The 53369-nt window shown below is 63.2% G+C and carries 48 protein-coding genes and 1 pseudogene (1 of these 49 cut by a window edge); 20 read left to right on the top strand and 29 right to left on the bottom strand.

Annotated features, from left to right (window positions below):
• From SE92_RS32365 to SE92_RS32345, 5 genes are all read left to right on the top strand, one after another.
• A partial coding sequence (locus tag SE92_RS32365) for a VWA domain-containing protein (RefSeq protein ID WP_157095994.1) occupies nt 1-615 on the top strand: 615 nt, incomplete at its 5' end.
• Nucleotides 612-1496: an amidohydrolase family protein gene (locus tag SE92_RS32360; RefSeq protein WP_063202607.1), complete on the top strand. Its 885-nt coding sequence runs from the start codon at nt 612-614 to the stop codon at nt 1494-1496. The genes SE92_RS32365 and SE92_RS32360, both read left to right, overlap by 4 nt.
• A 31-nt stretch (nt 1497-1527) precedes the next feature.
• Complete coding sequence (locus tag SE92_RS32355) at nt 1528-2376, top strand: N-acyl homoserine lactonase family protein (protein WP_018318076.1); 849 nt, start codon at nt 1528-1530, stop codon at nt 2374-2376.
• A gap of 20 nt (nt 2377-2396) precedes the next feature.
• The gene (locus tag SE92_RS32350) at nt 2397-3971 is read left to right on the top strand and encodes an isochorismatase family protein (protein ID WP_063202605.1); all 1575 of its coding nucleotides are present in this window, start codon (nt 2397-2399) and stop codon (nt 3969-3971) included.
• 3 nt (nt 3972-3974) lie between these two features.
• A complete protein-coding gene (locus SE92_RS32345) occupies nt 3975-4601 on the top strand; it encodes an FMN-dependent NADH-azoreductase (protein ID WP_063202603.1) in 627 nt (208 codons plus the stop codon).
• A gap of 23 nt (nt 4602-4624) precedes the next feature.
• Here the strand turns inward: SE92_RS32345 and ubiV are convergent, their stop codons facing one another.
• From ubiV to ubiT, 3 genes are read right to left on the bottom strand one after another with little or no spacing between them, the layout of a single operon-like run.
• A complete protein-coding gene (gene ubiV / locus SE92_RS32340; protein ID WP_063202601.1) occupies nt 4625-5545 on the bottom strand; it encodes a ubiquinone anaerobic biosynthesis protein UbiV in 921 nt (306 codons plus the stop codon).
• Between the two features lie 27 nt (nt 5546-5572).
• On the bottom strand, nt 5573-6550 hold the full coding sequence (ubiU, locus tag SE92_RS32335; RefSeq protein ID WP_063202599.1) for a ubiquinone anaerobic biosynthesis protein UbiU: 978 nt from the start codon (nt 6548-6550) through the stop codon (nt 5573-5575).
• The gene (ubiT, locus tag SE92_RS32330) at nt 6550-7095 is read right to left on the bottom strand and encodes a ubiquinone anaerobic biosynthesis accessory factor UbiT (protein ID WP_063202598.1); all 546 of its coding nucleotides are present in this window, start codon (nt 7093-7095) and stop codon (nt 6550-6552) included. Before ubiT ends, ubiU begins: the two co-directional genes overlap by 1 nt.
• A gap of 100 nt (nt 7096-7195) precedes the next feature.
• Here ubiT and SE92_RS32325 point away from each other — a divergent pair, with 100 nt between their 5' ends.
• A complete protein-coding gene (locus SE92_RS32325) occupies nt 7196-8719 on the top strand; it encodes a UbiD family decarboxylase (RefSeq protein ID WP_063202596.1) in 1524 nt (507 codons plus the stop codon).
• Between the two features lies 1 nt (nt 8720).
• Nucleotides 8721-9317, top strand: a complete 597-nt coding sequence (locus SE92_RS32320; protein ID WP_063202594.1) for a UbiX family flavin prenyltransferase — start codon at nt 8721-8723, stop codon at nt 9315-9317.
• A gap of 19 nt (nt 9318-9336) precedes the next feature.
• Here SE92_RS32320 and SE92_RS32315 read toward each other — a convergent pair whose 3' ends face one another.
• The 3 genes from SE92_RS32315 to SE92_RS32305 are packed head-to-tail and all read right to left on the bottom strand — an operon-like array spanning nt 9337 to nt 11525.
• Nucleotides 9337-9660 (bottom strand): metal-sulfur cluster assembly factor, encoded by a 324-nt coding sequence (locus SE92_RS32315; protein ID WP_063202592.1) that lies wholly within the window; start codon nt 9658-9660, stop codon nt 9337-9339.
• Entirely contained in the window at nt 9657-10166 is a 510-nt protein-coding gene (locus SE92_RS32310) for a DUF2249 domain-containing protein (protein ID WP_063202590.1), read from the bottom strand. Before SE92_RS32310 ends, SE92_RS32315 begins: the two co-directional genes overlap by 4 nt.
• A gap of 12 nt (nt 10167-10178) precedes the next feature.
• Nucleotides 10179-11525 carry a hypothetical protein gene (locus tag SE92_RS32305; RefSeq protein ID WP_063202589.1) on the bottom strand — a complete coding sequence of 449 codons (1347 nt, stop codon included), beginning with the start codon at nt 11523-11525 and terminating at the stop codon, nt 10179-10181.
• 212 nt (nt 11526-11737) lie between these two features.
• Here SE92_RS32305 and SE92_RS32300 point away from each other — a divergent pair, with 212 nt between their 5' ends.
• Together SE92_RS32300 and mgtA are read left to right on the top strand one after the other, a co-directional pair.
• A complete protein-coding gene (locus SE92_RS32300; protein WP_063202587.1) occupies nt 11738-12223 on the top strand; it encodes a hypothetical protein in 486 nt (161 codons plus the stop codon).
• A 144-nt stretch (nt 12224-12367) separates the two neighbouring features.
• The gene (mgtA, locus tag SE92_RS32295; protein ID WP_084251928.1) at nt 12368-14908 is read left to right on the top strand and encodes a magnesium-translocating P-type ATPase; all 2541 of its coding nucleotides are present in this window, start codon (nt 12368-12370) and stop codon (nt 14906-14908) included.
• 111 nt (nt 14909-15019) lie between these two features.
• On the opposite strand, the gene SE92_RS32290 is transcribed toward mgtA, so the two are convergent.
• From SE92_RS32290 to SE92_RS32275, 4 genes are all read right to left on the bottom strand, one after another.
• Nucleotides 15020-15238: a DUF6894 family protein gene (locus SE92_RS32290; RefSeq protein ID WP_063202585.1), complete on the bottom strand. Its 219-nt coding sequence runs from the start codon at nt 15236-15238 to the stop codon at nt 15020-15022.
• Nucleotides 15239-15456: 218 nt separating this feature from the next.
• Entirely contained in the window at nt 15457-16569 is a 1113-nt protein-coding gene (locus SE92_RS32285) for an OpgC domain-containing protein (protein ID WP_063202583.1), read from the bottom strand.
• Between the two features lie 167 nt (nt 16570-16736).
• On the bottom strand, nt 16737-19847 hold the full coding sequence (locus tag SE92_RS32280) for an efflux RND transporter permease subunit (RefSeq protein WP_063202581.1): 3111 nt from the start codon (nt 19845-19847) through the stop codon (nt 16737-16739).
• Complete coding sequence (locus tag SE92_RS32275) at nt 19847-20950, bottom strand: efflux RND transporter periplasmic adaptor subunit (RefSeq protein ID WP_063202580.1); 1104 nt, start codon at nt 20948-20950, stop codon at nt 19847-19849. Before SE92_RS32275 ends, SE92_RS32280 begins: the two co-directional genes overlap by 1 nt.
• Nucleotides 20951-21160: 210 nt before the next feature.
• Between SE92_RS32275 and SE92_RS32270 the strand changes: the two genes are divergently transcribed.
• The 3 genes from SE92_RS32270 to SE92_RS32260 all read left to right on the top strand — a co-directional run bounded on the left by SE92_RS32270 (nt 21161) and on the right by SE92_RS32260 (nt 24002).
• The gene (locus tag SE92_RS32270; protein WP_063202578.1) at nt 21161-21739 is read left to right on the top strand and encodes a TetR/AcrR family transcriptional regulator; all 579 of its coding nucleotides are present in this window, start codon (nt 21161-21163) and stop codon (nt 21737-21739) included.
• Nucleotides 21740-21813: 74 nt separating this feature from the next.
• Nucleotides 21814-22614 (top strand): SDR family NAD(P)-dependent oxidoreductase, encoded by an 801-nt coding sequence (locus SE92_RS32265; protein ID WP_063202576.1) that lies wholly within the window; start codon nt 21814-21816, stop codon nt 22612-22614.
• A 227-nt stretch (nt 22615-22841) separates the two neighbouring features.
• Nucleotides 22842-24002 (top strand): iron-containing alcohol dehydrogenase, encoded by a 1161-nt coding sequence (locus tag SE92_RS32260; RefSeq protein ID WP_063202575.1) that lies wholly within the window; start codon nt 22842-22844, stop codon nt 24000-24002.
• Nucleotides 24003-24048: 46 nt separating this feature from the next.
• Here the strand turns inward: SE92_RS32260 and SE92_RS32255 are convergent, their stop codons facing one another.
• The 5 genes from SE92_RS32255 to SE92_RS32235 are packed head-to-tail and all read right to left on the bottom strand — an operon-like array spanning nt 24049 to nt 29364.
• Nucleotides 24049-25053 carry an NAD(P)H-dependent flavin oxidoreductase gene (locus SE92_RS32255; RefSeq protein ID WP_063202572.1) on the bottom strand — a complete coding sequence of 335 codons (1005 nt, stop codon included), beginning with the start codon at nt 25051-25053 and terminating at the stop codon, nt 24049-24051.
• Nucleotides 25054-25075: 22 nt separating this feature from the next.
• On the bottom strand, nt 25076-26263 hold the full coding sequence (locus tag SE92_RS32250) for an acetyl-CoA C-acyltransferase (RefSeq protein WP_063202570.1): 1188 nt from the start codon (nt 26261-26263) through the stop codon (nt 25076-25078).
• 15 nt (nt 26264-26278) lie between these two features.
• Nucleotides 26279-27409, bottom strand: a complete 1131-nt coding sequence (locus SE92_RS32245; RefSeq protein WP_063202569.1) for an acyl-CoA dehydrogenase family protein — start codon at nt 27407-27409, stop codon at nt 26279-26281.
• Nucleotides 27410-27432: 23 nt separating this feature from the next.
• Nucleotides 27433-28614, bottom strand: coding sequence for an acyl-CoA dehydrogenase family protein (locus SE92_RS32240; RefSeq protein WP_063202567.1), 1182 nt, complete (start codon nt 28612-28614; stop codon nt 27433-27435).
• A 12-nt stretch (nt 28615-28626) separates the two neighbouring features.
• Entirely contained in the window at nt 28627-29364 is a 738-nt protein-coding gene (locus SE92_RS32235; RefSeq protein WP_063202566.1) for an SDR family oxidoreductase, read from the bottom strand.
• Nucleotides 29365-29712: 348 nt separating this feature from the next.
• Here SE92_RS32235 and SE92_RS32230 point away from each other — a divergent pair, with 348 nt between their 5' ends.
• Together SE92_RS32230 and SE92_RS32225 are read left to right on the top strand one after the other, a co-directional pair.
• Nucleotides 29713-30456 carry an SDR family NAD(P)-dependent oxidoreductase gene (locus SE92_RS32230; protein WP_063203876.1) on the top strand — a complete coding sequence of 248 codons (744 nt, stop codon included), beginning with the start codon at nt 29713-29715 and terminating at the stop codon, nt 30454-30456.
• Nucleotides 30456-31133 carry a glutathione S-transferase family protein gene (locus tag SE92_RS32225; protein ID WP_063202564.1) on the top strand — a complete coding sequence of 226 codons (678 nt, stop codon included), beginning with the start codon at nt 30456-30458 and terminating at the stop codon, nt 31131-31133. The genes SE92_RS32230 and SE92_RS32225 overlap by 1 nt, the downstream gene beginning before the upstream one ends.
• A gap of 12 nt (nt 31134-31145) precedes the next feature.
• Here SE92_RS32225 and SE92_RS32220 read toward each other — a convergent pair whose 3' ends face one another.
• Both SE92_RS32220 and SE92_RS32215 read right to left on the bottom strand, forming a co-directional pair.
• The gene (locus SE92_RS32220; protein WP_063202562.1) at nt 31146-32345 is read right to left on the bottom strand and encodes a CaiB/BaiF CoA transferase family protein; all 1200 of its coding nucleotides are present in this window, start codon (nt 32343-32345) and stop codon (nt 31146-31148) included.
• A gap of 76 nt (nt 32346-32421) precedes the next feature.
• A complete protein-coding gene (locus SE92_RS32215; protein WP_063202561.1) occupies nt 32422-33054 on the bottom strand; it encodes a 2-hydroxychromene-2-carboxylate isomerase in 633 nt (210 codons plus the stop codon).
• A gap of 229 nt (nt 33055-33283) precedes the next feature.
• Between SE92_RS32215 and SE92_RS32210 the strand changes: the two genes are divergently transcribed.
• Entirely contained in the window at nt 33284-33808 is a 525-nt protein-coding gene (locus SE92_RS32210; RefSeq protein WP_063202559.1) for a winged helix-turn-helix transcriptional regulator, read from the top strand.
• Between the two features lie 42 nt (nt 33809-33850).
• Here the strand turns inward: SE92_RS32210 and SE92_RS32205 are convergent, their stop codons facing one another.
• From SE92_RS32205 to SE92_RS32155, 11 genes and pseudogenes are all read right to left on the bottom strand, one after another.
• On the bottom strand, nt 33851-35653 hold the full coding sequence (locus SE92_RS32205; protein WP_063202557.1) for an AMP-binding protein: 1803 nt from the start codon (nt 35651-35653) through the stop codon (nt 33851-33853).
• Nucleotides 35654-35786: 133 nt separating this feature from the next.
• Nucleotides 35787-36986, bottom strand: coding sequence for an ABC transporter substrate-binding protein (locus SE92_RS32200; RefSeq protein WP_063202555.1), 1200 nt, complete (start codon nt 36984-36986; stop codon nt 35787-35789).
• A 437-nt stretch (nt 36987-37423) separates the two neighbouring features.
• A pseudogene (locus SE92_RS32195) lies at nt 37424-37628 on the bottom strand (hypothetical protein); the annotation flags it as partial.
• Between the two features lie 114 nt (nt 37629-37742).
• Nucleotides 37743-38378: a response regulator transcription factor gene (locus SE92_RS32190; RefSeq protein WP_063202553.1), complete on the bottom strand. Its 636-nt coding sequence runs from the start codon at nt 38376-38378 to the stop codon at nt 37743-37745.
• Between the two features lie 162 nt (nt 38379-38540).
• Complete coding sequence (locus SE92_RS32185) at nt 38541-39170, bottom strand: response regulator (protein ID WP_063203875.1); 630 nt, start codon at nt 39168-39170, stop codon at nt 38541-38543.
• Between the two features lie 82 nt (nt 39171-39252).
• Complete coding sequence (locus SE92_RS32180) at nt 39253-40284, bottom strand: sensor histidine kinase (protein ID WP_245324766.1); 1032 nt, start codon at nt 40282-40284, stop codon at nt 39253-39255.
• A gap of 784 nt (nt 40285-41068) precedes the next feature.
• Nucleotides 41069-41887, bottom strand: coding sequence for an outer membrane beta-barrel protein (locus tag SE92_RS32175; protein WP_063202550.1), 819 nt, complete (start codon nt 41885-41887; stop codon nt 41069-41071).
• A 267-nt stretch (nt 41888-42154) separates the two neighbouring features.
• Nucleotides 42155-43417 carry an arginine deiminase gene (arcA, locus tag SE92_RS32170; RefSeq protein ID WP_063202548.1) on the bottom strand — a complete coding sequence of 421 codons (1263 nt, stop codon included), beginning with the start codon at nt 43415-43417 and terminating at the stop codon, nt 42155-42157.
• A gap of 26 nt (nt 43418-43443) precedes the next feature.
• Nucleotides 43444-44877 carry a basic amino acid/polyamine antiporter gene (locus SE92_RS32165; protein WP_063203874.1) on the bottom strand — a complete coding sequence of 478 codons (1434 nt, stop codon included), beginning with the start codon at nt 44875-44877 and terminating at the stop codon, nt 43444-43446.
• A 138-nt stretch (nt 44878-45015) separates the two neighbouring features.
• Complete coding sequence (locus SE92_RS32160) at nt 45016-48072, bottom strand: efflux RND transporter permease subunit (RefSeq protein WP_063202546.1); 3057 nt, start codon at nt 48070-48072, stop codon at nt 45016-45018.
• On the bottom strand, nt 48069-49160 hold the full coding sequence (locus tag SE92_RS32155; protein ID WP_063202544.1) for an efflux RND transporter periplasmic adaptor subunit: 1092 nt from the start codon (nt 49158-49160) through the stop codon (nt 48069-48071). Before SE92_RS32155 ends, SE92_RS32160 begins: the two co-directional genes overlap by 4 nt.
• 295 nt (nt 49161-49455) lie before the next feature.
• Between SE92_RS32155 and SE92_RS35390 the strand changes: the two genes are divergently transcribed.
• Together SE92_RS35390 and SE92_RS32150 are read left to right on the top strand one after the other, a co-directional pair.
• Entirely contained in the window at nt 49456-49656 is a 201-nt protein-coding gene (locus SE92_RS35390; RefSeq protein ID WP_084251926.1) for a DUF3551 domain-containing protein, read from the top strand.
• A 207-nt stretch (nt 49657-49863) separates the two neighbouring features.
• Nucleotides 49864-50367 carry a DUF1269 domain-containing protein gene (locus tag SE92_RS32150; protein WP_063203873.1) on the top strand — a complete coding sequence of 168 codons (504 nt, stop codon included), beginning with the start codon at nt 49864-49866 and terminating at the stop codon, nt 50365-50367.
• Nucleotides 50368-50386: 19 nt separating this feature from the next.
• On the opposite strand, the gene SE92_RS32145 is transcribed toward SE92_RS32150, so the two are convergent.
• Nucleotides 50387-51100, bottom strand: a complete 714-nt coding sequence (locus SE92_RS32145) for a Bax inhibitor-1/YccA family protein (RefSeq protein ID WP_063202543.1) — start codon at nt 51098-51100, stop codon at nt 50387-50389.
• A 249-nt stretch (nt 51101-51349) separates the two neighbouring features.
• On the opposite strand from SE92_RS32145, the gene SE92_RS32140 reads away from it, so the two are divergent.
• From SE92_RS32140 to SE92_RS32130, 3 genes are all read left to right on the top strand, one after another.
• A complete protein-coding gene (locus SE92_RS32140) occupies nt 51350-51574 on the top strand; it encodes a DUF6894 family protein (RefSeq protein WP_063202541.1) in 225 nt (74 codons plus the stop codon).
• A gap of 146 nt (nt 51575-51720) precedes the next feature.
• The gene (locus SE92_RS32135) at nt 51721-53160 is read left to right on the top strand and encodes a basic amino acid/polyamine antiporter (RefSeq protein WP_063202539.1); all 1440 of its coding nucleotides are present in this window, start codon (nt 51721-51723) and stop codon (nt 53158-53160) included.
• Nucleotides 53161-53190: 30 nt separating this feature from the next.
• On the top strand, nt 53191-53369 hold the 5' portion of the coding sequence (locus SE92_RS32130; RefSeq protein ID WP_063203872.1) for a hypothetical protein. Its footprint extends 58 nt past the window's final position; 179 of the gene's 237 nt are visible here — the first part of the coding sequence; the start codon lies at nt 53191-53193; the stop codon falls past the right edge of the window.

The following is a 53369-nucleotide window of genomic DNA, read 5'->3' as shown; positions in this document are numbered from 1 at the left end:
CTGCGCCGTACTTTACGCGACTCTGTCCGCAGCGACGGCGAGATCCTGCGGCTCGGTCACATGAAGCGGCGGCAGCGCCCACGCAAGATGCTGCTGCTGATCGACGTCTCCGGTTCGATGAAAAGCCGCACCGAGGAGAACATGAAGCTCGCGCATGCGCTGGTGCAGGCGGCGCCCAATGTCGAGGTGTTCACCTTCGGCACGCGGCTGACGCGCGTCACCCGCCCGTTGCGGCTGAAGCGCCGCGAGCAGGCGATGAACGCCGCCGCGCATCTGGTCAGCGACTGGGACGGCGGCACCCGCCTCGGCGACGCGCTCCAGGCCTTCCTCGCCGTGCCTCGCTTCGGCGGCTATGCCCGCGGCGCCGCTGTCGTGATCGTCTCGGACGGGCTGGAGCGCGGCGAACCCGATGCGCTGCGCGATGCGGTCGCAAAGCTGTCGCGGCGGGCCTGGCGCCTGAGCTGGCTGACGCCCCTGGCGACGAGCCCCGGCTTCCGCCCGCAGACCGAGGCGCTGATCGCCATCGAGCGCTTCGTCGATGACCTCGAAGATGGCGGATCGAGCGCGTCGATCGTCGCGCATATTCTGGCGCTGGGACGAAGGAGAGCCGCGTGACCGATATTGTCGACGGCCATCATCACATCTGGCGGCAGGCCGACCTGCCCTGGCTGATCGGCCCGATGCAACCGCGGATCTTCGGACCTTACGAGCCGATCCGGCGCGATTATCCGATCGCCGAATATCTCGACGACCTCAAAGGCACCGGTGTCGCCCGCTCGGTCTATGTCCAGACCAACTGGGCCAACGACCGCTTTGAGGACGAGGCCGCCTGGGTGCAGCAGACCGCGGACGAACACGGCTGGCCGCACGCGATCGTCGCCTATGCCAATTTCGCCGTGGACGACGTCCACCCGCAGCTCGACCGCCTGAAGCGCTACCCGTTGGTGCGCGGCGTGCGCATGCAGCTACACTGGCACGAGAATCCGCTCTACCGCTTTGCCGCACGCCCCGATCTTTGCGCCGATCCCATGATCCAGCGCAACATCGCGCGCCTCGCCGACTATGGCTGGAGTTTCGACCTTCAGGTCTTCACGCCGCAGATGCCGGACGCCGCAGCGCTCGCCGAAGCCTGCCCCGGGGTGACCTTCATCCTCCAGCACGCCGGGATGCTCGAAGACCTCTCGCCCGCGGGACGCGCGGCCTGGCGTGCCGGCATGGCCCGGCTCGCGGCCTGTCCCAACGTGGTCTCCAAGCTTTCCGGGCTCGGCACCTTCATCCATCGCAATGATCCCGCGCACATCGCCGCCGTGCTCGCAGACACTGTCGCGATCTTCGGCGCCGAGCGCTGCCTGTTCGGCTCCAACTTTCCGATCGAGAAATTGTGGACCAGCTATCGCGAGCTCGTTGAGGCTTTTCGCGCCGCCGCCGCGCCGTTCAGCGCCGAGCAGCAGGACGCCATCTTCAGGACGACCGCGACGCGCGTCTACCGGCTTTGACAGACAAGAAACAGATCAGGGAGGGCAACGAATGGCGCTGGAGATCAAGATCCTGGACTACGGCGATATCGAGCTGGAATCGAGCTTTCTGGTGCTCGGCCGCGACTGCGGCCGCACCCGCCGCGTCCTCACCCTCGGCTTTTTGATCCTCGGCGGGAAATATCCTGTCGTGGTCGACACCGGATACCGCTCCAACCAGATCATGGAGACGCTGGGCATGCGCGGGCTGCAGTACCACGAGAACATGATCGAGAACCAGCTCGCGCGCCACGGCGTGCGCATGGGCGACGTCCGCTTCGTCTGCCACACCCATCTGCACATCGACCATGCCGGCAAGGACGACCTGTTCCCGATGAACACGACCGTCGTGCTCAACCGCAAGGAGCTCGAATATTCGGTGTCCGGCCTGATGCATCCGCAATATCCGGCGCCCGACATCAAGCATTTGATCGACCGGCTGCACACCAAGAGCGCGCTGCGCTTCCTCGACTTGGAGATCACCGGTCCGATCGAGCTGATGCCCGGCGTCTATTGCGACGCCGCCAATGCCCATACGGAGGGCTCGATGAACGTCATCGTCGAGACCGCCGATGGCATCGCCACCATCTGCGGCGACGTGATCTACGACTTCAACGACCAGATCGTGACGCCGTTCAACGAGATCCACGATTGGGAGCCGCGGACCACCGGCAACCACGGCACCAGCAAGCGCGCGGAGAAGGCCTCGATCAAGAAGCTGCTGAGCAATTCGCGCTATCTGCTGCCGGTGCACGACCGTCCCGCCAAGATCGAGGGCGGCAACGTCGTCGGACGCCTGCACGACCAGGTCCCCGGACCTATCGTGCAATCGCTGCCGGCACGCAACTGGTTCCCGGCATAACGCGGCTTGAGGATCGACCGATGACCCACGTCACCTTGCGAAGCGAATTCGAGGCGCTGATCGACCCCTACGCCCCGGTCGCGCAGGTCGGCACGGGTTTCGACTTCACGGAAGGGCCGATCTGGCATCCGGTCGATCACTACCTCCTGTTCTCGGACATGCCGGGCGACGTGCGCCGGCGCTGGGATGCGCGGCGCGGCGTCGCCGAGGTCAAGCGTCCCTCGAACAAATGCAACGGCATGACTTATGATGCCGAGCTCAACCTCATCGTCTGCGAGCACGCGACCTCGTCACTGGTCCGCGAACGGCCGGACGGGCGGCGCGAGGTGCTGGCTTCGCATTTCCAGGGGCAGGAGCTGAATAGCCCGAACGACGTCTGCGTGCACTCGTCCGGCGCGATCTATTTCTCGGACCCCTGGTACGGCCGGATGCCGGTCTACGGTGTCGAGCGGCCGCGCCAGCTCGGCTTCCAGGGCGTCTATCGCGTCGTCCCCGGCAGCGAGCCGAAGCTCGTGGTCGAGCGCAACCTGTTCGACCAGCCGAACGGGCTGTGCTTCTCGCCGGACGAGAGGCTGCTCTATGTCAACGACACCGTGCAGGCGCTGATCCGCGTCTTCGACGTCAACGCCGACGGTTCGCTCGCGAATGCCCGGGTGTTCGCAAGCGGCATCAAGTCCGAGCTGGAGCCGGGCCTGCCGGACGGCATGAAGTGCGACCAGCACGGCAATGTCTGGGTCACCGCGCCCGGAGGCGTCTGGGTCTATTCGCCGCGCGGCGAGCTGCTCGGCAAGGTGCGCGTGGCCGAGCTGGTCGCCAACCTCGCCTGGGGCGGGCCGGATTTCCGCACGTTGTACCTGACCTCGACCCATTCGGTCTATGCGATCCCGACCAAGGTCGGCCCGCGGCATGAGCCCTATATGAGCGGGCGGCGAAGCGGCGGCGGCGCGACCGCAAGCGTCGTGCCGCAGGCGCCCATCCTCGCCGACGGCGAGATGCGGCTCGATCCCCAGCGCTGCGCCATGATCATCCAGGACCTGCAGAACGACGTCATCATGGACGGCGGCGCCTTCGCCGAATCAGGCGCGCCCGGCCACGCCAAGCAGCAGCATGTCGTCGAGAATGTCCGCCGCCTTGCGGAGACCGCCCGCGCGCGAGGCGTCGCCATCATCCATGTCTGGTTCGTCGTCGAGCCAGGCGCGCCCGGCGTGACGCTGAATGCGCCGCTGTTCGAAGGGCTGGTCGACAGCAAGGCGATGGTGCGCGGAAGCTGGGGCGCTGCGCCCGTCTCCGGTCTCGAGCCGCGGCCCGGCGACTTCGTCGTCGAGAAGATGCGCATGAGCGCGTGGGAGGGCACACGGCTGGAGACGATCCTGAAGGCCACCGGGCGCGACATGATCATCAACACCGGCGCCTGGACCAACATGTCGGTGGAGCACACCGCCCGCACCGGGGCCGACAAAGGCTACTTCATGATCGTGCCGGAGGATTGCTGCTCGACCATGAATGCGGACTGGCACGCCGCCTCGATCAACTTCGCCATGCAGAACGTCGCCATCGTCACCCGGGCGGATGCCGTCATCCGGGCGTTGGGATGATCCGTGGCCAAGCTCCTGCATCTGTCCTGCTCGCCCCGCGCCGACTCCGTCTCGAGCGCCGGCGCGCGCGTCTTCCTTGACGGCTTCCGTCAGGCCCGGCCGGACTGGGACATCGATGTCGTCGACCTCTGGCGGGAGCGGATGCCGGAATTCGCAGGTCCCATCGTCGAGGCCAAATATGCACGGATGAACGGACAGGCCTTCAACGACGCGGAGCGTGACAGCTTTGCCGAGGCCGAGCGAATGGCGACCCGCTTCGCGCTCGCCGATCGCGTGCTGATCTCGACGCCGATGTGGAATTTCGGCATCCCCTACAAGCTCAAGCAATGGTTCGACATCGTCGTCCAGCCCGGGCTGACCTTTCGCTTCGACCCATCGCAGGGCTATCTCCCGTTGCTGAAGGACCGGCCGACGCTGGTGATTCTCGCCAGCGGCAGCGACTTCGCCACCGGCATGAATCGCGGCCGCATCGACATGGCAACGCCCTATTTGCGGGACATCCTGCGCTTCATTGGGATCGACAATGTCCGTTTCGTGCCGATCGGGCCAACCACCGGACCGCAGCAGCCGATCGAGGTTGCGCGTGACAGAGCGCACCGACGTCTGGCCGCAATGGCCACGAGCTTCTGATGCACCGGCATCGCTCTGTCCTCTTACGCCGCCGAGCCTTGCGCATCCCCTGATCGGGCCTGACGATAGAGGTGACCTGGCTCGGCCCACAGGAACCCATTCGAGAACGGCACGCCGGGATAGGCCGCCGCAAGGCGGCGGTTGCCGCCATCGAAATCCTCGCGGCCGTCGAGCACATCGCGAAAGATCCTGGCGATCTCGACCATGTCGCAATCCTGCGGCGACAGGCGCAACGAGCGAACGTTGCTCTCGCGCAGGAGGCCGGCCTCGCCCAGCAGATTGGCGCAGCTGTGAGACAGGGTCTGCACGCCGTTGACGGTGAGGAAATCCTGCTGCTCCAGCGTGTTCAGCAGCAGACCGTCCGGATCCTTCTCGCAAACGAAGCGACAATTGTCCTTGGCGAGCTTGTGGAGGCGCGCGTGATAGCAGCGCGCGGAGATGGCGAGCGGCACCCTGCCGAACGCGAACACCTCGGTGACGACATCGGGGACTGCCTTCGCAATTGCCGCGATCGAAGCTAGCGGCAATTCCGGCGGCAGACAGATGCGCCTCGCCCCGTGCGCGTCGTGAAAGGCCGCGCTGGCTTCGTTGTAGATGTTGACGAAGGGCCCGATGGCGTGCGCCCGGCCCGCCAGCGTCCTGAGACAGGTCAGATCATTCACCTCGACCAGTGCGCCTTCGGCCGAAGCGAGCTCTTCGGTCTGGCGGCGCTCGCGCCGCAGCGAGACCAGGATCAGCGAGCCGAGCAGCACCTCTTTGCCCGCGCTTTGCAGCCGTTCGACCACGGCCGGGATATGGTCTGCAAAGAACGGCGATCGTTTCGAGCAGACGATCTCGCCGACTGAGACAACATCGACAGGCGCCTCGTCGGCGATACGGAAATAGAAGTCGCGCCAGCGTTCCGGCGCCCAATTGTACAAAACTGGACCGAGGCTGAGTTGCATCTTCCGGACCTCACATAGTCGAAACGATTAGCGCCAATTCTTGCGATAGGCGCCGAGCGTGGAGGCCTGCCCTTCTGTGAACGGCTTCAGGCTTGCGATGTCCGCCTCGCTCCCGCTCTCCAGCGCCGCGAGCGCGTGACGGAAATGGCGCACCACGCTTTCGACATAGGCGCGGCCGCGCTGGCGGCCCTCGATCTTGAGCGCGGTGACGCCGGCATCGCGCAAACCCCGAAGCAAGGTCGTGGCATCTAGGCTGACGGGATCCTCAAAGATGTAACCGGCGCCCTGCGCGGTCGAGAAGCGGCCCTTGCACAGCGTCGGATAGCCCGCGGGCTCGCTCATGGCGAACCGGTTGATGGTGAAGCCGCCCAAGCTCGACTTCGTCCCGTCCGCGGTCTGTTCGTAGGTCACGTGGCTCGGCGGCGAGCAGACGCCCTGCATGTTCGGCGACTTTCCGGTCGCATAGGACGACAGCGAGCAGCGCCCCTCCGCCATCACGCAGAGCCCGCCGAACACGAAGACCTCGGTCTCGCAGGCGGACTCGCGGGTGATCTCGGCAATCTCGGGCACGCTCAGGACACGCGGCAGCACGACGCGCCGCGCCCCGAAATTTTCGGCGTAGAAGGCGATGGCATCCGGGTTCGCGGCGGCGGCCTGAACCGAGACGTGCAGACGCTGGTTCGGATGGCGCCGCGCGGTGTAATCCATCAAGCCGATGTCGGCGAGGATCAGCGCGTCGGCTCCGGCGCTCACCGCATCGTCCACCGCGCGATGCCAGATGTCGACGGCGGAGGCGCGCGGGAAGGTGTTGATGGCCACCAGGACCCGCGCGCCGCGGCCATGCGCGAGCGCGATGCTCTTGCGCATCTCGTCGCGGCTGAAATTCAATCCCGGAAAGTTGCGCGCATTGGTCTCGTCGGCGAAGCCGCAATAGATCGCGTCGGCGCCGGCATCGATGGCGCTCTTCAGCGCAGCCGGCGTTCCGGCGGGACAGATCAGTTCCATCATCTCGATGACTCGCCTTGGCCGGATGAGCCGATCATACGGCCACGGGCGGCCTCGAGGGCGCGCCTCGCCGGCGCGCCCAGCGGGCCAAACAACGAGGACACTTCGGTAGCGAGATCGAGCTGGGCGTCGTCGATCGCATTGCGCAACGCCAGCACCGCCTCGACATCGCCCTCGACGACGAGCTCGCGCGAGAACATCAGAGCATCGCCATCGACCCTGCCTTCGAGCAGGGCCAGGAGATTGGCAAGCGAGGCGGAGATCCGCGCGTCCAGGTCTTTCGGCAGCTCGCGCACGACGGACAGGCGCGGCGGCCTCGCCTCGACCACGAAGGCGAAGGGCAGATCGATCGGCTTGATCCCGAACCGCGCGCGCGCGTGATCGCCGAGCCGGTCGAACATTGCAGGATTGCGCCGGTGGATCCGCTGCAGGACGCCGCCAAGAGCGAACTGCAACGGCAGCAGAGGTAGCGGACGCATGGCAATTGCGACGAGCGGCGGAATCGTCGGCAATTGGCCGGGCGATGCGGCGGACGGATCATTCATGGCCCCACATCTGGACGGATTGCACGCCGCTGTATTTGAGCGGGAACAATGAAGACCGAAAACAACACGGCTAGCTGTGATTTTTTGGGAGCTTGTCCAGTTGCAACGTGATGTACCGCGCTTTCGCGACTTGTCCGACTTCCTGCGCTTCATCGAAAGCCGGGGGCAGTTGCGACGCATTCGCGAGAAGGTCTCCGTCGTCCACGAGATCACGGAAATCCACCGGCGTGTGCTTGGGGCACACGGACCGGCATTATTGTTCGAGCAGCCGGTCAGGGCCGATGGCCGCCCCTCGGAGATGCCGCTCCTCACCAATCTGTTCGGGACGGTCGAGCGGATCGCATGGGGCATGGGGATCGCGCCCGACCGTCTCGAAGAGCTTGGCGCGCTGATGGCCGAGCTCCGCGCCCCGCGGCCGCCGAACAGCATCAGGGATGTCTTCGACAAGCTTCAGCTCGCCCGCGCCGCGCTGGCGACGCGTCCGCGCACGCGCGCAGGCGCGCCGGTGCAGGATTGCGTCACGATGGGGCCCGACATCGATCTCGCGCGATTGCCGGTCCAGATCTGCTGGCCTGGCGAGCCGGCGCCGCTGATCACCTGGCCGCTCGTGATCACCGTGCCGCCGGAATCCGCGACGGCCGACCAGGAGGAGAATGTCGGCGTCTACCGCATGCAGGTGCTCGGCCGCGACCGCGCCATCATCCGCTGGCTCGCGCATCGCGGCGGCGCCCGGCATCACCAGCAATGGAAGGCGATCGGGCGCGACATGCCGGTCGCGATCGTCATCGGAGCCGACCCCGCCACCATCCTGGCGGCGGTGCTGCCGCTTCCCGAGACGATGTCGGAGCTGCGCTTCGCCGGCATCTTGCGCGGCGAGCGGCCCGACCTCGCGCCATGCCTCACCGTCCCGCTCGCGATCCCGGCCGAGGCCGAGATCGTCATCGAGGGCTTCGTCTCCGCGACCGAAACCGCGCCCGAGGGTCCGTATGGCGATCACACCGGGTACTATAATTCCGTCGAGGAATTCCCGGTGATGCGCGTGACGGCGATCACCACCAGGCGGCAGCCCGTCTACCTCTCGACCTTCACGGGCCGGCCGCCGGACGAGCCGTCGCGGATCGGCGAGGCGCTCAATCGCCTGTTCGTTCCGCTGATCCGTCAGCAATTCCCTGAGGTGACCGATTGCTGGCTGCCGCCGGAGGCCTGCTCCTACCGGATCGCGGTCGCGGCGATCAAGAAGCGCTATCCCGGCCAGGCGCGGCGGCTGATGCTCGGCCTGTGGTCGATGCTGCCGCAGTTCAGCTACACGAAACTTCTGATCGTGGTCGACGACGACATCGACATTCGCGACTGGCAGTCCGTCATGTGGGCTGTCTCGACGCGCAGCGACGCTTCGCGCGATCTCGTGACGCTCACCGACACGCCTATCGACTATCTCGACTTCGCCTCGCCGAAATCAGGCCTCGGCGGCAAGCTCGGCATCGACGCCACGACCAAGATCCCACCGGAGACGGATCGCGAATGGGGCGTTCCGCTGGCCATGGATCCCGCCGTGGTCGCACGTGTCGACGCGATGTGGGCGAACCTCGGCTTGTCCGGCATGCCGCACGCGCACCGGTCCTGACATGAGCGGGCGGCAAGGCATCATCGTCGGGATCAGCGGCGCCTCGGGTACCGCGATCGGCGTGCGCATCGTCGAGCTGCTGGCCGACAATCCACACTACGCGGTGCACCTCGTGGTCTCGGCCGCGGCCGAGCGTACGCTGGGCGAGGAAGTGGGCAGCGAGGCACTGGCGCGGCTGCGCGCGCTCGCCTTCCGCGACCATTCTCATTCGGACATCGGCGCCGCGATCGCCAGCGGCTCGTATCCGGTCGCGGGCATGATCGTGGCACCCTGCTCGATCCGCACGCTCTCGGCGATCGCCTGGGGGCAGCTCGACAATCTCCTGACGCGCGCGGCCGACGTGCAGCTCAAGGAGCGGCGCCGGCTGGTCTTGCTGGTGCGTGAGAGCCCGCTGCATCTCGGCCATTTGCGCAGCATGGTGCAGGCGACCGAGATCGGCGCGATCATTGCCCCGCCGATGCCGGCCTTTTATCTCAAGCCACAGTCGCTGGCCGAGGTGATCGACCAAATCGCCGCCCGGGCGATCAATTTGCTCGACCTCACGAAGCTGCGCGTATCCGCCAAGATCTGGTCCGGCCCGGGCTCCGACGGCGTCTAGCCGCGGTCGCTTGACCGGCTCAGTTCACCTCGGCAAAGCCGAGCGATGACCTGACACCCGGCGAGATCATCGAGGGGGCCCAGGGCGGCTCGAACGTCATGGTGACGTCGACCGAATCCACGCCCGGGACGAGGCACGCGCTGCTCGCCACCCCCTCCTTGAGGAACGACGCAGCGGGGCAACCGCGTGTCGTCGCCGTCATGGTGATGTGCGCGGCGCCGTCGTCGACCTGGACGTCATAGACGAAGCCGAGATCGACGATGTTGTGGCCGAGCTCCGGATCGATCACGACCTTCAGTGCCTGCCTGATCTGGCCCACGAGATCCTCATTGTCGATCGTCATGCGGGCACCCTCACCGTCAGTTGATAGCCGTCCTTCTGCGGCGTGAAGCCGCCCCGCCATTGGTGGCCGCGCCTCTCCAGCTCCCGAAACAGGAAGACCGGTTCGCGGCCGAGCAAGGCGAACAGCGTCTGCCCGGGCGCGAGCTGCTCCAGGGCAGCCAGAATCCGGACCATCGGCTCCGGCGGATCGAGCTCGCGATTGTCAAGATGAACCACGGGCTCCGGCCAATCGCCGTTGCTCGACGCGGCGGAGGCTGGTTCAGCCGCTTCGACCGAGCCATCGTAAGGCAAGAACCGGATCTCCCATTCGCCGCCTTCGAGCTCGGCTTCGCGGTATGCAAAGCCCTTGCTCGCCATGACGTCGAACAGAGGAACCGGCTTGAAGGGAGCATAGAGCCGCAGCCCCTCCCCGGGCTCGAGCCGTTCGAGCGCCGCCATGATGATCGAGAACGGCTCGCCGCCTGCACGCAGGATCGGCCGGACATCGACGTCGATGAATGCGGTCATTGCAGTCTCCTTTCAGTTTCGTGAGACCAGAAGATGGGGCATGGCAGCTCCCGTCGGCAGGCGCATCGGCTCCGCCACATCGGCGAGCCGCCGGGCCCTGGTGAACTTCTCGCTCAAGCCGAGTGTCGCCAGCATCATCGCCGCCACGGCGGCGCGGAAGCCGAGTGGCGCCTCGATCAGCAGCATCAACGTCGCCGCCCAGCTCCCGGCAAAGAATACGACGAACCACTTCAAGGCGCGGCGCTCGGCGACGAGATCCTGGACGCGCGGCGTCGGCACTCTGCCCATCACCGGACCATAGGTCTCGAGCCAGGTCAGGAATGGCACGATCTTGTAGAGGTTGGCGAGCACCAGGCCGGTGAGCCAGCCGAACGCGACGAGAAAGACGAGCGCTCCGACATGGGATGAAAACGAGCCGGTCGCGACGAACGCAACACTGAGGATTGCGGCGGCGACGAGGCTCGCCAGCCCAACAAGGCTCATGCGGGTGTTGAGCTCGAGCACGCGACGCTTGCGGGTTCTGTAGAGGCCGAGCACGTCACGGCCGTAGGCGGCGAACGACAGCAGCGCCGCCGCTCCCGCAAGCAGAAGCGCCAGATTCAGCCCCGTCATGCGCCAAAGCGCGAGCGCGCCACCAACAAGCCCGACAGCGATCGCGGCGATGCCGGCACGCAAAGCCAGACGGCCGAGCCGTGCATCGCCGTCGTGCGCAAGCATGAACATCGCAAGCAGGCGATAGCTGACACCCATGGCCGTGAATGTCAGCCATCCGCCAAGCCCGGCGAGCGCGTGGATGGAAACGCCCGAGACCAACAGGTCAGGCCATTGCGCACCGGTGGCGGTGCCGGACAACACAAGCGAGAACAGGCCGCCGAAGGCCGCCGTGACACAGAGGCAGGCAAGTCCGCCTGCGACGAACCGCGCCGGTGCCGGCAGGGGACGGGCCGACCACAGCGTCATGCCGAGATTGGCAACGACCAGCGCGAAACCGGCAATGAGCAGGCCACCTCCACCGGGCAGCAGCCAGCGCGGCCCGTCGAGGTGCCCGCCCAGCGTAAGAAAGCCCGCGAGCAGGACAACCAGCCCCAGCGTCAGTAGCGCGAGAGCCGGCAACGTCCATCGCTCGGCATAGAGCGGCCGTGCGACCAGCACCGGCACAAATTGGAACAGTGCGCCGCACAGCACCGTGCTCAACCAGCCGATGCTGACCATGTGGACGATGACGAGCGTGTCCGGATCGCCGATGTCGTGGTTCGGAAAACCAAACCCGGCGACCATCAGCCCTTCCGCGAGCAGCAGCCATGCGATTGCGGCCGCGAAGTAGCTGATGGTCCATTTACAGAGACTTGTTCCGACCACGGTGTGTTTCCTGTCGCACACGAAGTTTCGTGTCAGCGTTCGAAACGGTAAGCGGCTGCAGTCACGACCACTTTGTCGAGGCGCAAACTCCGGCGCCGTTCACGACAATGGGACCGGGCATCGACGCTGGGGGCCTGGAAGGATTGACGCAGCGCAAGAGCACGGGCCGCGGCGCTGATATTCAGGACGTTCAATCGGCAAGGAATGGTCGGATGACGCTGAAGAATTGGTGCGTGGTGCTGGCGATATCTGCGAGCGCGGTCACATCCGCGATTGCGCAATCCAGCTTTCCACCCTCCCCGAACGCAAAGCAGGATGCGCCCCGTCTCGTCGAGGTCATGAGCATGGCACAGCTCCAGCATCTCAAGCTATGGTATGCCGGCAAGGCGAAGAACTGGGACCTGGCCGCGTACGAGTTGAGGCAGTTGACGAACAGCCTGGCGGAAGCTGCCATATTCTATCCGGCCATCCCCGTCAGCAACGTGACGACGATGAAGGAGCCGCTGCTCTCGGTCGCCGACGCGGTCGCGGCGGGAGACGATCGCAAGTTCGCCGCTTCGATGCGCATGCTCACCGAGGGCTGCAACGCCTGTCATAGCTCGATGGGTCGCGGCTTCATCGCCATCGGCGTGCCGACCGGCGGGCAGCCGCCCGCCAATCAGATATTTTCGCCGTCGGGAGACAGCCGGAAGAAATGATGCGGCCGGGCCGCGCGGGAGGCTCGTTGCTGTCGGTGTCCGCCTCCTGACAGCGCAAGGACTGGGTTGCGTTGCGTCAATCCGCGGATCGCGCAGCCGGGTACCTTGGTCTCACCTAGATGTCAGCGACCGCCGAGCCCATCCATGATCGAACAATCCAGCCCGGCCAAGGCTTTGGCCGCGGCATTCTGGCAAACGCCAAAGCAGGACCTCTGTCGCGCGCTCGGCTCCGGTCCGGATGGCCTGTCGCAGGGCGAAGCGGCCCGGCGGCTGGCGATTCATGGAGCGAACCGCGCCGACGCCGCGCCAAGCCGGTCGGTTCTGCGTAAGCTCGGCCAACGTCTCTGGAATCCGCTGATCGCCATGCTGCTGGCGGCTGCGCTCCTGTCCGGACTGAGCGGCGACATCGGCAGCTTTGCCATTATCGCAACCGTGCTGTCGCTGTCGATCACGCTCGATATCGTCCAGGAGCATCGCGCCGAACTCACCGCCGAGGCGTTGCGGGAATCGGTCGCCATTCAGGCCGACGTCGTCAGGGACGGCAAGGACATGACGATCTCGGTGACTGCGCTCGTCCCGGGAGACGTCGTGAAACTCCGGATCGGCGATTTGATACCGGCCGACGGCATCGTGCTCGATGCGCAGGATCTGCAGGTCAACGAAGCCTTGATGACGGGCGAGCCGTTTCCGGCCTTCAAGTCCGACAAGACCTGCTCCGCTTCGTTGCCGGCGGACGCCACCAACGCCCTGTTCGCGGGAACCAGCACCGTCGGCGGAAGCGGCAGGATGCTGGTCGTGACGACTGGAGGGCAGACGCGCTTCGGCGCAATCGCCTCGGCAATGGCCGCCAACGCACCGCCAACGGCGCTCGAACAAGGCGTCCGCAAGCTCGGACTGCTGATCCTTCGGCTGACGCTCTTCCTCACGCTCTTCGTACTCATGGCTCATCTCGTCGCGCAACGTAACGCGATGGAGTCCTTCCTGTTCGCGATCGCGCTCGCCGTCGGCCTGACGCCCGAGCTGCTGCCGATGGTGATGACGGTTACCCTCGCCCGCGGCGCCCAGCGCATGGCGAAGCGGAAGGTCATCGTCAAGCGGCTGTCCGCGATTCACGATCTGGGTGCGATGGACACGCTTTGCGTCGACAAGACCGGCACGCTCACCGAAGCCAGGATCACGCTGGCGGCGCATATTGATCCCCAGGACCAGACCAGCGAGCGCGTCCTGAGCCTGGCGCGCCTCAACAGCACATTCCAGGCCGGCGTCAGAAGCCCTCTCGACGACGCGATCCTGTCAGCGAGTCGGAACGGTCTCGAGGGCTGGGCCCGGCTTGCAGAAGTGCCGTTCGACTTCGAGCGGCGGTGCCTGTCCGTTCTCGCCATCCGGAACGGCGAGCACATGCTGATCGCCAAAGGGGCTCCGGAATCCATTCTGTCGCGCTGCGTGGCCGTGGAGATCGATGGTCTGGCTCATCCGCTCGATGCCGCCTGGCAACAGAAGATGGCCGACATTCAGGCCCGATATGCCGGCGACGGCTTCCGGCTGCTTGCCGTCGCCGTCCGGTCGATTCCCTCGAGCCAACAGACCATTGCCGTCGGCGACGAGACCCATCTGACCATGATCGGCTTCTGTGTGTTCGCCGATCCGCCGAAGCAGGATGCAGCCTCGGCCATCGATGCGCTCGGCTCGCTCGGCGTGACCATCAAGATCCTGTCGGGCGATCATGGCGCAGTGGTCGCGCACGTCGCGCGATCCGTCGGCCTCAGATCGCATCGGATCATGACCGGCGCCGAGATCTCAGAGCTCACCGATGCCGCGCTCATCGCCCGGGTCGATGATTTCGATCTGTTTGCCCGGATCGATCCCGATCAGAAACGGCGGATCGTCGCCGCGCTCCGGCACCGCAACCACGTGGTCGGCTTCATGGGAGACGGCGTCAATGATGCTCCCGCGATCCATGCAGCGCATGTCGGCATATCCGTCACGGGCGCGACCGAGGTTGCCCGCGCGGCCGCCGACATGATCCTGCTGGCGCCCGACCTGTCCGTGCTGGCGGCCGGCGTGCGCGAGGGCCGCAGGACCTTTGCCAACATCCTGAAATATGTCCGGATGGGCACGAGCTCGAACTTCGGCAACATGCTGTCGATGGCCTTGGCCTCGATCGTCCTTCCATTCCTGCCGCTGCTGCCGCTGCAGATCCTCTTGAACAACCTGATCTACGATCTCTCCGAAATCGGCATCCCTTTCGACGACGTCGATCGCGAAGACATCGCCCGGCCCGAAGCCTGGAACATGGCCAGCATCCTTCGCTTCACCATCATCATGGGAACGGTGTCGTCCGTGTTCGACGCCATTACCTTCGCCGTTCTCCTCAAGCTGTTCGACGCGGATGCGGCACTGTTTCAGACCGGCTGGTTCGTGGAATCGATCGCGACCCAGATCCTGGTGATCTTCGTGATCCGATCTCGCAAATTGCCGTGGCGTGCGAACCGGCCCCACAACATCCTGATCGCGACGTCTTTCGGCGCCCTGCTTGCCGGCGTAGCGCTCGCGCTAGGTCCGTGGGGTCGCGCATTTGGCTTTACCGCGTTGTCTGCTGGGCTGCTTTCGACGATCATCGCCATCGCCGTAGCGTATCTGATTTCGGCGAACCTCGCGAAGCGGCTGGCAATCTCAGACTCCTAACGCTTGCGTTAAAGACCGGATTCGCATCGACGACGACAGCAATGCGCGATTGGGCACGCCACGCGACCGGAAGCGCGGCTCCTTAGACGGCCGAAGCCGCCTCGCCGATGGTCAGGTCGCCTTTGGATAGATCTGCTCGCGGTGGACTTCCCGGCCGCTCTCGTCGATGACGACGATCCGGAGGTCGTGATGACCTTTCGGCTTCTCTCTCCGTACCCTGTCGGCCAGGCTCTTGCTGTGGGCGATGGCGGCCCCGTCGCTCACCAGCTCCAGTCCGGACTTGTCCCGGACGGGCACACCGTCCTTCATATCGAAATAATAGGTGGGCATGAAATCTTTCCCGCGTTCCCACGCGGCTCGGTCGACGTCGTCATCCCGAGAAAAATCTGCCGCCGAGGCGCCGGGAAATGGACCTCGATGGCCGCTTGGGGCGCAACTGCGTGTTACGTTGCGCTAATTGCATGTTAATGGGCCCGGCCGGATCGGGGCTTGATCCGGATCAAACGCGAGCGGCCACCCCAGCGTCAGGCAGGGCCGAGGAGATCTGGTCAGAGCAATTTTGTTCGAGGCGCGGCAAGCCTGGTGAACCGGGTAAACAAGGTTGCGAAGACGACGAGAAGTGCGACCCCGATGGCGCTGACCATGACCTGAGCAAGCACGCCGCCGGATACGGTCCTCAAGACGAAATATGCGGCAAGCGACAGCAGAACTCCCACACAATAGACATCCAGCGAATTCTCGCCGCAACGAACGGCTGCCAACAAGGCACGCGACCGCAGAGGCGCCCAATGCGCCGGCACGAAATTGACGACACAGACCGCAAGCGCGAGGAAATGCAGAACCCGCAGCGGATCAAGACCGGACTTGTCGATCGGGTAGATCAAGCCTTTCAGGAAGTGAGGAACCGCGAGCTCGAGGGCTGGACTGACCCAGCTCATCGTGACGGCCAGCGACCAGATCAGGTAGGCGGCCGCCAACAGGATCACGGGACGCGACGTCAGGACCGGGGCCAGCCGGCGACGTCCCTCCACCGTCCACCATCCACCGAGCGTGACGAGGAGTTGCCAGGCGAGCGGGTTGAAGTACCAGTCGTTCGTCGGCCATCCCCGAAGGTTCCAGCCGTAAATCTGGACCAGACCGTACAGCAACGCCGAAGCGGTCAAAGTGGCATTTGGAAATCGGAGCAATAGCAGGAGCCACGGCGCAAACAGCAGATGGAAAAGCGCGAAGGTCGGCAGCACGTCCGTATTGACGGGCCGGTATTGCAGGATCGCCGCGCGCGACAGCGCTTCTCCCGGCTGCTGCAGGACGATCGCGACATTGGTTTCGTCGGCGAGATCGGCATCCATCCAATGAACGACAACAACGAGAAAAAGCGTCAGCAACAGAAATGCCGCGTAGATCTCCCAGCTCCGGCGAAGCGTGTGACTGATCATCGCCCAGGTCCCGGCGCTCCGGAGCACGTGTCCATAGGCCATCGTGCAGGTCAGTCCCGAGACAAACATGAATATCTCGGTGGTGTCGCTGAATCCATAGCGGCTCAACGTCAGCCAGCCGCAGATATTGCCGGGGATATGGTTCATGAAGACGAACCAGAGCGCGATCCCCCTGCAGGCATCGAGCCGAACGTCCCGATCTGGCATATGGTCGAATGGACCCATCGCAAATGCCCGAATGAATTGGCTGCGCCCCGCAGAAACCGTGCGTCGCGTTGCACAAGCGTCATATTGGTCCGCCAGCTGAAACCCGGGCTTGATCCGAATCAAGCGGGACCCGCCGCTACCACTCTCGCGCGGCCCCCTTTTGCCGTTTAGGCAGCAAAGCAGCCTTACTCGGCAGCCAATGCCGGTTGCAATTCCGGCTTCTCGTGCAACGCCTCATGCATATCGTCTGCGGTCGGCTTGATCCGAAACCACGTGGCATAGAGCGCGGGAAGGAACAGCAGGATGAGGACCGTTCCGACCGCGGTGCCGCCGATCAGCGTATAAGCCATCGATCCCCAAAAGACGGAATGCGTGAGCGCGATGAAGGCCAGCACCGCAGCAAGCGCGGTCAGGATCACGGGTCTCGTGCGCTGCACCGTGGCCTCGATGACGGCATGATAATCGTCAAGGCCAGCGGCCAGGTTCTCCTTGATCTGTTCGGTCAAGATCAGAGTGTTGCGCATCAGGATGCCCGCGAGGCCAATCAGGCCCAGGATTGCGTTGAATCCGAACGGTTGGTGAAAGAGGAGCAGTGCCGGCACGACGCCGACGAGGCCGAGCGGCCCCGTCAGCACGACCATCGCCATCGTCGAGAACGACCGCACCTGCAGCATGATGACGATCAGCATGGCGGCGATCATGGCCGGGAAGATTTTGCCCAACGCGTCGTTTGCCTTGGTGGCCTCCTCAATCGATCCGCCGAGCTCGATACGATAGCCTGCCGGAAGCGATGCGATCAGCGGCTGCAGGGCCGTCTTGATCTCCTTGGAGACCTCCGGAGGCTGGGTCGCCTCATTGATATCGGAGCGGATCGTGACAAGGGGTGTGCGATCGCGCCGCTTCATAATCGGCTCTTCGAGCCGGATTTCCGAATGGCCGACCTGATCGAGCGGTATCGCGCGGCCGTCCCGACTGGTCAACGAGAAATCCGCCAGACGCGCCGGATCGAGCCGCTCGCGGCCGGCGCTGCGCGCCACGATCGGGACATTGCGGATATCCTCGCGGACCTGCGTCACGGCGATGCCCGTGAGCAGGAACTGGAGCTGACGGCCGACCTCCGCCGGCGAAAGACCGATCAGGTTCAGTCGATCCTGATCCGGGATGAAGCGGAGCACAGGCGTACGATCGCCCCAATCCCGATTTGCCTGCCGCGCGTCCGGGACGCCACGCATGACTTCGAGAGCCTTTTGAGAGATCGCGTACAATTGCGCGGGGTCGGGCCCCATGACCCGGAACTCCACTGGGAAAGGCGTATAGGGTCCGAACACGAGCTGGGTGACGCGTATGTTGGCCTCAGGTGCAAGGCCCCGTGACACCGCCTGCCGGAGCCGGTGCTTCAACGCCTCGCGCGCCTCCGCGTCCGGTGTCAGCACGACGATCTTGGCGAAGGCGGGATCGGGCAGCTCCGGCGCCATCGCGAAGAAGAAGCGCGGCGCGCCCTGACCGACATAGCTCGTGACAATCTTGGCCTCCGACTGGTGGTCAAGCCAGCCCTCGAGCTTCCCGACCGTGGCGGTCGTCGTCTCGATGCTGGTGCCCTCCGGCAGACGAATCTCCACCAGCACTTCGGGGCGATCGGACGTCGGGAAAAACTGCTGTTTGACGCCACCCATGCCGACGACGGAAAGCGCGAAGGCGACGGCGACGATGCTGCAGGTCACGAATTTGTGGCGGACGGCGAAGGTGATCAGCCCGCGCAGACGGCGATAGTTGGGCGTGTCGTAGATCGCGTGGTGGCCGCCTTCGACCGGCTTGATCGCGGGCAGCATCTTGATGCCAAGATAGGGCGTGAAGACCACAGCGACGACCCAGGAGACGATGAGGGCGAATCCCACGACCCAGAAGATGTTGCCGGCGTATTCCCCCGCCGTCGAGCGCGCGAATCCCACCGGCAGGAATCCGGCGACCGTGACCAGCGTTCCCGACAGCATCGGCGCCGCAGTGTGGCTCCACGCATAAGCCGCCGCCGAGATGCGGTCCATGCCCTCTTCCATCTTCACCACCATCACCTCGATCGCGATGATGGCGTCGTCGACGAGAAGACCAAGCGCAAGAATGAGAGCGCCGAGCGTGATGCGGTCGAAGAACCGACCGGTCTCCAGCATGATCAGGAACACGACGGCGAGCGTCAGAGGAACGGCGGCCGCGACAACGATGCCGACGCGCCAGCCGAGGCTGAGCAGGCTCACCAGCAGCACCACGCCGAGCGCCATCGCGAACTTCATCATGAACTCGTCGACCGCCGAGGTGATGTTGACGGCCTGGTCGCTGACCTTGGCCAGCGTCATCCCGAGCGGCAATGAGAGAGAGATGGCCGCTGACCTCGCTTCCAGCGCCTTGCCGAGCGCGAGGCCATCCCAGCCCTCTTGCATCACCGCGGCCAGCATGACGGCGGGCTCGCCCTGGTGTCGGATGAGGTAAGTGGGAGGATCCTCGTAACCCCGGCGGACCTCGGCGATGTCGGAGAGTTTCAGCGTCCGCCCTGCCGCGACGATCGGGGTGTCGGCGATCGCCTGAACGCTGTCATAGGCGCCATCGACCCGGATGAAGACCTGCGGCCCCTTGGTGTCGATCGAGCCTGCGGGTGTGACGGTGTTCTGCCGCTGCAAGGCGGCAACGATATCCGTGGCCGATACGCCGAGCGTTGCCAGCTTGGCATAGGAGAACTCGATGAAGATCTGCTCGGGACGTTCACCGAGGATGTTGATCTTCTTGACGCCGGGCACGTGCAGGAGATCCTGGCGAATGATTTCGGCCTGCCTGGCGAGCTCGCGCATCGGCATGCCCTTGGCCTTGAGCGCATAAAGGGCGAAGCTCACGTCCGAATATTCATCGTTGACGAAGGGACCGAGCACGCCAGAGGGCAGCTTGCGCGCTTCATCGCCCAGCTTCTTGCGGGCCTGATAGAATTCCTCCTGCACGCTCGATGGCGGCGTGCTGTCCTTCAGCGTCACCGTCATGTACGCATAACCGGGCCGCGTCGTCGTCTCCACCCGGTCATACCAGGTCAGTTCCTGAATCCGCTTTTCCAGGGGCTCGGCGACCTGGTCCTGCATCTCGCGCGCCGTCGCCCCCGGCCAAACCGTCGTGACCGTCAGGGTCTTGATGGTGAAGGACGGGTCCTCGGCCCGCCCGAGCTTGATGAAGGCGTAGGCGCCCGCCGCCGCGAGCAGAAGGATGAGGAACAGGGTGACGGCCCGTTCGCGAACAGCGATCGCGGAAAGATTGAAGCGCATCAGTTGCTCCTGGTTTCCAAGGCAGGCCTGACGCGAGCGCCCTCATGCAGGAGGTGAGCGCCCAGGGAAACAATCTGGTCACCGGACTTCGATCCGGAGACAACGGCAGACTCGCTGGTCACACGCAGCAGCTTGACGGGCTGCAGGCGTACGGTCGAGGTGGCGCTTTCGAACACCCAAACGCCCGTGGTTCTCCCGTTATCGAGCACGGCTCCCAGCGGCACCTGCACTTCCGGCTGCTGATCCTGGCTTGCAAGCCGAATGGTGACCGTCGCGCCAAGCGGTGCCGCCGCGGCCTCGCCATCGAGCACGTAGCGCGCCTCATAGGTGCGGGTCTGGGGATCGGCGGAATCCGACAATTGGCGAAGATGCGCGGAAAAGCGGCGCCCATCGCTGCCATACAGGCTTGCATCGGCGAGCGAGCCGATCGCCGGCCGGATCGTTTCGGGCAGCGCGACCACGGCTTCGCGAGGACCGGCCTGTGCCAGCCGAACGACCGCCTGGCCGGCGGAGACGACTTGTCCGGGCTCACCAAGCGTTTGGGTGACCGTTCCGTCCGCGTCCGCCACAAGGACGGAATAGGTCGCCTGGTTCTCGGCGACCCCCGCTTCGGCTTCCGCCGCGGCAAGCTGCGCCTTGGCGGTGTCCGATGCGGCCTTCGCCTGCTCGTAGCGCTGTTTGGAGGTCCATCCGTCGTTCACCAGATTGGCGTAGCGCCGCTCGTCGGCGTCAGTCTGAACGACAGCCGCGCGCGCCGCGGCAACCGCATTGCGCTTCGCTGTGACCGCAAGGCGCAGATCGGTTTCGTCGATCCGCATCAGCGGTTGACCGGATTTGACCTGCTCGCCGACATTCACGAGCCGTTCGACGATCTTCCCGGCGACGCGAAAGCCGAGATTGCTTTCCACTCGCGCACCGATCGTCCCGGTGAAACCGCGCTCGGATCCGCTGACCCGCGTGGCCGTCACCAGACGGACCACCGGGGGCTCCTGCCTGGGGTCGATGACCGCGGAGGCTTCATGGGCGGGAACCGCAAGAGCAACGAAGGTCGCCACCCCCGCCGGAACCAGAATTCCGGCGAGCACCGCAATACCCCTCTTCATAACCGTCTCCTTGGATTAGATTTAGTATGAAATCTATAAGCCGATTAGATTTCGATCGCAATCTAATTTAGTGAGATAGCGGGAACGTGATCGCCGGAATCGGAGGTTTTTGGTCGTTGGCGGCTAAAGCCAGCCGCTCCGGATTGATAGATTGCAGTCGAACTCTATATTAGATATAGAAGTCGAGCGAAATCCAACTGGAGATCCGTGATGCGAGTGAGTCGCACTCAGGCGGCCGAGAACCGCCAAACCGTGATTAATGTGGCGAGCCGCCTCTTCAGGGAGCGCGGCTTTGATGGCATCGGACTCAAGGATCTGATGAAGGGCGCCGGCCTTACCCAAGGCGCCTTCTACAAGCAGTTCGCATCAAAAGAGGATCTGGCGGTTGAGGCGTCCAAGCGCGCATTGGAGAGCGCGTCCGGCCGATGGTCGGATGCGGCCGCTCAGAATCCTGATGATCCGCTTGGCGCGGTGCTCGCGTTTTACCTGAGCGGCGACCATCGCGGAGAAAGAATGGACGGTTGCCCGATCGTGGCGCTCGGCTCGGATGCCGCCCGCCAGGGCCCTGAGGTCAAGGCGGAATTCGAAGCGGGAATCAAAGCGCATCTCGACGTGCTCGACCGCTTCATCGCCGGGACCGGCGACGAGGCCTCACGCGGCAAGGCGATGGCCATTCTCGCAACGATGGTCGGCGCAGTGACCCTCTCGCGCGTCGTCAACGACCCCGATCTGGCACAGGCGCTTTTGGATGCCGCGGCCGAACAGGTTCGCGACACCGCTGCGGCTTGAAGCGATGGGCCCTCGTTCTGATTGAGAACGTCGCCGAGCCCCATTCGCTGATCAAATAGATGAGGACGAGAACGATGTCGAAAGAAGCCATGAACAGCTTCGCCGGGAAATGGGCTCTGATCACCGGGGCATCGAGCGGCCTCGGCCTTGAATTCGCAGATCTGCTGGCGGCGCAGAAAGTCAATCTCGTCTTGGCGGCCCGGCGGCAGGAGCCGATGGAGAAGCTTGCCTCCGATCTCCGCCGCAAATACGGGGTCGATGTGCTGATCGAGGCGATCAATCTTGCCGCGCCGGGCGCGGCCAGCCGACTGAAAAGCAGTCTCGACGCAAGGTCGGTGACGATCGACATCCTTGTGAACAATGCCGGTTTCGGCTTGCACGGCGATTTCTTGGACACGCCGATCGAGCAGACCGCGAACATGATCCAGCTCAACATCACGACGCTCACAGAGCTGACCTATCTATTCGGCCGCGACATGGCTCAGCGACGATCCGGACATATCCTTCTCATCGCCAGCCTCCTGGCCTTCCAGGCCGTTCCGAGCTATGCGGCCTATGCAGCGACCAAGGCTTATGTGCTGGCCTTTGGCGAAGCCCTGCACGACGAACTCCGCCCGCATGGTGTGGTTGTGACCAGTCTCTGCCCGGGGCACACCGCGACGGGCTTCGATGCGGCAGCCGGCGCAACCGCTTCAAGCTTGCTGCGACTCCTCACCATGAAGCCGCGTCCGGTCGCCACGACCGGTATTCGTGCGCTCATGCAAGGAAAGGCCACGGTGATCGCAGGCGTAATGAACAAGATGGCGGCCTTTTCAAATCGTCTGACGCCCCGTTCAATGCACCGGGCCACGATGAAAAAAATTATGGACGCTTGACCCCTGGAACTGCGGCGTGCTGGCCCCTGATCGCAAACACGCAGGCCTTGATATTGGCAGAGCGCTCCCATGAACCGCGATAGAAGACGCCGTTGATCGGCGACGGCAACCGTCGCCATTTAATTTTCAGCGCATCGCAAAGCTCCAACTTGCCGAAAGGCTGCTCCTAATTTAAATGATGATCATAATATAAAACTCGGTAGTCGGGCGTCCCGTGGGAGGAAAACATGCGCAGGTCTGGTGTCCATAACTTTCCGGCAATCGATCGGGTCATTTTTGGCAAAGCCGTTGCCGAAGCGATCTGCGACGAGGCGGAGCGACTTGACGCAAAGCGCGTCTTCCTCCTCGCCAGTCGAACCCTGAACTCCAAGACCGACGAGATCGAAAAAATCCGGCGCACGCTCGGCGACAAACACGCAGTCACCTTCGACGGAATTGCGCAGCACACCACGCGCAAACAGGCTGCCGAGGTCGCCCTTCATGCGAAGGAAGCGCAAGCCGATCTCGTCGTGGCTGTCGGCGGAGGTTCCGCGGTCGATCTCGCCAAGATCGTCATCATGGCGATGGAGCATGATATCTGCGATGAAGCGGGTTTCGATCCCTTTCCGATGGGGCCGGGCGTGAGCCAATCCCCCTTTCGCTCGCCGAAAGTTCGGCAGATCGCGGTGCCGTCGACGCTGAATGGCGGTGAATACAATGCCGCAGCGCTCGTCACCGATGAGCGCCAGAAGCTGAAGCAGATCTTCTTTCATCCCCAGATGATGCCGGTGTCGATCATTCTCGACCCTGCCCTCACGCTTCACACGCCGACAAAGCTCTGGATGGGATCGGGCACACGCTCGATGGATCACGGCATCGAAGCACTGTGCTCACCGGCCGGCACTCCCTTGGCCGACGAAGTGGTCCTGGCGGGCATCCGCACGTTGCGCGAGGGAATGCTCCAGACCTTGCAACAACCTGACGACCTCGAGGCACGCCGCTTGTCACAATATGGCTCGTGGCTCGCGGCTTTCGGGCTGCAGGCCCGCGTCCCCATGGGCGCAAGTCACGGCATTGGCCATGTGCTTGGCGGGACGTTCGACGTTCCCCATTACTATTGCACGCCGGTCATCATGCCCAGCCTGCTTCGCTACAACAAGCCGTTTACGGAGGATGCGCAGAAACGTCTGGCAACGGCCTTGGGCGCTCCGGGTGACGAAGCCGCAGATGCCTTTGCGGCTTTCACCGCAAGGCTTGGACTGCCTGGACGACTCGCCGACGTCGGTATCGGTGAAGACAAGTTCGATCAGATCAGCAAGATCGCGATCAACCATCGCTTCGTCAAAGCCAACCCGCGCCCCTTCAAGAACGAAGCCGCCATCATCGACCTGCTGCGCATGGCCGCGTAGCAGCGGCGAACGGGGAACGGCGCCTAAGGCGCCGCTCCCCGCCGTCTCACGCGACCTTCCGCGCGGTTCCGCTGTCGGCATCAAGGAATCCTGTCAGCCGTCCCCTGATCAGCCGTTCGGCATCCGCCATGATGCGATCGATGAGCTCCTTCACGGTCGGAATGTCGTGAATGAGCCCGACGACCATGCCGCAGCTCCAGGCGCCCGCATTCATATCGCCGTCGATCATCACCTTGGGATAGACGCCCGCCACCTGGTCATGGATGTCTTCGATCTTGAGACTTTTGCCCTTCTCGCGCTCGATCTCGAGCAGGTGCTCGACGCCCTTGTTGTTCAGGACCCGTTCTGTGTTGCGTAGCGCGCGCATGACGAGCCTGGTGTCGAGCTCCGTCGCCGCGACCAGCGCCTTCTTGACGTTCTCGTGCACCGGCGCTTCCTTGGTGGCGATGAAGCGCGTGCCCATGTTCATGCCTGCAGCGCCCATCGCCAGTGCCGCAACAAGGCTGCGCGCGTCCGCCATTCCGCCGGAAGCGATGAACGGGATCTTCAGTTCCTCGGCCGCGCGCGGCAACAGAATCATGTTCGGCATGTCATCCTCGCCGGGATGACCGCCGCACTCGAAGCCGTCGACGCTGACGGCATCGCAGCCGATCTGCTCGGCCTTCAGCGAATGCCGGACCGATGTGCATTTGTGGATCACTTTGATGCCGCCTGCCTTCAGGGCCGGCATGTACTGCTCGGGGCTGCGCCCGGCGGTTTCGACGATCCTGACGCCGCCCTCCCTGATCGCCGCGATATATTCCGGATAGGGTGGCGCGCTGAAGGTCGGCAGGAAGGTGAGGTTCACGCCGAACGGCTTGTCCGTCATGTCGCGGCAGCGCGCGATCTCCTTGGCTAGCAATTCCGGCGTTCGCTGCGTCAGGCCCGTGATCAAGCCGAGCCCGCCCGCGTTGGACACGGCCGCCGCCATTTCCGCGAAGCCGACATAATGCATGCCGCCCTGGATGATCGGGTGCTCGATGCCGAACAGTTCAGTGATCGCTGTCTTCACGAATGATCTCCCGCGTTGCCGCTCAGTGGATGATTTCAAACAGACCGGCTGCGCCCATGCCGCCACCGATGCACATGGTCACTACGCCGTATTTCGCCTTGCGCCGCCGGCCCTCGATCAGGAGATGGCCGGTGAGCCGCGACCCGGTCATGCCGTAGGGATGGCCGATCGCGATCGAGCCGCCATTGACGTTGAGCTTGTCCGGATCGATGCCGAGCTTGTCGCGGCAATAGATCACCTGCACCGCGTAAGCCTCGTTCAGTTCCCAGAGGTCGATGTCGTCGATCTTCAGATTATGGCGCTTCAGCAGCCGCGGGATCGCGGCGACCGGACCAACGCCCATCTCGTCGGGCTCGACACCGGCGGCGACGAAGCCGCGGAAGATGCCGAGGGGCTTGAGGCCCTTCTTCGCCGCAATCTTGTCGCTCATGATCACGCAGGCCGAGGCACCGTCCGAGAGCTGACTTGCATTGCCCGCGCTGATCGTCTTGCCCTCGAACACCGGCTTGATCTTGGCGAGGCCCTCGGCTGTGGTTTCGGGACGCGGGCCCTCGTCTTTGGTGAGCGTCACCTGCTCGTAGGTAACTGCCTTGGTATCCTTGTTGACGAACGCCATCCTGGTCGTGAACGGCACGATCTCGTCGTTGAAGCGGCCGGCCTGCAACGCAGCGCCGACGCGGCGCTGGCATTCCAGACTGTATTCGTCCTGCTTGTCGCGGCCGATTTTGTAACGCTCGGCGACGACCTCGGCGGTATCGAGCATCGACATGTACATTTCGGGCTTCATCGCCATCAGCTCGTCGTCGACGGCGTGGAATTTGTTCATATGCTCGTTCTGCACGAGACTGATCGACTCGATGCCGCCGCCGATCGCGACTTCGACCCCGTCAAGCATCACCGAGCGCGCGGCCACCGCGATGGCCTGCAGGCCGGACGCGCATTGCCGGTCGATCGTGGTGCCCGCGACCGTGACGGGCAGGCCGGCGCGGATCGCGCCCTTGCGCGCCACGTTCATCACCATGGTGCCTTGCTGCATGGCGCAGCCCATGACCACGTCTTCCACCTCGCCTGGCGCGATGCCGGCGCGCTTCACCGCTTCGGCCATCACGTGCCCGGCCAAGGTCGGGCCGTCGGTATTATTGAGCGCGCCGCGATAGGCTTTGCCGACGGCTGTCCTTGCGGTGGAAACGATGACTGCTTCGGTCGTCATGCTGGCCTCTTCTCTCTACGCGGCCGCATCCAGCTGCGCATAGCGCAGCACATGGAACGCGGGATCGCCGAACTGGATGTTGATGGAGGAGATACGCTTGAAATAGTGCCCGACGTTGAGCTCGTCGGTCATTCCCATGCCGCCGTGAAGCTGCACCGCCTGGTCGGCGACGAACTTGCCGGCGTAGCCAATTTTCGACTTGGCGCCGGAGGCAAGCCGCGACAAGCCGGAATCGCCTGCGCTGAGGCTGAGGTTCAGGTGCTGCATCAGCGAGAGCGCCTCCTGATGGGCGATGAACATGTCGACCATCCGATGCTGCAGTACCTGGAAGGAGCCGATCGTGGTGCCGAATTGCTTGCGGGTCTTCGAATAGTCCAGCGTCGCCGCGTTCAGCTCAGCGATGGCGCCGACGGTTTCCGCGCAGAGCGCGCCGATGGCGCGGTCGCGGCAGACTTCCAGCGCGGCAACGCCCTCGCCCTCTCCTCCCAGCAATTGCCCGCGGACGTCGCGCAGGCTGACCTCCGCTGCCCGCCGACCATCGATGGTCCTGAAGCTCTGGAGATCGACACCAGTCGTGCGGCGATCGACCACGAACAGGCTGACGCCGCCGCGGTCGCGATCGTCGCCGGCGGTCCGCGCCGAGACGATCAGATGGTCGGCCCAGGGCGCGGCGTTCACCACGGTCTTCGCGCCGCTCAGAACATAGTCGCTCCCTTCGCGCCGCGCGCGCGTCGTGACATTGGCAAAATCGAAGCGCGATGCCTTCTCCGTCCAGGCCAGCGTCCAGATTGTCGAGCCGTCGGCGATGCCCGGGATGAAGCTTTGCTGCTGCTCCGGCGTGCCCGTTTGCTCGATCAGGCCGCCGGCCAGCACCACCGTCTCGACAAACGGCTCGACGACGAGGTGGCGGCCGAACTCATGCATGATGATCATGGTCGACAGCGGACCGCCACCGAGGCCGCCAGCATTCTCCGAGAACGGCGCGGCCAGCAGTCCGAGCTCGGCGAAAGCGTCCCATTGCTTCCGGCTGAAACCCTCTTCCCTCGCCACGATCTTGCGGCGCGCCTCGAAAGCATACTGGTCGCGCAGCAGGCGCTGGACGCTGGATCGCAGCAGTTCCTGCTCTTCCGTGAACTGAATATCCATCCGATCCTCCCGATCCGCCGTGGCTAGAGCCCGAGCACGGCCTTGGCGATGATGTTTCGCTGGATCTCGTTGGATCCGCCGTAGATGCTGAGCTTGCGCGCGTTCAGATATTTCTCCGACGCGGTGTGGCCGTAATCGGGGCCGGGCATGAAACGATTGGCGCTGACCGGATGCTCGCGGATCGACAGGCCGTAATTCCCGATCGCGCGATGGGTGAGCTCGGTGATGGCCTGGAAGATCTCGGTGCCGCGGATCTTGAACAGCGAGGCCGCCGGGCCGGGGTCTATGCCGCGCGCCATCTGGGCGACGACGCGCAGCTCCGTCGCCTCCAGCGCCAGCACGTCGAGCTCGATGCGGGCAATGTCCCGCAGGAATTCGAGATGCGCGGGATCGTCCGCCGGGATCTCAGCCCTCACGATCTGCTTCAGCTTGTTGATGTAGCGGGTGGAGCGGCCGATGCCGGCCATGCTGGTGCGCTCGTTGCCGAGCAGGAACTTGGCGTAGGTCCAGCCCTTGTTCTCCTCGCCGACCAGGTTCTCGACCGGCACGCGGACGTTTTCGAGGAAGACGTCGTTGACTTCGTGGCTGCCGTCGATCGTGATGATCGGCCGCACGGTGACGCCAGGCGACTTCATGTCGATCAGCAGAAAGGAGATTCCGGATTGCGGCTTCGCGCTCGGATCTGTGCGCACCAGACAGAAGATCCAGTCGGCATGCTGCGCCAGCGTGGTCCAGGTCTTGTGGCCGTTGACGATATAGTGGTCGCCGTCACGCACCGCCTTGGTTCTGACGGTCGCAAGGTCGGACCCCGAGCCCGGCTCCGAATAGCCCTGGCACCACCAATCCTCGCCGGACAGGATCCGCGGCAGAAACTTCTTCTTCTGCGCCTCGTTGCCGAAGGTGTAGATCACCGGCCCGACCATGGTCACGCTGAAGGCGAGCGGCGGCAGCGTGCCTGCGCGAGACGTCTCCTGCTCGAACAGGAAGCGCTGCGTGACCGACCAGCCTGGGCCGCCATACTCCCTGGGCCAGAGCGGCGCGATCCAGCCCTTCTTGTGCAGGATCCGGTGCCAGAGCAGCGACTGCTCCTTGGTCAGGTCGGTCTCCGGATTGGGAACGCGCATTTCCTGCGGATAGTTCTCCGCAATGAAGGTGCGCACCTCGTCACGAAACGCAGCGTCCTCGCTGGAAAGATTGAGCTCCATCGCGCCCGTCCGCTACCACTTCTCGCCGAAGGGTCGGATCTCGAGCTCGAACGTCCACGCGCTCTTCGGCTGCTGGTAGAGCTGCCAATAGGATGCGGCAACGGACGACGGCGGCATCAACGCATCCGGATCATCCAGCGCGTTCGGCCCGAGAGCCTCCAGCCGCCGTTGCCGAACCCACTCGGTATCTACGCCGGAATCGATGATGAGATGCGCGACGTGAATATTCTTCGGGCCAAGCTCGCGAGCCATGGCTTGCGCGACCGCGCGAAGGCCAAACTTGGCGCTTGCGAAAGCTGCATAACCGCTGCCGCCGCGGAGCGAGGCGGTCGCCCCGGTAAAGAAGATATTGCCGCCCCCGCGCGGCAGCATGAGCCGGGCCGCCTCACGACCGGCCAGAAAGCCGGAATAGCAGGCCATTTCCCAGACTTTGCGGAAAACGCGCTCAGTGGTTTCCAGAATCGGGAAATTGACGTTCGCCCCGATGTTGAAGATGCAGACTTCGAGCGGCGCGTGCTTGTCCGCATCGTTGAGGAAGGAGATAATTTCGTCTTCCTTGCGAGCGTCGAGCGAACGGGCGTGGATCTCGCCGCCGGCAGCCTCGATATCCCTCACGAGCGGAGCCAGCTTTTCCCCGTTACGGCGGCCGGCGAAGACCGTGAACCCCTCTGCGGCGAACTTTTTGGCGATCTCGCCGCCGATGAAATCGCCGGCGCCGATCACGGCCACGGTTGCGTTTCTCTTTTGCAAGGCTCGTCTCCCGGTTAGGTTGGATCTGCTAAGCTATTCCGCCGCGGCCGAAGCGCCCAGCCCAATGGGGCCTTCGCCGGCCTTGAGCATGCGGGCCGGCCGCCAGATCGATTGAGCCTAAAAGGGCTGCCACTGCCAACCTCCCGGACGATGAGCGCATGTCTTGCCGCAGCGCATTCGTGAATCCGATCTAACGTTCTTTTTTAGAACTCGTCAATTGCTAATTTTTCGTCCCCGCGCTCGGTCGTTGATCCGGCAGAATGCCTGCCATTCCGAGCGTCCTTTACAAGGTCATCGGGAGCAATTACCAATACGTTCCAAATAAGAACCTGAAGGAAGGAAATGGCCATGGTCGAGAACCGCAGGGTGGCGGTCCTGGTGGGCGCTGGCGATGCGATCGGCGCTGCCGTCGCGCGGCGCTTTGCGAAGGGTGGCTACACGGTTTGCATCTGCCGGCGCGACGCCGCCAAGTCGCAAGGACTAGTGGATGAGCTGACCGCCGCCGGACATAGCATTCACGCCTTCAGCGTCGATGCGCGCCAGGAGGGCGAGGTCCAAAAGCTCTTTTCCGATATCGAAGGCAATATCGGACCGATCGAGGTCTGCCTTTTCAATGCCGGCTCGAACGTCAACAAGCCACTCCTGGACACCACGGAAAAGCTGTTCTTCAAGGCCTGGGAGCTGGCCTGCTACGCTGGATTCCTCGTCGGCCGCGAAGCCGCGCGCGTCATGCTGCCGCGCGGGCACGGCACGATCTTCTTTACGGGCGCGACGGCCAGTGTTCGCGGCGGTCAGGGGTTTGCCGCGTTTTCCTCGGCAAAATTCGGACTTCGCGCGGTGGCCCAGGCCATGGCACGCGAGCTCGGACCGAAGAATATCCATGTCGTCCATCTCATCATCGACGCCGGCGTCGATAGCGAGGCCATCCACCAGCGCATGAAAGCCGCAAAAGGGATCGAGGCAAGCGAGATCCCGCCGGACAGCCTGACGAAAACCTCCTCCATCGCGGACGCCTATTGGTTCACGCACCAGCAGAGTCGCGACGGCTGGACCCACGAACTCGACCTTCGTCCGTCGGTGGAGAAATGGTGATGAGCGCGACACCCGATCTCACGCTGTGGGGCGCCGGCACGAGCCGCACCATCCGTGCGCACTGGGCGATGCACGAACTCGGCCTCTCCTACAAGATCAAGCCGATCGGGCCACGCACCGGCGAGACCAAGACCGCTGAATATACCAGGCTCAATCCCCGCCAGAAGATTCCGCTGTTGCAGGATGGCGACTTCAGCATCGGTGAGAGCGCCGCAATCGTCGCCTATCTATCGCGCATGTATTCCACGCCCGACCGCTCGCTGATTCCGGAAGCCGCCCGCGACTACGCCGCGTGGCTCGAATGGTGCTTCTTCGTCGTGGCCGAGCTCGATTCGACCAGCCTCTACGTCATGCGCCGACACCGGGCGGACGCGCTGGGACACATCTATGGGGTTGCGCCCGAGGTCGTCGCTCAGGCTGCGGAATATTTCCGCGGGCAGTTGCGCCATGTCGAAGTCGCCCTGGCTGACGGCCGGCCGTTTCTCATGGGCGAGCGCTTCAGCAGCGCTGACATCCTCCTGACGACGTGCCTGGACTGGGCCATCGCTTACGGCGTCGGCATTTGCGAGAATGCGCTGCCCTATCGCGAACGTATCCAGCGGCGGGAGGCCTATCAGCGAGCGGTCGCGGCAAATGCGCCGGTAGCTCCGCCTGCCGGTGCGCCGGCGAAAGCCTGAGAACCGATCGCCCTACACGGCCACGCGCAGGGCGCGCTCGGCGATCATCTTGTCGATGGCGCCGTCGTCATAGCCGAGATCGCGCAGCACCTCGCGCGAGTGCTCGCCGACGCGGGGCGCCGGCCCGCCGATCGCGGCCTGGTTGACCTCGAAGCGGGCCGCCGGCTTCGGCTGCCGCACCCGGCCGACCTTCGGCTGATCGAATTCAGCAATGATGCCGCGCGCGACGACCTGTTCGTTGTGAATGATCTCGCTCCGACGCAGGATCGGCGCGCAGGGCACGTCCGCGGCATCCAGGCGTTCCAGCCACTCGGCCGTCGTATGCTGGCTGATATATTCCGCCATCTTGTTGATCCGCGCGGTGGCATTGACGGAACGGGCCGCCGGCGTTGCAAAGCGAGCATCGTTGGCGAGCTCGGGATCGCCACAGGCACGGCAGAAACCCTGCCACTCGGAATCGGAAATCGTGCCTGCGGTGATGTAGCCGTCGCTGGTCTTGAACACCAGGTCCGGCCGATCATTGGGATCGGCCGCAGCCGCCTCGGCACCGACCACGGTGTACTGCATCATGCCTTCCGGCCAGAGATAGGAGATCATCGCATCCAGCATCGCGACCTGGATGTGGTCGCCCTGCCCCGTCTTCTCACGCGCATAGAGCGCCGCCGCCACCGCCTGCGCGGTGAACACGGCGGTGGTCTTGTCACAGACGATGGTGCGGATCATCTGCGGCCGGTTCGTCACCGGCTGCGACTGGATGTCGGCGAAGCCCGACAATCCCTGAACGATGGGATCGTAGACGCGCTTCTTGACATACGGACCGGTATCGCCGACCCCGCTGATGGAGACGTAGATCAGGCGCGGATGGCGCTGGCGCAGTTCCTGAACGCCGAGACCGAGACGTTCCATGGTCCCGGGCCGGAAATTCTGCACGAGGACATCGGCCCGCGCGACCAGCCGAGCAAGCACTTCGCGTCCCGACGCGCTCTTGACGTCGATCGACAGCGAACGCTTGCCGCGGTTCGAGGAGATGAACAGCGCGGAGAACTCGCCCTCCTTGTCGATGGTGGCGCGGCTGCGGCGCGTGATGTCACCGCCGATCGGCTCGATCTTCAGGACGTCGGCCCCCTGATCCGCCAGAAACATCGTCGCGAACGGACCCGACACCACGCCGGTCAAATCGAGCACGCGAACGCCGTGAAGTGGGCCGGGCATGGGGCATTCTCCCTGACTTGTTGTTTGTTTGGGTCCGCGGGTGGCTTTCGCCATTCCGCCCGAACGGTCGGCGTCGTCAGGCCGACTTGGAAACAGGCTGTCTGGTCTGCTCGACGATGGACTCCTCGACGTCGCGGAGCTGATCCTTGCCGAAGAACATTTCCTTGCCAACGAAGAAGGTCGGGGAGCCAAATGCTCCCCGGCTGACGGCGTCATTGGTCAGATCGATCAACCGTTTCTTGACGTCATCCTGTTGTGCACGCGCCATCAGCCGATCGATATCGAGGCCCGAGGAGACGAACGCGCTGCGGAATATCTCGAGGTCGTCCATTTTCTTCGGCTCCTCCCACATGTGATGATAGGCGGCGCGAAAATACGGCTCGAACACGCCCTCGAACTGGGCGGCGACAGCGCCGCGCATCAGCATCAGCGTGTTGACCGGGAAGAAAGGATTCTGGCGAAATTTCGTGATGTTGTGGCGTCGGATGAACCGCTGGGTCTCGAGCGCCTGATATTCCGGCTTGTTCTTGATCCCGCGAAGCGAGTCGAACGGCGACATGTTGCCGGTCGCCTTGTAGATTCCGCCGAGCAAAACGGGGACGTACGCGAATTTCACGCCGGTCCGCTGCTCAATGCCGGGAATGGCCACCTCCGCCAGATAGGCGTTCGGGCTACCGAAATCGAACTGGAATTCAACCTTCAAGGTCATCGCGGCTTCTCCGGAGATCGCATGGCGGGCCCTGGCGATCCGATCGCCAGCTTCAGTTCCTCCAACCTACAGTTCTAAAATAGAACTGTCAAATCTACCCGAACCTCGCTGGTTTGCTCTACCCGGAGGGGGATTGTTTGGAATTTAGTACCTATCTAGAATGCAAGGGACCGCACCGGCCTCCGTGAAGATTCGGAAAAGGTTTTGCCGGCCCGACTGGAGTGTATGGATGAAGTGGAAAGAACTCGAGGAAGAGCCGTGCTCGATGGCGCGAACCATCGGCGTGATCGGCGACCGCTGGACGCTTCTGATCCTGCGTGAATGCTTCCTGCGCACGCGCCGCTTCGAGGGGTTTCAGTCGGCGCTCGGAATCACGCGACACTTGCTCGCCGAACGGCTGAAGAAGCTGGTCCGGCAGGGCATCCTGCGCCGCATTCCCTACCAGGAATCGCCCAAGCGCCACGAATACATCCTGACCCAGAAGGGCCTCGACCTCTATCCGATCATGATGGCGATCGTGCATTGGGGTGACACCCACATGGTTGACGAGCGCGGCCGGCCCTTGTTGCACCAGCACCGCAAATGCGGAAAGGACTTCGATCCGGTCATGGTGTGCTCCGAATGCGGCGAGCCACTGTCGGCCAAGGAGGTTCATACCCACCCGGGGCCGGGCGCCCGCAGTCTCCCGGAGAAAAGCGCGCCGGCCGCGGCATCGGAGACCCGCAAGACCAAGACGCGCTCACGCGCCGCTTGAGACGATAGCACGCGCCGTGCTGCCGCAACGCTGAATTTGCGCTTACACCAGGACCACATCGCGGTCCGGCTCACGGGCGTAGAGCCGCTCGACCTGTTCGGAACGAGCTTTCAGCACCGCGCGCTGATTGACGTAGGCCTTGTCGGTGATTTCTCCCGCAGCCATTGATGGCGGATCCTTCAGCAGCGAGAAGGAACAGATTCTTTCACTGGTTCCGACGGTCTCGTTGTAGGCCTGAAAACGATCCTTCAGGAACTGAATGACGAGAGGATCGCAGGTCAAATCTGCGGCTTGGCCGTTCGAGATTCGCGACGCCTCGGTCGGATTCAACCAGCAGAGCAGCGCACATGCCTCGCGGTTTTCGCCGGCAACGACGATGTCGAGCAAGACGCCACGGGTCGCGGCCAGGATTGCCGCGCGCATGTTACCAATCGAGACCCAGGTGCCGTTTGCAAGCTTGAAGTTCTCGGAAATTCTGCCCGTAAACCGCAGCCCAAGCTCCGGCTTCTCCGGGCTCAAAAACGAGACAGTGTCGCCGATGCGATAGAACCCTTCCTCATCGAAGGCCTTTTCCGTCAAATCCGGCCTTCCGAGATAGCCGGGCGTGACGTTCGGTCCCTTGACCCTGGCCTCGTAGGTATCGGTCACCGGGATGAGCTTGAGTTGCAACCCTGGCGCGGGAAGACCGATCTCTCCGGGCTGGTCGGTCGCCCAATGCGTCGAGGCGATTGTCGGCGCCGTTTCGGTCGTGCCATAGCCCGACATGACGGGAATTCGCCGGCCGGTGACTGCGAATGTCAATCGATAGAGTTTTTCCAGCGTGCCCTGCGAAATTGCCGCGCCGGCATAGCTCAATCGGTCCATCCGCTTGAACACGCTGGCCCCCAGATCGGGATCTTTCTCGACCGCGTCACAGAGGAGATTGTAGCCGGCGGGAACGTTGAACATGGCGGTCGGCGAGACCTCCTTGAGATTCGCGACCGTCTTGTGAAACAGCTGGGGCAGCGGCCGGCCATCGTCGATGTAGAGAGTTCCGCCATTCTTGAGGATGCCGTGAAGGATGACGTTGCTGCCCATCGTGTGATGCCAGGGCAGCCATTCAACCTGCACCGGCGCAGCCGGAGGTGACACGAGCAGACTCCCCATTTGCAGGGAGCTCGCCATCATCCGATGGGTGTTGAGCACTCCCTTGGGAAAGCCGGTCGAACCGGACGTGAAGAGGATCTTCGCGACCGCGTCGCAATTGACCTCACGCGATGCGCGTTCGAATCCGTCGCTCCCGGTTCTGCCCGTCAGGGTACGGAAAGGCACCGTCTCCGGCGCACCATCGACGCTGATCCAGGTCGCGGCTGCCAATTCGGGAATGGCGCGGCCAGCGGAAAAGTCCCGGCCACTCTGAACGAACACGAAACTCGGGCGCAGCACTTCCGCGATGTCCTTGAGGCGTGCAAGTCCCCCGGGCATCAGCGTGTAGTTCGGTGATATCGGCGCCAGAACGACCCCGATCGACATCGCCGCAAACGAGATCACCGCGTTTTCGATGGAGTTTCCGGACAGGACCGCAAGCTTGTCGGCTGGCTTTGCGCCCATGTCGATCAGGCTTTGACCGACCGCCCGGACCTGCGACCATGTCTCACCATAAGTCATCTCGTCCCATCCGCCTTCCGCATTGCGCTGCGCCAGGAAAACCCTATCCGGAACGGCTTCAGCCCAATGTGGAAGAAAATCAGTGATGCGCCAATCGCACGGCTTCCACTCGAGCGGCGAACTCAAGATAAGTGTGCCATCCGCTCGACGCTCGATGGAAACCTCACGTGGTGCAAACGTCAGTGCCGTCGTCGACATCGAAAATGATCTCCCGAATTGCTGAAAGGCGGCCCCACGCGGTACGTTCCTGTCGTGCACACCGGCGGCTTGCCGGCGCAGAGCAGGCTCGGACGCGGCTCACGCCGCGTCTGCTACTCCGGCCGTTGCGAATTCATTCGGACCTGGCGTCCAGCACCTCGCTGAAGGCTTCCCAGGTCGATCCGGTCCACCGCTGCAGCCGCATCTGCGTCCAGATCATGTTCTCGGACTCGCTGGTGTTCACCTTGATCCCGGGCAGCGCGGTCGGGACGACGAAATCCTTGAGGTTCTTGGCCTGGGCCAGCACGTTCTTGCGGGACAGATCATTGCCGCATTGCTTCAGGATCTGCTCGAGCAGGACGCCCTGCTGATAGCCGGTGAGGTAGCTGCCGTTGGTGATATCGACGCCGGCCAGGTACTTGTCGAGAAACGCCCGATAAGCCTGCATGGCCGGATCGTCCTTCCAGGTCGGATCCACGACGTCCTTGTTGATCGTCCCGACGATCACGCCGACCGATTTGTCGAGACCAGCCGGCGCGAGCGTGCCGCCGACCGAACCGGACGGGAAGTTGATGATCACGGTCGCTTTCCAGCCGATCACAGAAGCTTGCCGGATCGCTTGTGCAGCGAATTTCGGCGTTCCCGCGATCATCAGGGCCTCGGCGCCCGAGCTCTTCAGGGTTGTGATCTGCGAATCGACAGTCGGCTCCGTGACCTCATAGGACGCGCTGACGACCCTGCGATCGTAGTCCTTGCCGAGGAAGGCCTTGAAGGCATTGACGTAATCTTTGCCGAGATCGTCGTTCTGATAGAGGATCGCGTATTTGGCGTTCGGCAGCGTCTTGGTGAGATATTTGGCGTAGATCTTTCCTTCGGTGTCGTAGCTGACGAGGCCCGTCGTGGTCAGCGGGTAACTGGCGACGTCGGTGAATTTGGACGAGCCGCTGATGATGGCGATGCTGGGCACGCCTTTCGCCCGCAGGTATTTTGCCGTCGCGGAAAGACCGGGCGTGCCGAGCTGGCCGAACATAAAGGCCACTTCATCGCTCTCGACGAGCTTGCGGACGTGCTCCACCGCCTTCGGAGGACTGTAGGCGTCGTCATAGGCGATATAGTTGATCTTGCGACCGTTGATTCCGCCGCGGTCATTTATCGATTGAATGTAGGCGATGAGGCCCTTGCCGACGAGACCGATCGATGAGGCCGGCCCGCTGAACGGGAATACCCCGCCGATCTTGATCTCGGTCGCGGTCACCCCGGGCTCGTCAGCCGCAAGCGCCGGACTGCTCAAAAGCATAGCCAGAACCGCAAGGCTCTTCCATTTCGCCAACATGGCTCGTCCTCCCTGATGCGCACCCATCCGGGCACGTCATTGTGTTTTGTTGCGTCACCTGGCTGCCCGCTCGGCCACGTACCGCGCGAACTGCGCGCCTCGCTGTCCAAATTGTGTTGGCCAGTGCGCGCGGTGAGCCCTGCGGCCGTTGAGCTCGGCCGTCTCGTTCTCGAACCTACAGTTCTTTTTCAGAACTAGTCAAGCACGTAGATGCGATCTATTGACCCGGGCTATGTTCGGTCAGAAACGCCGCTTCCGCCTCGGGATCGGCTATTCCCCAGCACAAAGGCGCCATCAGCGAGAATCCTGCGTGCGAGCGGCACGACGCGGAGCACTCGAATATATTAATTCTATTACTGAACCTACCAATGCGCCTGAGGTCCGTCAGGCGCAGGGCGCCGGAGCGAGAATGGTCACGCACTCGCTGAGGCCGCATCTCAGATCATGGTCTTCCGCATGAACCAGCGAGCCCGGGGGTGGCTGTCGATATAGTATTTCCAGACCACGGTGCGCCCCGGTCTTGTCCGGCTGTGTGACCACGGCGCCGTCAGGCACCATCACCCATTCGCCATCGATGCGCACCCGGTAGTGCCCGTGATGGGATTCCCAATCGATGTCGGCGACCATGTAGCCATCTGCATTCTGGGCGAACAGGAAGCCGCCAAGCTGCGCGATTTGATGGAGCGCGTCGTTGAGGTCGCTCTCCCCCCGTCCTGTGACGGAATCTGGTGTTGCAAGTTAGGCCCGCGAAGTCTCTCAGGGCGCCACCAGTTTCTTGCGGATGGCGTAACGGACCAGTTCGGCGGTCGACGACATCCCCAGCTTGCGCATCGCCGAGGCGCGATGGGTCTCGACGGTCTTCACGCTCAACTGCAAAATGACGCTTATGGACCGGTTGGTATGTCCTTCCGCTATCAATTGGACCACGCTCTGCTCGCGCGAGGTGAGCAGCATGTCCGACTTATTCAGCTTGTTGAGCTGGTAGTCGTGGAGCAGCTTCTCCAGCAAAACGCTGGTGAAATACGGCCTGCGGTCGAGCAGCGCTTCCACGGCAGACAGCAGATGTTTCCTTGCATCCGACTTGAACAAGAAGCCACGGACACCCGCCAGGATGGCTTCGGTCAGCAGCTCTTCGTTCTCATGCATCGTCAGAATCAGAACCTCAGTGCGCAAGCGCAGCGACTTCAATCGGCGACTGACCTCCAACCCGTTCATGAGGGGCATCGAATAATCGACGACCACGATGTCCGGTTTGGTTTCCAAAGCCAAGGCGACGGCCTGCTCGCCATTCGTTGCCTCGCCGACAACGATCCAGTCGGAGCGTGTATCGATGATCGCGCGCAGCCCTGAACGCACGACCTCATGATCATCCGCAATCAAGATGCGCTTCACGGCATCGTTCTCCTACCCGACGGTAATCGGCGGAGATCAACGGCAGCAGGACAGTCGGGCGATCATACCGATCGCGCGCCGGGGTATTATCCTGCAAAACCCCGAGACGGCCGGGCGAATGTACCGACGCGGACGCGACCATCAAACCCGAGCAAGGTATGGTCATGCCTCGACCAACTGCGCGCGGACGGCGTATCGGACCAGGCCCGCAGTCGAGCTCACATCCAGCTTGCGCATGGCGGCGGCTCGATGAGCCTCAGTGGTCTTGACACTGAGGTTGAGGATCGCACTGATGCCCTTGTTGCTGTAGCCTTCGGCAACCAGTTTGACAACGAGTTGCTCGCGCGGCGTGAGCCCCGGGTGCCGGTCTGCAGGGCAGCCGGATCCCCCGTTCAACTCGTTTCGGCACCTTTCGGTACAGAACCGCTTGTGCGCCAAAAGAGAATCGACGGCGGCCAGCAGCAATCGGTTTGCATCCGATTTCACCAGGAAAGCGCGGGCACCGGCCTCAAATGCCTGCTGGGCGAGTAGGCCGGAGTTGTGCACCGTAAAGATCAAAACCTCGGTCTGCAGCGGATATTCCTTGATCCGCCGCGCGACCTCCAGTCCGGTCATTCGGGGCATGGAAAAATCGACGATGGCCACGTGAGGTCGGCTTTCGATTGCCGCTGTCAGCGCCTTGCCGCCGTCATTCGCCTCGGCGACCACTTCCCAATCCGCCCGTTGTTCGAGCACCGCTCGCAAGCCCGACCGTACAGCTTCGTGGTCATCAGCGATGAGAAAACGCTTCATAGCGAGCACTCCAGTGTCGTTGCTCGGCGGCTGGACACGAACTCGCTTCCGCCTGCCGCCGGCGGTCAGTGTTTTTCTTCCCTCAATGGGTGCCTGCGGGGACCCCCATGATCGTGGCGTCCTTTCGCCGGTTTCGCCTGGTCGCGGCCAACGCATGCGGAAAGACCGCGCACAGAATGGTGCCGGACCGATGCTTTGCCGGATCGGAGCGGATCTCCAGCGAACCTCCGATCTGCTCGAGTCTTGCTCTCATGGCTGGAATTCCGACCCCGGTCGATACCGCCTGGTTCGCGCGGCCGGCCTGAAGCCCGCGCCCGTTGTCGCTGACGGTCAGCCGAAAATGGCTGCTGGTCCCGCCAATGACGATGCGCACTTCCGTTGCCTTTGCATGGCGGAATACGTTCGTGAGAGCTTCCTGAACGACCCGAAGCAATGAGCGCTGCTTCTCGTAGGGCAATCGATCCACGTCGGCCAGGATCCTGGTCGTGACCCGCAACGACGTGCGCGCCGCGAATCCATCGGCATAATGCTCGATCGTGGCCTTGAGCCCTTCGGCTGTCAGATTCTGCGGATGCAACAGGTAGGCAAAAGCGCGAATTTCCCTGAGCGCCTCATCGATCGACGCGTCGACCTCGTCGCAGAGGCGCTCGGCTCCGACGGGATCGCCCATGGTCCGCCGGATCCGCATCAGACCGAGGCTCGCGGCAATCAGATGCTGACACGTCGAGTCATGCAGATCGGACGCGATCCGCTGCTGGATGTCCTCCTGAATGGACAGCAAATTGACGCTCGCCTGCGCGGCGTCCGATGGTTCGGCGTCGTCTTCGAAAAGTCCAATGCGCGCGACGCGATGGCCGCCGATCAACCGGACCGCCCCACCGGCCGCGGCGTCCATGATCGGGACGACGGTCGTTTCCATGATTTGGCGCTGGCCGCCAAACGCGAGGCGATGGCGAATCCTGACTTCCGTTCCTTCTGCGAGACATGCGCGGAGAGCATCGCTGACGGCCCTGGCGTCGTCCCTGCCGAGACAGTTGGAGACGTCCATGTCCCGGATGTCGTCCGACGGGACACCGAGGCGAAGCGCGAACGCCGGATTGATCCCCTCATACACGAAGTGCCCTCCAAACGAAGGGCGTGCCGCAAAAAGAAGATCGGGTGAAAAGACCCAGTACGACCATTCGCAGGTTTCTTCCGAGCCAAGTCGCAACCACCCTTTGACACTGGTTCCGCTCGACTCACAGGCGGGCGAGCTATGTAACTTCACGGTACGCACTCACTATTTGATTCAGCGGCGACGCCCGACGTTGAAGCCCAACACACTGAAGCTCAATATATTGGAGCTGAACGGCGAGAGTTTCCTCCCTGCCCCCGCCGAGCGAGATATCCATCAACGGATCAGGAGACGCGCGCCCTTGGGGTCGGCAGAGTATACACCGTCAGGTTGATCACACCACCAGGTAGTGTTGCTGACAGAATAAAATCTCGCATCGGGGGAGGGCTGATGTGCAGTCTTGCCGAATTATCCTGCTGCAATTCAAATATGACACAACAGATACTCAAGCGCAGCAAGTCGCTTTCACGATCGCGTCGAGGCGATCGCACCAATGGCTGAGACGCGATGTGCTAGCGGGTCATCTCGCCGCTCGTGTTCGGCTTGCTCTTCTTTTTCCTTGCTTCGCGTTTGGCGCAGGCGGCTGCGGCGGCGCGATCGCCAGCGGATGAGACGGAACCCGTAGCCGCTGTGTGCCGGCATCGTCCCTGAGTGCATTGGTATCAAGACGCTGGCTCCGGTCGGCAGAATCGCGCGGGTCTGCAGCGGCGGCGGACGCTGCCATCAAACCGACAATGACCCCGATCAGCATCCGAGCACGCCTCAACATCATCTTGCGGACCTCTCAAAAAGCAAAGTCAAGTCGGGGACCGATCCTGAGGTCCCTGTAGCGCCGCACCATTACGTTCGATTCTCGTGATTCGTACAGCACGCTCGTCGTAAGCGACACGTTGCTGGCAAAGTTATACTTCAGGCCGATATCCGCGGAGTAGATTTGATCCTGCCGTCCCCTGTTCAGCCCATCAGTGAACCAGAAGGCCTCGAACAGCGGCGTGCTCACGATCGACCAGTTTGGATCGAGCTTGACCTCAATGCCGAGCAAGGCATCGAAACGCCAGCGGCGAGCTTCCGCAAGGTCGGAAAACCGGTAGGTCAACAGCAACAGCGGCGAGAATGTCACATTGTTCACGCGGAAGTCGCGCGTCACCGAGCCCATCACATCGTCAGACGTGAAAGCGAGATCGCGATAGACGCCGTCGAAATCATATCGGTGCTCGTAGATGGCGGAGAACCGCCAGCCGTCCCAATTCTCCGTCAGGCGCGCTCCCATCCGCGCCACTGCGGCATTGCCGTCCTTCTCTCGCGCAAAGGCGTCATATTGTGCGCGCGCATAGAGCCGGTACGACAGGTCATCCGTGATGTTCCCGTCCAGCCTGACGCTCACGTCGGGCTCATAGAAGAAATCCGACTTGCGGTTGTCCCGGCTGAACAAGGCATTGTCGGTGAAGTTCGGCGTAACGGACCCGACGACGCTCCAGGACGGAACGGAGTAATACGGTACGGCGCTGCTCGCCTTCAGGTCGGTTGCATCAACGTCCGCCGCCCATGCAGTGCCGGTTCCCAACAATCCCAAGACCGGCAGAAGAGCTCTCGACCCGCGCATGGCGTTCCTCGATGGCTTTTGCGTGCACCAGGAATCGCCTCAGCCTGAGCGACGATTGTGGCGTGTTAGTGATAAGATTCAAAATCAGTGATTGAATCGGTGAATCGCCATTTCGTAAAATTGCCGGGGGTCTGCTCGCCGCCGTGGAATAGATGCATGGAACCACTGCTACGCTCGATCCAATCGATCGCGCAGGTGTAAGAGGAACCGGAGCGGCGCGCCGCCCTGGCATGCCGGCCTCGACCGAATTCAGTCGATCCGCATGGTCTAGTAGTCCGCCGGATCCCTGATGATCGGACAGGTCATGCAATGACCGCCTCCGCGGCCTCGCCCGAGCTCTGCCCCGACGATGGTGATCACCTCGATCCCTTCCTTGCGCAGCAGAGTGTTGGTGTAGGTATTGCGGTCATAGGCAAACACCACACCGGGAGAGGCGCAAACCAGGTTGGCACCGCTGTCCCATTGCGTGCGCTCGCGCATATAGGCGTTGCCCCCGGTTTCGATCACACGCAACTTCTTCAGGCCCAAGGCTTCGGCCACGACGTCCACGAACGGCTTTTCATCTCGGCGCAGCTCGAGGCCGGCCGCATTGTCGGCCGGCCGGTAGGAAAAGGCCGCGATGCTGTTGACGATGTCGGGATACAGCAGGACGCAATCCCTGTCCGCGAAAGTGAAGACGGTATCGAGATGCATCGCGGCACGGAGCTTCGGCATCGCAGCCACGATCACACGCTCCGCCGCCTTCTTCTTGAACAGGGCCACTGCGACCTGGCTGATCGCCTGCCGCGAGGTGCGCTCGCTCAACCCGATCAGCACGTTGCCCTTGCCGATCGGCATCACATCGCCGCCCTCCAGCGTCGCAAGACCATGGTCCCGTGTCGGATCGCCCCACCAGACATTGACCTTGCCGGCGAAATCCGGATGGAACATGTAGATGGCTGTCGCAAGGATCGGCTCTTCGTGCCGCGCCGGCCAGTAGAGCGAGTTCAGCGTGACCCCGCCGTAGATCCAGCAGGTCGTGTCCCGCGTATACAGCGTGTTGGGAAGCGGCGGCAGCAGATACTCGGTCATGCCGGCGGCCTCGCGAACGAGCTTGAGCATCTCGCCCCCATGGGCGTCCGGGAAGTCATGGGTCGAAACGCCCCCAATCAGCGTTTCGGCCAGATCGCGCGGCTTGAGGCTTTCCAGATAGCCCCGTAACTCATCGACGAGGCCGAGGCCGACCTGGTCGGGAACGACCTGGTTGTCGAGAATCCACTTCCTGGCCTCGGGGATCGCGACCGTCTCCGCCAGCAGATTGTGCATCTCGACCACTTCGATACCGCGGTCGCGCATCTTCTGCACGAAGTCGAAGTGATCGCGCTTGGCGTTCTCGACCCACAGCACATCGTCGAACAGCAGGGTGTCGCAATTGGACGGCGTGAGGCGCTGGTGGGCGCGACCGGGTGAGCAGACCATCACCTTCCGGAGTTGACCGACCTCCGAATGGACCCCGAAGGAAACCGAGCCGCCCGACGCCTGCTTTGCCATGGGAGTTCTCCCGGAAGTTGCCTTGTCTAGATCGTGATATAGCCCGTGGCCAATCCGTGGATCCCGACAGCCGCGCCTACGGCTGCTGCGATGAAGATGGCCCACTCGACGGCCGTAAAGACCCTCGCCTTCTGTTCCAGACGCGCCCAGAAGTAGAGGGCCGTACCAGGCGCGTAGAGGATCAGGGACAGCAGCAGAAACTTCATCCCGGCGGCGTAGATCAGGAACAGGGTGTAGACGACGGCGATGCCGGCGAAGATCATGTCCCGCGTTCTGTTGCGGCTGTCCTTCTCATAGGCCGCGCCCCGCCTGGCGAGCAGAAGTCCATAGGCTGCGACGAGGAAGAACGGAATCAGCGACATCACGCTCGTCAGATTGAGCATCAGCGCAAACGCATCCTGCGACCAATAGGTGCTGATGACGAAGAGCTGAACGATCGCATTGGTGAGCCAAAGCGCGGCGGCCGGCACCTTGTTCGCATTTTCCGTGCCGAACAGGGCCGGCATGTCCCTGGTCCGACCGGCGGCGGACAGCACCTCGGCGCAGATCAACGACCAGGCGAGATAGGCCCCCAGCACCGAAACCAGAAGCCCGACGCTGACGAAGATCGCGCCCCAATGTCCGACCACCGCCTCCAGCACCGTCGCCATCGACGGCTGCCGCATGCCGGCGATTTCGGCGCGGGGAAGTACAGCATAAGGCAGCATGGTCACGAGCACCATCAAGCTCGTCACAACCGCAAATCCCATGATGGTCGCGGTGCCGACATGCGCGCGTTCCTTGGCGTAGCGTGAATAGACGCTGGCGCCTTCGATGCCGAGAAAGACAAATACGGTGACCAGCATGGTCGCGCGAATTTGCTCGAACAAACTCGTGTCCGGCATGCCCTCTCCGCCCCAGAAATTCGCTTGAAACAGGTCCGCCTTGAACCCGACGATCAGGATGACGATGAAGACGAGGATCGGCACGATCTTCGCGATCGTCACGATCGTGTTGATCGCGGCCGCCTGCTGCACACCGCGCAGAATCATGAAATGGAACAGCCATATTCCGATCGAGGCGACGACAATCGCGATCACGGTGTTCCCGTCCCCGAAGACCGGGAAAAAAGCGCCCAGCGTCGACTTGATCAGCACCCAATAGGAGACGTTGCCGATGCAGCTGCCTATCCAGTATCCGAATGCGGAAAGAAAACCGGGATAGTCGCCAAACCCCGCCTTCGCATAGGCATAGACGCCGGCATCGAGCTCGGGCTTTCGTTCCGCCAGCGCCTGGAACACCCGCGCCAGGGTGTACATGCCACCGCCCGCGATGCACCAGGCGAAGATGGCCCCGAACGGCCCGGTGGCGATGCCGAAGGTTCTCGGCAACGAGAAGATGCCCGAGCCGACCATCGAGCCGACCACCATCGCGGTCAACGCGAACAGCGAGAGCTTTTGGATTGACGGAGTCTCGGTCATGTGAAGTCCTCGCGACAAGAGCATGCGCTGCATCCCGTCGATCGACTTGCCCACCGATTAGCACCATGCGCCTCGAGCTTGGCCCGGAATATCGGGTGATTACCTAGTCAAGGATCGGGATTCTCCTCGCCGGAGTGTTCACGATGAAGCGGAAGCTTCGGCTACTGCCTCTTCTCCGAACCAGGTCACGTAGAGTGTCGGCAACAGCACCAGCGTCAGCACGGTCGCAACCAGCAGGCCGCCCATGATCGCGACGGCCATCGGTCCCCAGAACACGGTCGGAGCGATCGGGATCATGCCGAGCACGGTCGACACCGCCGTCAGCATGATCGGACGAAAGCGCGAGCTGCTGGCATCCAGCGCCGCCTCCCAGGGGCTCTTGCCCTCCGCGCGTTCAGCATCGATCTGACCGATCAAAATCACGGCGTTCTTGCTGATCATGCCGAGCAAGGCGAGCACGCCGAGAATTGTGACGAAGCCCATCGGCTTGCCGGAAAGCAGAAGCGCGGCGACAACACCGATCATGCTGAGCGGCGCCACGCTCACGACCATCAACAGCCGCGGAAAGCTCTGCAGCTGAACCATCAGGATGGTGAACATGACGAATAGCATCATGGGCACCACGGCGAGCACGGACGCCTGCGATTTCCGGCTTTCCTCCACGGTGCCGCCGACCGCCACGTCGTACGATGCAGGCAACGCCTTCCTCAGCTTTCCGATCGCCGGCGACAGCGCCTCCACCATGGCGTCAGGCAGCGCTTCACCGCCAATGTCGGCGCGCACCGTGAGGGTCGGAATGCGGTCGCGCCGCCAGATCAGGGGATTCTCCTGGTGATATCCGAAACTCGCAAACTGGCTGAGCAACACCGTTCGTCCGCCAGGCAGCGGCACCTGGAGCGTACGCAGGCTGGATAGCGAGATACGCTGCTCATCGACGGCCCGGACCACGACGTCGAGCAGATAGATGTCGTCGCGGACCTGGGTCACGACCGCTCCGGATATCACGGTGTTCAACACGCTTGATATGGCTTCCGAGCTCAATCCGAGACGACGGACCTCATTCTGGTCGACGTCAATGCGCAGCTGGCGCTGCGGCTCCATCCAATCGAAATTGACGCCCTTGGTCCTGGGATCGGAGGCCAGGATCTGGGCAACCTCGAGCGCAATCCCCCGCACCTGCTCCACATCCGGCCCGCTCACGCGATATTGCAGCGGCCATCCGACAGGGGGACCAAGGCCAAGCGACGAAACCGAGGCGACGGCCGCCGGGAACTCCTCCGCAAGAAGCCGTTCCAGCTTCTGGCGCAGGCGCTCGCGCGCGGCAACGTCCTTGGCCACGACGACCGCTTGCGTGAACGAATCGTTCGGAAGCTCCACGTTGAGCGGAAGATAAAATCGGATCGCGCCGCGCCCGACATTGGTGCTCCAGTGGGCGACGTCCGGATCGCCAGCCAACGCCGCGTCCAGCCGCTTCGCCGCCGTCTCGCTCGCGAGGATCGAGGCATTCTGCGGCAGGCCGATATCCACGAGCAGTTCGGGCCGATCCGACGATGGAAAGAACTGTTGGGGTATCAGCGGAAACGCGACGATCGACGCGACGAAGAGCGCCAGCGAGAACGCGATTGTCAGCCATTTGGCATGCATCGCCGCAGTCAGAACGTGCCGATAAAGGCGGAAGATCCTGCCGGGCGCCACCGTGGCCTGCCGTTTCGGAGGAACGAGAATGATCACACCCAGCAATGGTGTGAAGATCACGGCAACCAGCCAGGACACCAGAAGCGCGATCGCGACCACCGCAAACAGCGAGAAGGTATATTCGCCGGCCGAGCTCGCGGCGAAGCCGACCGGAATGAAGCCGGCGATCGTCACCAGAGTTCCCGCGAGCATGGCAAAGGCATGGCTCCGGTAGGCGGATGTCGCCGCGTCGACCTTGCTGTCGCCTTGCGCCAGGCGGTTCAGCGTCGCGTCCGTGGTCGTCATCGCATCGTCGACCAACAGCGCGAGCGCGATGATCAACGCTCCCAGCGATATCCGCTGCATGTCGATGCCGGCGATTTCCATGATCGGAAACACGATGGCCAGCGTCAGTGGGATGGCAAGCGCGATGATCAGGCCGGGGCGGATTCCAAGGCTGATGAAACTGACAACCGTGATGATGGCGATCGCCTGCAGCAGCGAGGTCATGAATTCGCCGATCGCGTTGCCGACCACGACGGCCTGGTCGGCGACGAGCGTCGGCTCGATCCCGATCGGCAGGTTGGCCGTGATCTCCGCCATCGTTGTCCTGATGTTTCTGCCGAGCGCGAGAATGTCGCCGCCATCGCGCATGGCGATGGCAAGCCCGATTGCCGGCTGACCATTGACCCGGAACATCGGCTGCGGCGGGTCCACGTGACCGCGCCGCACCTGCGCGATATCACTCAGGCGGATGGTGCGACCGCCTGCGACGAAATTGACGCCGGCGATGTCCCGCTCCGACTGGAAGCCGCCGGACACCCGAACGGAAATGATCTCCTCGCCCGTCTGGATCGCGCCTGCAGGACGAACGATGTTCTGCGATCGCAGCGCGGCGAGCAGGGCCGCCCGATCGACGCCGACAGTCGCAAGCTCCTGCTTGGAGAACTCGACGAAGATCACCTCGTCCTGTGCTCCCAACAGCTCGATCTTCGATACGTCCGGGATCTGGAGCAATTGCGAACGGATATCCTCGACGCGATCACGCAACTCGCGCTGGGTGAATCCGTCGCTAGTGAAGCCATAGACGATGCCGAAGGTGTCGCCGAAGTCGTCGTTGAAGCCAGGGCCGACAACTCCTGCGGGCAGCGTGTGGCGCATGTCGCCGATGCTCTTCCTCACCTCGTACCAGGTATCGGTAACCTGCCTTGCGTTCGCGCTTCCCTTCAGGTTGACGAAAATCGTGACCAGGCCCGCGCGGGTGAAGCTGCGCAGGAAATCCAGATGGGGCGTCTCTTGCAATTGTCGCTCGAGCCGCTCCGTTACCTGCTTCATCGTCTCTTCGGCCGTCGCCCCCGGCCAGGCCGCCTGAACGACCATCGTCTTGATGGTGAAGGATGGATCCTCGTTCCGGCCCAGGCGGAAATAGGCGAGGTAGCCGCCGATCACGGCGACCAACATGACGTAGACCACCAGCGAGCGGTGCCTGAGTGCCCATTTGGAAAGGTTGAGCCCGCTCATGGCGCCGCCCCGAGCAAGCGCACCTTCTGGCCGGGGTGAAGGGCCTGAACACCGGCGGTGACGATGATCTCGCCTGCGTCCAGTCCCTGCGAGATGATCACGTCGGCCTGGTCGAAGCGCAGGACGTCGACGTTCCGTGCCGACACGACGTTCGTCGCGGGATCGACGATCCAGACGGCGGGCTGCCGATTGATCCGCGTCAGCGCAGTTGCCGGTATGTCGATCACGGGCCCGGAGCCGGTCTCGACACGTCCATTCACGGTCGCGCCGAGCCGCATGGTCACCGGCGGATCCGTCAGGCCGACCTTGACCTCGAAGGTGCGGGTGACCGGATCGGCTTGCGCGGCAATCTGACGGATGCGGCCTTGTGCCGTGATCGTCGGGTCGTCGGCCAGACTGACGGTAATCCGCACGTCGGCGGGGGCCGATCTGATCATCTGAGCGGGGACGTCGAAGACCGCGTCGCGGCCATCCTGCCGCGCGATCCTCGCGATCATCTGCCCGGCCTGAACGACCTCGCCCGCCGCCGGCCCTGTCGCGGTGATCTTGCCGGGCGCGTCGGCTCGCAGCTCGGTGAAACTGACTTGGTCGTGGGCGAAATTCAACTGAGCTTCGGCCATTTCGACATTTGATTGCGCCGTCTGTTGCGCCTGGGTTGCAGCCTCGAAATTGGCGCGCGTTGTCCATCCCTGTGCCAATAGCGTCTGCTGGCGATCGAAATGATTGCGCGCCTGAGTGAGCTGGCCCTGGGCTGCGGCAAGGGCAGCCCGCGCCTGCCGCAAGGCGCTCAGTTGGTCCTGCGCTTCAAGTTGCGCCAGGAGCTGGCCGGTCTCAACGCGATCACCGAGCCGGATGTCGCTCGATTGCAGCCGTCCGGAAATTCGAAATGCCAGACTCACTTCGTCTTCAGCTTCGATGCGCCCAGAAAACGTGAGACGCGTCCGTTGATCCCGTTTCTCGACCGTGATGGTACGGACGGGACGCGGTGGCGTCGGCAGCAAATCCGTCGCTGCCTCTCTCTCGCAGGCGACCAGCAGCAGCGCAGAAACTCCTGCAACAAGCGTCGCATTCAGAGATCGCAGCCGCATAACTCTACCTATCCGCGCTGCTGATGATTTTGCGGAGAATTCATCTCCGCCTGTATCGGTAAATCTACTGAGCATCTGCAGGTGTAATCGTGACCGACCAAGCCGGCGTCACGGCCGGGAGGATTCCTGCAGCGGAGATCAGGCGATCACCCGATATCCGACGTACGTGGACAATGCATAAAGCTATAGTTGCGGCCGTTGCTCGGCGTGCGGTGCATTCGCCAAAGCAGCGGCTGGTCCGACGAGCCCGCGATCCGGGCTTCACGTGATTGGCTCAACGACAGGAGAAACCGAAATGAGAAAGCTAGCTTTGTTGTCCACCGCCGTTTTCATTATGCTCGGTGCCACGGGTTCGTGGACGCCAGGACAGGCGCAGGATCTGGCGTGGTGCAGAAAGTTCAAAGGAATGCTGACCTGCATGTACGACACGCGAGCCCAGTGCCGAGCGTCGGTGAGCGGGCGGCATGGGACCTGCGTCCCGAACCCGCGCCGCTAAAGGCGGCAATTGATGGCCACAGGTATCATTGATCGGGCGGCGCGAGCGATTTCGCTGTGCGCCACCCCTTCGGTACGCAATCATTAGCGTCTCGTATCTCATCGGGACATTCCCCACCGAGGCCGAGGGTTTTCTCCGATCCCCCGAGGCAGCGCTCGCGCGGTAGCTTGCTCGGGTGCCCTTGCTATGCTCCAATGGGAGGTCTTCATGTCCGATCTGGTCGCCATCGTATATCCATCCGAGGCGAAGGCCGAAGAAGTGCGTCAGCGGCTGCTCAAGCTGCAGAAGGAATATTTGATCACAATCAGCGACGCGGTGATCGCCGTGAAAACGGATTCCGGCGGCATCAAGCTCAATCAACTCGTCAACACGACGGCGATCGGCGCGATGACGGGAAGTTTCTGGGGCCTCCTGATCGGCGTGATATTCCTCAATCCGATCCTCGGCGTGGCCGTCGGCGCGGCATCCGGCGCGCTTGGCGGCGCCCTGTCCGATTTCGGCATCGACGATGCCTTCATGAAGGAATTGTCTGCATCGCTCCACACCGGCAACGCCGCCTTGTTCGTCCTGATCAAGAACATGACGGCAGACAAGGTGCTGAAGGAGATCAAGGACGCCGGGGGGACCGTGCTGAAGACGTCCCTGGACGACAGCAAGGAACAGGCCCTGCGCGACGCGCTCGCAAGTGCGGCGGAACGGCCGGCGGCCTGAACGGCCGCCTCGGGCCCGCTCAGCGCCGACCACCGGCGAGCCGCAGCAGCATCATGAACAGGTTGATGAAGTTGAGGTAGAGCGACAGCGCCGAAATCACGGACTTGCGGCCAGCTGACGTTTCATCATCTCTGCTGTCGTACATCGCCTTGATCCGCTGCGTGTCGTAGGCCGTGAGACCGGCAAAGACGCTAACGCCCACGACTGAGATCAGCCAGTCCAACCCGGAAGACTGCAGGAAGAGGTTGACCAGGCTGGCAACGATGACGCCGATCAGCCCCATGAACAGGAAGGTGCCGAGACCGGACAGGTCGCGCCGTGTGGTGTAGCCGAACACGCTGAGCGCCCCGAAGGTCGCCGCCGCGATGAAGAAGACGCGTGCGATCGACGCACTGGTGTAGATGTGGAACAGCGTCGAGAGCGACACGCCGACCAGGGCGGCATAGATGAAGAACAGAAGCCGCGCCGTTGATACCGACAGCGTATTGATGCGCGAACCGATGAAGAAGACCAGCCCAAGCGGCGCCAGAATGAAGACCCACATCAACGGGCTCTGCAGCAAGGCGGGACCGGTCAGCTGATAGGTCAGCCACGCGACGACAGCGGTCAGGCCGACGCCGGCGGTCATGTAATTGTAGATGCGCAGCATGTAGTCGCGCAGTCCGGTGTCCACCGCGATCGTGCCACCACCACCTGCACGCGAGGCCGCCAGGTCCTGATCGTAATTTGACATCGCTCGTCTCCTCTCAGAGCTTGCTGACAGGAACCTACGCTATCCCCCGGGCTCACAGGGCGGCATCGGACAATCACCCGAACGCCGGCGGGGAAACCACCTTGTCGCCTCTTGCGATTTTCCTGCAATCCGCGGCGACCATCATTACAAAGGGGCAATCTGGAACCGCCGCTCATCCCCTCCTTTTGGAGGGGGCGCCTTACGCGTTTGTCACTAGGAGATGATCGCGGCGCGGCCTAATCGGCTGACATGCGCTTCTATTTCCACATCGTCGACAAATACGGCCTCACGCCCGATGGGACCGGGTGCGAATACGCGGATCAGGATACGGCCGTTCTGCATGCTCAACGCATTGCGGCCGAGCTCGCGAAGGCCGGGGAATTCTGCCGTTCCGGCATCGTGCTTTTGGCTGCCGTTCCCGGGCTGGCATCCGGTCCCGGCGAAGGCGCGACCAGCCCCACGGCGAAGGCCTGAAGGCGGCGCAGAACCGCCTGGCGATTTCCTGCCCGTGCTCCCTACAGAGAATCCCTGATGTGCGAGCGGGAAAGCCGCCTTTAAGGTCTTCGCCGGGATCGACCGGCATCAGTCCCGCCGGTCGCGGATTGGAAGACCATCCCGTCATGGCTCCGTCAACGAACGAGGTCGATCAAAAGCTCTCGCGCAATGCGCTCATCGCACTCGTGGTGGGCTCGATGGTCGGCTCCGGCATTTTCGCGCTACCCGCATCCTTCGGGCGGACCACGGGCGCGCTGGGCGCGATGATCGCCTGGGTGATCGCGGGCACCGGCATGCTGATGCTGGCTTTCGTGTTCCAGACCTTGTCACATCGCAAACCGGATCTCGATGCCGGCATCTATGCCTACGCCAGGGCCGGGTTCGGCGAGTATATCGGCTTTGCTTCGGCCGTAGGATACTGGATCGGATGCTGCCTTGCAGATGTCGCCTGTCTCGTCCTGATCAAGGCAACACTCGGACAGTTTTTTCCTGTTTTTGGTGACGGCACAACTGCGGTAGCGATCGCTTCGGCGTCCGTCCTGCTGTGGGGAGTGCACGTTCTGCTCCTGCGCGGAATCAAGAACGCTGCCGCACTCAACACGATTGCGACCTACGCGAAGATCATTCCGATCGTTCTGTTCATTGCAGCCGCCGCCATCGCCTTCGACGGCAGACTTTTCTCCTTGAATTTCACGGGAGCGGAGCAGACGGAGCATTCAAATGTACTCACCCAGGTTCGCGGCACGATGCTGCTGACCGTGTTCGTCTTCGTCGGGATTGAAGGCGCCAGTGTCTATTCCCGCTATGCCCGTAGCCGAAACGATGTTGGATTCGCGACCATCGTCGGCTTTCTGACGGTGCTCAGCCTGCTCGTTCTCGTGACACTGCTGTCCTACGGCGTGCTGCTACGCCCGGAGCTGGCGGATCTGCCGACGCCATCCATGGCCGGCGTCATGGAAGCGATCGTCGGTCGCTGGGGCGGCATGTTCGTCAGCGTCGCACTCTTGATCTCGGTCCTTGGCAACTATCTGTCCTGGTCGCTCCTGGCAGCTGAGGTGCTGCATTCCGCCGCGGTCCACCGCACCATGCCCTCCTTTCTCGCAACAGTTAACGCGTACAAGGTCCCGGCCGGAGCGCTCTGGCTCACCAACTGCGTCATCCAGACTTTCCTCCTCGTGACCTGGTTTGCGGAATATGCATTCACGCTCGCCCTGAAGATGACGAGCGCGATGACGCTGATCCCGTATTTCCTTGTCGCGGCCTACGGTCTCAAGCTCGCCTGGACCGGCGAGGCCTACCGCGCCGGCGAGCGCACCCGCGTTGGCGACTGGATCCGCTCGGCTGTCGCGACGGTCTACGCGGCCGCGATGATCTACGCAGGCGGGCCGACGTTTCTCTTGCTGTCGTCGATCCTGTATGCGCCCGGCACGCTGCTGTTCCTTCTCGCCAAGCGCGAACGCAAAGAAGCGGTGTTCAGGCCATTGGAGGCAATCCTCTTTGCGGCGATCACGGTCGCCGCATGTGTCGGCGTCTACGCACTGTCCACCGGAGCCATCTCGATTTGAGCCGTTGTCCCTGGCTGCATGGAGGCGAATATGAGCATTCGAGCCATCTTGGGCGCCCTGATCCTGGGCGGGTTGGTCGCGGCTGCCGGATCTCCAACCCCGTTGCTGGCCCAGACGACTGACAAGGAGCTGGCGCCGAAGGGCACCGGCGCATCGGCGCCGAAGACCGTGGCGCCCAACACCAACACCAATCCGACCAAGCACCGCTA

Origin of the sequence: Bradyrhizobium sp. AT1, from assembly GCF_001590795.1 — a bacterium.
Taxonomy (GTDB): Bacteria; Pseudomonadota; Alphaproteobacteria; order Rhizobiales; family Xanthobacteraceae; genus Bradyrhizobium.
The sequence above is the reverse complement of the archived record's forward strand: the minus strand, read 5'-3'. Positions and strand labels throughout refer to the sequence as shown.

Coding starts and splice junctions, on each gene's coding strand:
- SE92_RS32355 (WP_018318076.1), top strand. CDS start 1,528: ATGGCGCTGGAGATCAAGATCCTGGACTACGGCGATATCGAGCTGGAA.
- SE92_RS32350 (WP_063202605.1), top strand. CDS start 2,397: ATGACCCACGTCACCTTGCGAAGCGAATTCGAGGCGCTGATCGACCCC.
- ubiV (WP_063202601.1), bottom strand. CDS start 5,545: ATGCAACTCAGCCTCGGTCCAGTTTTGTACAATTGGGCGCCGGAACGC.
- ubiU (WP_063202599.1), bottom strand. CDS start 6,550: ATGGAACTGATCTGTCCCGCCGGAACGCCGGCTGCGCTGAAGAGCGCC.
- ubiT (WP_063202598.1), bottom strand. CDS start 7,095: ATGAATGATCCGTCCGCCGCATCGCCCGGCCAATTGCCGACGATTCCG.
- SE92_RS32320 (WP_063202594.1), top strand. CDS start 8,721: ATGAGCGGGCGGCAAGGCATCATCGTCGGGATCAGCGGCGCCTCGGGT.
- SE92_RS32315 (WP_063202592.1), bottom strand. CDS start 9,660: ATGACGATCGACAATGAGGATCTCGTGGGCCAGATCAGGCAGGCACTG.
- SE92_RS32310 (WP_063202590.1), bottom strand. CDS start 10,166: ATGACCGCATTCATCGACGTCGATGTCCGGCCGATCCTGCGTGCAGGC.
- SE92_RS32300 (WP_063202587.1), top strand. CDS start 11,738: ATGACGCTGAAGAATTGGTGCGTGGTGCTGGCGATATCTGCGAGCGCG.
- mgtA (WP_084251928.1), top strand. CDS start 12,368: ATGATCGAACAATCCAGCCCGGCCAAGGCTTTGGCCGCGGCATTCTGG.
- SE92_RS32290 (WP_063202585.1), bottom strand. CDS start 15,238: ATGCCCACCTATTATTTCGATATGAAGGACGGTGTGCCCGTCCGGGAC.
- SE92_RS32285 (WP_063202583.1), bottom strand. CDS start 16,569: ATGGGTCCATTCGACCATATGCCAGATCGGGACGTTCGGCTCGATGCC.
- SE92_RS32280 (WP_063202581.1), bottom strand. CDS start 19,847: ATGCGCTTCAATCTTTCCGCGATCGCTGTTCGCGAACGGGCCGTCACC.
- SE92_RS32275 (WP_063202580.1), bottom strand. CDS start 20,950: ATGAAGAGGGGTATTGCGGTGCTCGCCGGAATTCTGGTTCCGGCGGGG.
- SE92_RS32270 (WP_063202578.1), top strand. CDS start 21,161: ATGCGAGTGAGTCGCACTCAGGCGGCCGAGAACCGCCAAACCGTGATT.
- SE92_RS32265 (WP_063202576.1), top strand. CDS start 21,814: ATGTCGAAAGAAGCCATGAACAGCTTCGCCGGGAAATGGGCTCTGATC.
- SE92_RS32260 (WP_063202575.1), top strand. CDS start 22,842: ATGCGCAGGTCTGGTGTCCATAACTTTCCGGCAATCGATCGGGTCATT.
- SE92_RS32250 (WP_063202570.1), bottom strand. CDS start 26,263: ATGACGACCGAAGCAGTCATCGTTTCCACCGCAAGGACAGCCGTCGGC.
- SE92_RS32245 (WP_063202569.1), bottom strand. CDS start 27,409: ATGGATATTCAGTTCACGGAAGAGCAGGAACTGCTGCGATCCAGCGTC.
- SE92_RS32240 (WP_063202567.1), bottom strand. CDS start 28,614: ATGGAGCTCAATCTTTCCAGCGAGGACGCTGCGTTTCGTGACGAGGTG.
- SE92_RS32230 (WP_063203876.1), top strand. CDS start 29,713: ATGGTCGAGAACCGCAGGGTGGCGGTCCTGGTGGGCGCTGGCGATGCG.
- SE92_RS32225 (WP_063202564.1), top strand. CDS start 30,456: ATGAGCGCGACACCCGATCTCACGCTGTGGGGCGCCGGCACGAGCCGC.
- SE92_RS32220 (WP_063202562.1), bottom strand. CDS start 32,345: ATGCCCGGCCCACTTCACGGCGTTCGCGTGCTCGATTTGACCGGCGTG.
- SE92_RS32215 (WP_063202561.1), bottom strand. CDS start 33,054: ATGACCTTGAAGGTTGAATTCCAGTTCGATTTCGGTAGCCCGAACGCC.
- SE92_RS32210 (WP_063202559.1), top strand. CDS start 33,284: ATGAAGTGGAAAGAACTCGAGGAAGAGCCGTGCTCGATGGCGCGAACC.
- SE92_RS32205 (WP_063202557.1), bottom strand. CDS start 35,653: ATGTCGACGACGGCACTGACGTTTGCACCACGTGAGGTTTCCATCGAG.
- SE92_RS32200 (WP_063202555.1), bottom strand. CDS start 36,986: ATGTTGGCGAAATGGAAGAGCCTTGCGGTTCTGGCTATGCTTTTGAGC.
- SE92_RS32185 (WP_063203875.1), bottom strand. CDS start 39,170: ATGAAGCGTTTTCTCATCGCTGATGACCACGAAGCTGTACGGTCGGGC.
- SE92_RS32175 (WP_063202550.1), bottom strand. CDS start 41,887: ATGCGCGGGTCGAGAGCTCTTCTGCCGGTCTTGGGATTGTTGGGAACC.
- arcA (WP_063202548.1), bottom strand. CDS start 43,417: ATGGCAAAGCAGGCGTCGGGCGGCTCGGTTTCCTTCGGGGTCCATTCG.
- SE92_RS32165 (WP_063203874.1), bottom strand. CDS start 44,877: ATGACCGAGACTCCGTCAATCCAAAAGCTCTCGCTGTTCGCGTTGACC.
- SE92_RS32160 (WP_063202546.1), bottom strand. CDS start 48,072: ATGAGCGGGCTCAACCTTTCCAAATGGGCACTCAGGCACCGCTCGCTG.
- SE92_RS32155 (WP_063202544.1), bottom strand. CDS start 49,160: ATGCGGCTGCGATCTCTGAATGCGACGCTTGTTGCAGGAGTTTCTGCG.
- SE92_RS35390 (WP_084251926.1), top strand. CDS start 49,456: ATGAGAAAGCTAGCTTTGTTGTCCACCGCCGTTTTCATTATGCTCGGT.
- SE92_RS32150 (WP_063203873.1), top strand. CDS start 49,864: ATGTCCGATCTGGTCGCCATCGTATATCCATCCGAGGCGAAGGCCGAA.
- SE92_RS32145 (WP_063202543.1), bottom strand. CDS start 51,100: ATGTCAAATTACGATCAGGACCTGGCGGCCTCGCGTGCAGGTGGTGGT.
- SE92_RS32140 (WP_063202541.1), top strand. CDS start 51,350: ATGCGCTTCTATTTCCACATCGTCGACAAATACGGCCTCACGCCCGAT.
- SE92_RS32135 (WP_063202539.1), top strand. CDS start 51,721: ATGGCTCCGTCAACGAACGAGGTCGATCAAAAGCTCTCGCGCAATGCG.